General features: G+C 72.9%; 49 protein-coding genes, 1 tRNA gene and 4 pseudogenes. 31 read left to right on the top strand and 23 right to left on the bottom strand.

Annotated features, from left to right (window positions below):
- Positions 1 to 49: 49 nt before the first annotated feature.
- The gene (locus ACSNOC_RS08890) at positions 50 to 1129 is read left to right on the top strand and encodes a fatty acid desaturase family protein (RefSeq protein ID WP_436746742.1); all 1080 of its coding nucleotides are present in this window, start codon (positions 50 to 52) and stop codon (positions 1127 to 1129) included.
- Here ACSNOC_RS08890 and ACSNOC_RS08885 read toward each other — a convergent pair.
- Positions 1110 to 1919, bottom strand: coding sequence for a hypothetical protein (locus ACSNOC_RS08885; protein WP_436746739.1), 810 nt, complete (start codon positions 1917 to 1919; stop codon positions 1110 to 1112). The two genes, ACSNOC_RS08890 and ACSNOC_RS08885, sit on opposite strands and share 20 nt — an antisense overlap.
- Before the next feature lie 151 nt (positions 1920 to 2070).
- Between ACSNOC_RS08885 and ACSNOC_RS08880 the strand changes: the two genes are divergently transcribed.
- Positions 2071 to 2466, top strand: coding sequence for a roadblock/LC7 domain-containing protein (locus tag ACSNOC_RS08880; protein WP_436746738.1), 396 nt, complete (start codon positions 2071 to 2073; stop codon positions 2464 to 2466).
- A gap of 97 nt (positions 2467 to 2563) precedes the next feature.
- On the top strand, positions 2564 to 3424 hold the full coding sequence (locus ACSNOC_RS08875; protein ID WP_436746737.1) for a DUF6397 family protein: 861 nt from the start codon (positions 2564 to 2566) through the stop codon (positions 3422 to 3424).
- Between the two features lie 9 nt (positions 3425 to 3433).
- On the opposite strand, the gene ACSNOC_RS08870 is transcribed toward ACSNOC_RS08875, so the two are convergent.
- Positions 3434 to 5947, bottom strand: a complete 2514-nt coding sequence (locus ACSNOC_RS08870) for a DEAD/DEAH box helicase (RefSeq protein ID WP_436746736.1) — start codon at positions 5945 to 5947, stop codon at positions 3434 to 3436.
- Positions 5948 to 6065: 118 nt separating this feature from the next.
- Between ACSNOC_RS08870 and ACSNOC_RS08865 the strand changes: the two genes are divergently transcribed.
- A complete protein-coding gene (locus tag ACSNOC_RS08865) occupies positions 6066 to 6854 on the top strand; it encodes a metal-dependent hydrolase (protein WP_436746735.1) in 789 nt (262 codons plus the stop codon).
- Positions 6855 to 6877: 23 nt separating this feature from the next.
- Here the strand turns inward: ACSNOC_RS08865 and ACSNOC_RS08860 are convergent, their stop codons facing one another.
- The 3 genes from ACSNOC_RS08860 to ACSNOC_RS08850 form a co-directional block, all read right to left on the bottom strand.
- Positions 6878 to 8659 (bottom strand): ABC transporter ATP-binding protein, encoded by a 1782-nt coding sequence (locus ACSNOC_RS08860; RefSeq protein WP_436746734.1) that lies wholly within the window; start codon positions 8657 to 8659, stop codon positions 6878 to 6880.
- Positions 8656 to 10437 (bottom strand): ABC transporter ATP-binding protein, encoded by a 1782-nt coding sequence (locus ACSNOC_RS08855; RefSeq protein WP_436746733.1) that lies wholly within the window; start codon positions 10435 to 10437, stop codon positions 8656 to 8658. The genes ACSNOC_RS08860 and ACSNOC_RS08855 overlap by 4 nt, the downstream gene beginning before the upstream one ends.
- A gap of 157 nt (positions 10438 to 10594) precedes the next feature.
- Complete coding sequence (locus tag ACSNOC_RS08850) at positions 10595 to 12175, bottom strand: phytoene desaturase family protein (RefSeq protein WP_436746732.1); 1581 nt, start codon at positions 12173 to 12175, stop codon at positions 10595 to 10597.
- A 176-nt stretch (positions 12176 to 12351) separates the two neighbouring features.
- Here ACSNOC_RS08850 and ACSNOC_RS08845 point away from each other — a divergent pair, with 176 nt between their 5' ends.
- Both ACSNOC_RS08845 and ACSNOC_RS08840 read left to right on the top strand, forming a co-directional pair.
- Positions 12352 to 14181, top strand: coding sequence for an ABC transporter ATP-binding protein (locus tag ACSNOC_RS08845; RefSeq protein WP_436746731.1), 1830 nt, complete (start codon positions 12352 to 12354; stop codon positions 14179 to 14181).
- Positions 14182 to 14293: 112 nt separating this feature from the next.
- Positions 14294 to 15163 carry an alpha/beta hydrolase gene (locus ACSNOC_RS08840; RefSeq protein ID WP_436746730.1) on the top strand — a complete coding sequence of 290 codons (870 nt, stop codon included), beginning with the start codon at positions 14294 to 14296 and terminating at the stop codon, positions 15161 to 15163.
- Between the two features lie 481 nt (positions 15164 to 15644).
- On the opposite strand, the gene ACSNOC_RS08835 is transcribed toward ACSNOC_RS08840, so the two are convergent.
- Both ACSNOC_RS08835 and ACSNOC_RS08830 read right to left on the bottom strand, forming a co-directional pair.
- Positions 15645 to 16298, bottom strand: coding sequence for a TetR/AcrR family transcriptional regulator (locus tag ACSNOC_RS08835; protein ID WP_436746741.1), 654 nt, complete (start codon positions 16296 to 16298; stop codon positions 15645 to 15647).
- A 76-nt stretch (positions 16299 to 16374) separates the two neighbouring features.
- On the bottom strand, positions 16375 to 16776 hold the full coding sequence (locus ACSNOC_RS08830; RefSeq protein WP_436746729.1) for an NUDIX hydrolase: 402 nt from the start codon (positions 16774 to 16776) through the stop codon (positions 16375 to 16377).
- A gap of 89 nt (positions 16777 to 16865) precedes the next feature.
- Here ACSNOC_RS08830 and ACSNOC_RS08825 point away from each other — a divergent pair, with 89 nt between their 5' ends.
- Positions 16866 to 17540, top strand: a complete 675-nt coding sequence (locus ACSNOC_RS08825) for a nuclease-related domain-containing protein (RefSeq protein WP_436746728.1) — start codon at positions 16866 to 16868, stop codon at positions 17538 to 17540.
- A gap of 41 nt (positions 17541 to 17581) precedes the next feature.
- Here ACSNOC_RS08825 and ACSNOC_RS08820 read toward each other — a convergent pair whose 3' ends face one another.
- From ACSNOC_RS08820 to ACSNOC_RS08805, 4 genes are read right to left on the bottom strand one after another with little or no spacing between them, the layout of a single operon-like run.
- Entirely contained in the window at positions 17582 to 17965 is a 384-nt protein-coding gene (locus ACSNOC_RS08820) for a VOC family protein (protein WP_436746727.1), read from the bottom strand.
- A 9-nt stretch (positions 17966 to 17974) separates the two neighbouring features.
- Complete coding sequence (locus ACSNOC_RS08815; protein ID WP_436746726.1) at positions 17975 to 18628, bottom strand: class I SAM-dependent methyltransferase; 654 nt, start codon at positions 18626 to 18628, stop codon at positions 17975 to 17977.
- 17 nt (positions 18629 to 18645) lie between these two features.
- Positions 18646 to 19074 (bottom strand): PPOX class F420-dependent oxidoreductase, encoded by a 429-nt coding sequence (locus ACSNOC_RS08810; RefSeq protein WP_436746725.1) that lies wholly within the window; start codon positions 19072 to 19074, stop codon positions 18646 to 18648.
- A gap of 4 nt (positions 19075 to 19078) precedes the next feature.
- Positions 19079 to 20176 (bottom strand): DUF2332 domain-containing protein, encoded by a 1098-nt coding sequence (locus tag ACSNOC_RS08805; RefSeq protein ID WP_436746724.1) that lies wholly within the window; start codon positions 20174 to 20176, stop codon positions 19079 to 19081.
- A gap of 291 nt (positions 20177 to 20467) precedes the next feature.
- Here ACSNOC_RS08805 and ACSNOC_RS08800 point away from each other — a divergent pair, with 291 nt between their 5' ends.
- Positions 20468 to 21472 (top strand): aldo/keto reductase, encoded by a 1005-nt coding sequence (locus tag ACSNOC_RS08800; RefSeq protein ID WP_436746723.1) that lies wholly within the window; start codon positions 20468 to 20470, stop codon positions 21470 to 21472.
- Here ACSNOC_RS08800 and ACSNOC_RS08795 read toward each other — a convergent pair.
- The 5 genes and pseudogenes from ACSNOC_RS08795 to ACSNOC_RS08775 all read right to left on the bottom strand — a co-directional run bounded on the left by ACSNOC_RS08795 (position 21462) and on the right by ACSNOC_RS08775 (position 27055).
- Positions 21462 to 22398, bottom strand: a pseudogene (locus tag ACSNOC_RS08795) (EamA family transporter). The gene ACSNOC_RS08800 and the pseudogene ACSNOC_RS08795 overlap by 11 nt on opposite strands.
- 77 nt (positions 22399 to 22475) lie before the next feature.
- Positions 22476 to 23519 carry a questin oxidase family protein gene (locus tag ACSNOC_RS08790; RefSeq protein ID WP_436746722.1) on the bottom strand — a complete coding sequence of 348 codons (1044 nt, stop codon included), beginning with the start codon at positions 23517 to 23519 and terminating at the stop codon, positions 22476 to 22478.
- Positions 23520 to 23607: 88 nt separating this feature from the next.
- Entirely contained in the window at positions 23608 to 24660 is a 1053-nt protein-coding gene (locus ACSNOC_RS08785; protein ID WP_436746721.1) for a glycosyltransferase family 4 protein, read from the bottom strand.
- A gap of 209 nt (positions 24661 to 24869) precedes the next feature.
- Positions 24870 to 25976, bottom strand: coding sequence for a hypothetical protein (locus ACSNOC_RS08780; RefSeq protein ID WP_436746720.1), 1107 nt, complete (start codon positions 25974 to 25976; stop codon positions 24870 to 24872).
- 137 nt (positions 25977 to 26113) lie between these two features.
- Entirely contained in the window at positions 26114 to 27055 is a 942-nt protein-coding gene (locus ACSNOC_RS08775) for a hypothetical protein (RefSeq protein WP_436746719.1), read from the bottom strand.
- Positions 27056 to 27629: 574 nt separating this feature from the next.
- On the opposite strand from ACSNOC_RS08775, the gene ACSNOC_RS08770 reads away from it, so the two are divergent.
- Entirely contained in the window at positions 27630 to 28340 is a 711-nt protein-coding gene (locus tag ACSNOC_RS08770) for a B3/B4 domain-containing protein (protein WP_436746718.1), read from the top strand.
- Between the two features lie 4 nt (positions 28341 to 28344).
- Here the strand turns inward: ACSNOC_RS08770 and ACSNOC_RS08765 are convergent, their stop codons facing one another.
- The 4 genes from ACSNOC_RS08765 to ACSNOC_RS08750 are packed head-to-tail and all read right to left on the bottom strand — an operon-like array spanning position 28345 to position 31810.
- The gene (locus ACSNOC_RS08765) at positions 28345 to 28908 is read right to left on the bottom strand and encodes a TIGR03086 family metal-binding protein (protein ID WP_436746717.1); all 564 of its coding nucleotides are present in this window, start codon (positions 28906 to 28908) and stop codon (positions 28345 to 28347) included.
- 39 nt (positions 28909 to 28947) lie between these two features.
- Positions 28948 to 29586 (bottom strand): LutC/YkgG family protein, encoded by a 639-nt coding sequence (locus ACSNOC_RS08760; protein ID WP_436746716.1) that lies wholly within the window; start codon positions 29584 to 29586, stop codon positions 28948 to 28950.
- A complete protein-coding gene (locus ACSNOC_RS08755) occupies positions 29583 to 31037 on the bottom strand; it encodes a lactate utilization protein B (protein WP_436746740.1) in 1455 nt (484 codons plus the stop codon). The genes ACSNOC_RS08760 and ACSNOC_RS08755 overlap by 4 nt, the downstream gene beginning before the upstream one ends.
- A gap of 20 nt (positions 31038 to 31057) precedes the next feature.
- Positions 31058 to 31810: a (Fe-S)-binding protein gene (locus tag ACSNOC_RS08750; RefSeq protein ID WP_436746715.1), complete on the bottom strand. Its 753-nt coding sequence runs from the start codon at positions 31808 to 31810 to the stop codon at positions 31058 to 31060.
- A 110-nt stretch (positions 31811 to 31920) separates the two neighbouring features.
- On the opposite strand from ACSNOC_RS08750, the pseudogene ACSNOC_RS08745 reads away from it, so the two are divergent.
- The 13 genes and pseudogenes from ACSNOC_RS08745 to ACSNOC_RS08685 form a co-directional block, all read left to right on the top strand.
- Positions 31921 to 32112: pseudogene (locus ACSNOC_RS08745) on the top strand (YjbQ family protein); the annotation flags it as partial.
- A gap of 46 nt (positions 32113 to 32158) precedes the next feature.
- A complete protein-coding gene (locus ACSNOC_RS08740) occupies positions 32159 to 32452 on the top strand; it encodes a hypothetical protein (protein ID WP_436746714.1) in 294 nt (97 codons plus the stop codon).
- Positions 32421 to 32780, top strand: coding sequence for a recombinase family protein (locus ACSNOC_RS08735; protein ID WP_436746713.1), 360 nt, complete (start codon positions 32421 to 32423; stop codon positions 32778 to 32780). The genes ACSNOC_RS08740 and ACSNOC_RS08735 overlap by 32 nt, the downstream gene beginning before the upstream one ends.
- A 916-nt stretch (positions 32781 to 33696) precedes the next feature.
- Positions 33697 to 33936: an HNH endonuclease gene (locus ACSNOC_RS08730; protein WP_436746712.1), complete on the top strand. Its 240-nt coding sequence runs from the start codon at positions 33697 to 33699 to the stop codon at positions 33934 to 33936.
- Positions 33937 to 33999: 63 nt separating this feature from the next.
- Positions 34000 to 34248: a hypothetical protein gene (locus ACSNOC_RS08725; RefSeq protein ID WP_436746711.1), complete on the top strand. Its 249-nt coding sequence runs from the start codon at positions 34000 to 34002 to the stop codon at positions 34246 to 34248.
- Positions 34245 to 34634, top strand: coding sequence for a hypothetical protein (locus ACSNOC_RS08720; RefSeq protein ID WP_436746710.1), 390 nt, complete (start codon positions 34245 to 34247; stop codon positions 34632 to 34634). Before ACSNOC_RS08725 ends, ACSNOC_RS08720 begins: the two co-directional genes overlap by 4 nt.
- Before the next feature lie 112 nt (positions 34635 to 34746).
- Positions 34747 to 34914: a hypothetical protein gene (locus ACSNOC_RS08715; RefSeq protein ID WP_436746709.1), complete on the top strand. Its 168-nt coding sequence runs from the start codon at positions 34747 to 34749 to the stop codon at positions 34912 to 34914.
- Positions 34911 to 35096, top strand: a complete 186-nt coding sequence (locus ACSNOC_RS08710) for a hypothetical protein (RefSeq protein ID WP_436746708.1) — start codon at positions 34911 to 34913, stop codon at positions 35094 to 35096. Before ACSNOC_RS08715 ends, ACSNOC_RS08710 begins: the two co-directional genes overlap by 4 nt.
- A 232-nt stretch (positions 35097 to 35328) precedes the next feature.
- The gene (locus tag ACSNOC_RS08705; protein WP_436746707.1) at positions 35329 to 36573 is read left to right on the top strand and encodes a helix-turn-helix domain-containing protein; all 1245 of its coding nucleotides are present in this window, start codon (positions 35329 to 35331) and stop codon (positions 36571 to 36573) included.
- 1382 nt (positions 36574 to 37955) lie between these two features.
- Complete coding sequence (locus ACSNOC_RS08700) at positions 37956 to 38495, top strand: hypothetical protein (RefSeq protein ID WP_436746706.1); 540 nt, start codon at positions 37956 to 37958, stop codon at positions 38493 to 38495.
- The gene (locus tag ACSNOC_RS08695; RefSeq protein WP_436746705.1) at positions 38492 to 39091 is read left to right on the top strand and encodes a hypothetical protein; all 600 of its coding nucleotides are present in this window, start codon (positions 38492 to 38494) and stop codon (positions 39089 to 39091) included. The genes ACSNOC_RS08700 and ACSNOC_RS08695 overlap by 4 nt, the downstream gene beginning before the upstream one ends.
- A 7-nt stretch (positions 39092 to 39098) precedes the next feature.
- Positions 39099 to 39171: transfer RNA gene (locus ACSNOC_RS08690), tRNA-Leu, on the top strand.
- A gap of 830 nt (positions 39172 to 40001) precedes the next feature.
- On the top strand, positions 40002 to 40721 hold the full coding sequence (locus ACSNOC_RS08685) for a hypothetical protein (RefSeq protein WP_436746704.1): 720 nt from the start codon (positions 40002 to 40004) through the stop codon (positions 40719 to 40721).
- 23 nt (positions 40722 to 40744) lie between these two features.
- Here ACSNOC_RS08685 and ACSNOC_RS08680 read toward each other — a convergent pair whose 3' ends face one another.
- Positions 40745 to 40990, bottom strand: coding sequence for a hypothetical protein (locus ACSNOC_RS08680; protein WP_436746703.1), 246 nt, complete (start codon positions 40988 to 40990; stop codon positions 40745 to 40747).
- A 177-nt stretch (positions 40991 to 41167) separates the two neighbouring features.
- On the opposite strand from ACSNOC_RS08680, the gene ACSNOC_RS08675 reads away from it, so the two are divergent.
- The 8 genes and pseudogenes from ACSNOC_RS08675 to ACSNOC_RS08640 all read left to right on the top strand — a co-directional run bounded on the left by ACSNOC_RS08675 (position 41168) and on the right by ACSNOC_RS08640 (position 45962).
- Entirely contained in the window at positions 41168 to 41590 is a 423-nt protein-coding gene (locus ACSNOC_RS08675) for a YjbQ family protein (RefSeq protein WP_436746702.1), read from the top strand.
- Positions 41591 to 41705: 115 nt separating this feature from the next.
- Positions 41706 to 41828: a hypothetical protein gene (locus ACSNOC_RS08670; RefSeq protein WP_436746701.1), complete on the top strand. Its 123-nt coding sequence runs from the start codon at positions 41706 to 41708 to the stop codon at positions 41826 to 41828.
- Positions 41825 to 41998 carry a hypothetical protein gene (locus ACSNOC_RS08665; protein ID WP_436746700.1) on the top strand — a complete coding sequence of 58 codons (174 nt, stop codon included), beginning with the start codon at positions 41825 to 41827 and terminating at the stop codon, positions 41996 to 41998. The genes ACSNOC_RS08670 and ACSNOC_RS08665 overlap by 4 nt, the downstream gene beginning before the upstream one ends.
- On the top strand, positions 41995 to 42303 hold the full coding sequence (locus tag ACSNOC_RS08660) for a hypothetical protein (protein WP_436746699.1): 309 nt from the start codon (positions 41995 to 41997) through the stop codon (positions 42301 to 42303). The genes ACSNOC_RS08665 and ACSNOC_RS08660 overlap by 4 nt, the downstream gene beginning before the upstream one ends.
- A pseudogene (locus tag ACSNOC_RS08655) lies at positions 42267 to 42598 on the top strand (IS630 family transposase); the annotation flags it as partial. The gene ACSNOC_RS08660 and the pseudogene ACSNOC_RS08655, both read left to right, overlap by 37 nt.
- Before the next feature lie 116 nt (positions 42599 to 42714).
- The gene (locus tag ACSNOC_RS08650) at positions 42715 to 43359 is read left to right on the top strand and encodes a dihydrofolate reductase family protein (protein ID WP_436746698.1); all 645 of its coding nucleotides are present in this window, start codon (positions 42715 to 42717) and stop codon (positions 43357 to 43359) included.
- A 908-nt stretch (positions 43360 to 44267) separates the two neighbouring features.
- A complete protein-coding gene (locus ACSNOC_RS08645) occupies positions 44268 to 45446 on the top strand; it encodes a Cmx/CmrA family chloramphenicol efflux MFS transporter (protein WP_436746697.1) in 1179 nt (392 codons plus the stop codon).
- Positions 45447 to 45449: 3 nt separating this feature from the next.
- Entirely contained in the window at positions 45450 to 45962 is a 513-nt protein-coding gene (locus ACSNOC_RS08640) for a hypothetical protein (RefSeq protein WP_436746696.1), read from the top strand.
- A gap of 6 nt (positions 45963 to 45968) precedes the next feature.
- Here the strand turns inward: ACSNOC_RS08640 and ACSNOC_RS08635 are convergent, their stop codons facing one another.
- Both ACSNOC_RS08635 and ACSNOC_RS08630 read right to left on the bottom strand, forming a co-directional pair.
- Positions 45969 to 48719, bottom strand: a complete 2751-nt coding sequence (locus tag ACSNOC_RS08635; RefSeq protein WP_436746695.1) for a LuxR C-terminal-related transcriptional regulator — start codon at positions 48717 to 48719, stop codon at positions 45969 to 45971.
- Between the two features lie 322 nt (positions 48720 to 49041).
- The gene (locus ACSNOC_RS08630; RefSeq protein WP_436746694.1) at positions 49042 to 49671 is read right to left on the bottom strand and encodes a hypothetical protein; all 630 of its coding nucleotides are present in this window, start codon (positions 49669 to 49671) and stop codon (positions 49042 to 49044) included.
- 163 nt (positions 49672 to 49834) lie between these two features.
- Between ACSNOC_RS08630 and ACSNOC_RS08625 the strand changes: the two are divergent.
- Positions 49835 to 50114, top strand: a pseudogene (locus ACSNOC_RS08625) (hypothetical protein); the annotation flags it as partial.

Genomic DNA, 50114 nt, shown 5'->3' with positions numbered 1-50114 from the left:
CCCGCTGGACGCCGCCGACGCCGCGCGGCTGCGGGAGCTGGCCGCCGCGATGCCGCCCCACGCGCACGCCGCGCCGCGCCCCCCGACCGCTCCCGGCGACGCGTTCGCCCCGCTGCTGCGGCAGGTCAGGAGCCAGGACCTGCTCGCCCGGCGCACCGGCTGGTACGCCGCGGGCATCACCGTCAACGCCCTCGCCCTGGCCGCCCTCGTACTCGCCGTGCTCGCGGCCGGCGACACCTGGTGGACCGTGGCGCTCGCCGTGCCGCTGGCGCTCTTCTCCACCCGGACCGCGTTCTACGGGCACGACGCAGGCCACGCGCAGATCGCCGCGACGCGCCGGACCAACCGCCTCCTCGGCCTGGTCCACGGCAATCTGCTGCTCGGCATGAGCTCCGCCTGGTGGAACGACAAGCACAACCGCCACCACGCCAACCCCAACCACCTGGAGAAGGACCCGGACGTCGGGGAGGGCGTCCTGGTATGGACGCGGGCGCAGGCGGCGAAACGGGCCGGTCTCGCCCGTCTGCTCACGCGCCATCAGGCGTGGCTGTTCTTCCCGCTGCTGCTCCTGGAAGGCATCGCGCTGAAGGTGGCGAGCGCGCGGATGGTGCTCTCGTCCGCCGGATGGGAGCGGCACGGCACGGCGCGGGCCGTGGAGGGGCTGCTGCTCGCGGTCCACGCCACGGCGTACGCGCTGCTGCTGGGGACGGCCCTGGGCCCCGGCCGGGCCGTGGTCTTCGCGCTCGTCCACCACGCCCTGTTCGGCCTCCACCTCGGCTGCGTCTTCGCGCCCAACCACAAGGGGATGGCGATGCCCGGGGCGGACGGGGAGCGCTGGGGCCATCTGCGGCGCCAGGTGCTGACGTCGCGCAACGTGCGCGGCGGGCCGGTCACCGACTGGCTGATGGGCGGCCTCAACTACCAGATCGAGCACCACCTCTTCCCCAGCATGCCGCGCCCGCACCTGCGGCTGGCCCGCCCGCTGGTCCGCCACCACTGCCGCGCGGCCGGCCTGCCGTACGCGGAGACCGGCCTGGCCGACTCCTACCGGCAGGCCCTGCGCCACATGCACGCGGTGGGCGCCCCGCTGCGCGAGCGGCCCGCGCGGCTCAGCCGGCCGCGGTCCTGAGCGCCAGCTCCTCCAGCCCGGCCAGCAGCCCGGGCAGTTCGGGACCGCGGCCCACCGGCAGGATCTCGCGCGGCGCCTCGTCCAGCAGCACGAACGCGATGTCGTCGGTCCGGGCCACCATGCTCCAGCCCGGGCCGTCGGCGCGCAGCGTGTGGGCGTCGCCGGCGGTGGAGGCCACGGCCGCCCGGACACGGCCGGGCGGGGGCGGCGAGGCCAGATAGCCGCGCAGGTGGTCCAGGACGCGGCGGACGTTCGCGTTGGGCCGCTCGCCCGGAGCGACGAACGTCACCTCGTCGGCGACCTGTGCGCGCCACCGCGTCCACTGCCGCGCGATCTCGTCGGCGCCCAGGCGCCGTTGGGCGGGGCCCCACGCCCCCGGGTCGGGCGGCGCGAGCGGCGCGGGCCCCGAACCGCCGGGCTCCGGCGCGGGGTCGTGGGGGGCGGGCAGGCCGGGGGCGGCGACGGCGAGGGCCAGCGGCCAGCCCGGCAGCACGGCGGCGATGGTCCGGTCGTCGGGGCAGACGTCGTGGCTCATGCCGCAGTCCCAGGCGGCTATCGCCACCGCGGTCAGGGCCACGTCGTCGGTCGCCACCGTCCAGCGCGCGCCGTCGCCGTCCTGGCCGAAGAGCAGGCCGTAGCCCCGGGCGGTCGGCGCGAGGGACAGCGCCTCACAGGCCGCGGGGTAGTCGTCGCCCAGCACGCCGGGGAAGCGTTCCGGCGTGAGCAACGCGGCTGTGAGTACGAAGAGTTGCTCCTCCGCGCCGGTCTCTTCCGCCTCCGTCGTGCCCAACGAGAGCCTCCCTGTTCGACCCGGTGGCGCGGCTGACCAGAGCAAAAGGTACCGTCCCTTCCGGATAGCGGTACCGCACAGGTGGTTGCCGACAGCCTCTTACTGGGGAAGGCTGACACAGCAGTCGCCTTACGAGAAGGGGGAGCTGGGGATGGCACTGAGCACCACGCTCGACTGGCTGCTGGACGATCTGGCGCAACGGCTGCCGCGCGTGCGGCACGTTCTGCTGCTGTCCAGCGATGGGCTGGTCACCTCCGTGAGCCGGGGTCTGAAGCGGAGCAGCGCCGAGCACTTGGCCGCTGTCTCCTCCGGCCTGCACAGTCTCGCGAAGGGAGTGGGCGAGCACTTCCGGTGCGGTGACGTCCGGCAGACGATGATCGAGTTCGACGACGGCGTGCTGTTCGTCACGGCCGCCGGGGACGGCAGCTGCCTGTGCGTGCTGGCCGGGCCGGACGCCGACATCGGGCAGGTGGGGTACGAGATGACCCTCCTGGTGAACAAGGTCGGCGAGCACATGGGCCTCGCCGCGCGGGAGAACACGCCCTGAGCGACGCGAAACCGCGATTACGCAGGGTTGCCAAAGGTGACGGATCGTGGCTATGCTGATTACGTAACGTAGTCGCATCGCTGCGAAGGGAACCGTCATGCCTGTACAGAAGACCGCTCCGGCCACCGCTATTCGTGCCACCGCTACCCGTGCCACTGCCTCCTGTGCCACCGTCTCCGCCGACGCCGCGGTCTCCGCCGCCGGTCCGGCCGGCACCGGTGCCGTGCCCGTCCGCCTGGCGGCCAAGGAGCTGGGCCTGAGGCCACGGGAGCTGGACGACGCGGTGCGGCTGGACCAGATCCCCACCGTCGCCTCGGCCGTCCCGTGGCGGCGGAGCGTCCCGCGCGCGGCGCTGGACCGGCTCCGCGCCGACGTGGGCGCTCCCGGACTGCTGCGCGACCGGGCCCTCATGGTGAACGCGACCGAGGGCGCCGCATTGCTGGGCATCGCCCCCTCGCGCTTCGTCCGGCTCGCGCGCGGCGGGCTCCTGGCCCCGGTCGACTTCCACGTGAACCGGCACCGGGTCGTCGTCTGGCGGTATGCCGCCGCCGAGTTGCGCGTGTTCGCGGCCGGGAGCGCCGAGCTGCTCACCGGCCCGGCGCCCGAGGAACTGCGCCGGGCCCTGCGTGACGGCGTGGACTGGCGCCCGCGCCGCTGGCGCAGGCGCCGCACGGATCTGCTGATCCGTCACGCCGGGGATCCCTGGCAGCACGCCGCCGCGCTCGCCGCGGTCCTGGAGCCGCCGACGCTGGCGGCCGACGTGCCGGACACCGGGGAGCGGGCCCTGCTGCTGCGGCTGCGCCCGCCGCTGCCGGGCATCCGTCCCGGCGGCCCCCGGTGGGAGGCGGTCGAGCCGCTGCTGACCGCGACCGACCCGGAGGAGGCCCGGTGGTATCGCGCCGAGCTTGCCGCCGCCCTGGTCCGGGCCCGCGCCGCGTCCCCGGTGGCGCCGGGGTGACAGCGGGGCTCAGAGCTGACCGACGTCCATCACCCTGATCACGGCGCGGCCCTCCGCGTCGGACGCGGTCAGGTCCACCTCGGCCGAGATGCCCCAGTCGTGGTCGCCCGCCGGATCGGCGAACGTCTGCCGGACCCGCCACAGGCCGTCCTCGGGCCGCTCCTCGATGGACAGCAGCCGCGGCCCCCTGGCGTCCGGCCCGGTGCCCAGCTCGTCGTACTCCTGCCAGTAGGCGTCGAGTGCGGCGGCCCAGGCGTCGGCGTCCCAGCCGGACTCCGCGTCCAGCTCGCCGAGTTCGCCGGTCCGGTCCAGCGCCGCCAGCTCCACCCGGCGGAACATGGCGTTCCGCACCAGCACGCGGAAGGCCCGGGCGTTGGCCGTGACGGGGCGCACCTGGTCGGCGCGGTCCTGGGCCTCGGTGGCGTCCTCGGTCTCGGGGTTGGCCAGTTGTTCCCACTCGTCGAGCAGGCTGGAGTCCACCTGCCGCACCAGCTCGCCGAGCCAGGCCGTGATGTCCTGGAAGTCCTCCGACTTCAGGTCGTCGGGCACGGTGTGCTCCAGGGCCTTGTAGGCGCCGGCCAGATAGCGCAGCACGATGCCCTCGGTGCGCGCCAGCTCGTAGTAGGAGACGAACTCGGAGAAGGTCATGGCGCGTTCGTACATGTCGCGCACCACGGACTTGGGGGAGAGCGGATGATCGCCCACCCAGGGGTGGCTCTTGCGGTAGACGCCGAAGGCGTGGAAGAGGAGGTCGTCCAGCGGGCGCGGATGGGTGATGTCCATCAGCCGCTCCATCCGCTCCTCGTACTCGATGCCCTCGGCCTTCATCGCGGCGACGGCCTCGCCGCGGGCCTTGTTCTGCTGGGCGGCCAGGATCTGCCGCGGATCGTCCAGCGTGGACTCCACCACCGAGACCATGTCCAGCGCGTAGGAGGGAGATTCGGGATCGAGCAGCTCGAACGCGGCCAGGGCGAACGTGGACAGCGGCTGGTTGAGCGCGAAGTCGGCCTGCAGGTCCACCGTCAGCCGCACCGAGCGGCCCTGGGCGTCGGGCGTCTCCAGCCGCTCCACGATCCCCCCGTCCAGCAGCGAGCGGTAGATCGCGATGGCCCGCCGGATGTGCCGGAGCTGCTGCCGGCGCGGCTCGTGGTTGTCCTCCAGCAGCCGCCGCATCGCCTGGAACGCGTCGCCCGGCCGGGCGATGACCGCCAGCAGCATCGCGTGGGTGACACGGAACCGGGAGGTCAGCGGCTCCGGCTCGGCGGCGATCAGCCGCTGGAAGGTGTCCTCGCTCCAGTTGACGAAGCCCTCCGGCGGCTTCTTGCGGACGACCTTGCGGCGCTTCTTCGGGTCGTCCCCGGCCTTGGCCAGCGCCTTCTCGTTCTCCACCACGTGCTCCGGCGCCTGCGCCACCACGAACCCGGAGGTGTCGAACCCGGCCCGTCCCGCACGCCCCGCGATCTGGTGGAACTCGCGGGCCCGCAGCACCCGCACCCGGCTCCCGTCGTACTTGGTGAGGGCGGTGAACAGCACGGTCCTGATCGGGACGTTCACCCCCACGCCGAGCGTGTCGGTCCCGCAGATCACCTTCAGCAGCCCGGCCTGGGCCAGCTTCTCCACCAGCCGGCGGTACTTCGGCAGCATCCCGGCGTGGTGCACCCCGATGCCGTGCCGGACGTAGCGGGAGAGGTTCTTTCCGAACTTGGTGGTGAAGCGGAAGTTGCCGATGAGGGCGGCGATCTCGTCCTTCTCCTCGCGGCTGCACATGTTGATGCTCATCAGCGCCTGGGCCCGCTCCACGGCCTGCGCCTGGGTGAAGTGCACGATGTAGACGGGCGCCTGACGGGTCTGGAGGAGTTCGGTGAGCGTCTCGGTCAGCGCGGTCGTGCGGTACTCGTAGCTCAGCGGCACCGGACGGGTGGCCGAGCGCACCACCGCCGTCGGCCGCCCGGTGCGCCGCGTCAGGTCCTCCTCGAACCGGGACACGTCGCCGAGGGTCGCCGACATCAGCACGAACTGGGCCTGCGGCAGCTCCAGCAGCGGGATCTGCCACGCCCAGCCCCGGTCCGGCTCGGCGTAGAAGTGGAACTCGTCCATGACGACCTGGCCGATGTCCGCCTGCGCGCCGTCGCGCAGCGCGATCGAGGCGAGCACCTCGGCGGTGCAGCAGATCACGGGCGCGTCCGCGTTGACCGAGGCGTCACCGGTCAGCATGCCGACGTTCTCGGTGCCGAAGAGCTTGCACAGATCGAAGAACTTCTCGGAGACCAGGGCCTTGATCGGCGCGGTGTAGAACGTGACCTCGTCCCGCGCCAGCGCCGCGAAGTGGGCACCGGCCGCCACCAGCGACTTCCCGGAGCCGGTCGGCGTGGACAGGATGACGTTCGCCCCCGACAGCACCTCGATCAGCGCCTCCTCCTGCGCGGGGTAGAGGGAGATCCCCCGCTCGCCCGTCCACGACGAGAAGGCGTCGAAGAGAGCGTCGGGATCGCTGGTCGCAGGCATCTGATCGATAAGGGTCACCGGTCCATACTGCCCGTATCCGCGGCCCGAGGGGGAACCGGCCGCCCCGCCGAAGATCACCAGGCACTACGCTGTGCCGCCGACGGGGAGCACGACATGAGAAAAGGGGGCGGGGGCCATGATGGGACCGGCGCACTCACTGTCCGGCGCGATGGCATGGCTGGGGGTGGGAGCGGCGGCCGCGGCGGCGGGCCACGGGATGCCCTGGCCGGTGCTCGCGGTGGGCACGCTGATCTGCGCGGGCGCGGCGCTCGCCCCGGATCTGGACCAGAAGTCCGCGACGATCTCCCGGGCGTTCGGGCCGGTGTCCAAGCTGCTGGCCGCGTGCATCGACAAGCTGTCGGAGGCGGTCTACAACGCGACCCGCGCCAAGGGGGAGCGGCGGCGCACCGGGGGGCACCGGACCCTGACCCACACCTGGATATGGGCGGTCCTGATCGGCGCCGGCTTCTCCCTGGCCGCGATCACCTGGGGCCGCTGGGCGGTGCTGATCACCCTGTTCGTGCACGTGGTCCTCGCCGTGGAGGGCCTGCTGTGGCGGATGGCGCGGGTCTCCAGCGACGTGCTGGTGTGGCTGCTGGGCGCGACGAGCGCCTGGCTGCTGGCGGGCGTGCTGGACGAGCCGGGGAACGGCTCGGACTGGCTGTTCGAGGGCGAGCCCTATCTGTGGCTGGGGCTGCCCATCGTGCTCGGCTCGATCGTGCACACGCTCGGCGACGCGCTGACCGTGTCCGGCTGCCCCATGCTGTGGCCGCTGCCGATCGCGGGCAAGCGCTGGTACCCCGTCGGGACGCCGCAGTTCATGCGGTTCCGGGCCGGCGCCTGGGTGGAGAACAAGGTGCTGATGCCGGTCTTCATGGTGATCGGCGCGGCCAGCGGCGTGGGGGCCGTCGTCCTGACGGCCTGACGGCCCCCACCGGCCCGGCCGGTTCAGCCGTGCCAGGACCGCCACAGCGCCGCGTAGGCGCCGTCGGCCGCCACCAGCTCGTCGTGGCTGCCGAGTTCGCTGACGCGGCCGTCCTCGACGACCGCGATCACGTCGGCGTCGTGCGCGGTGTGCAGGCGGTGTGCGATCGCTATCACCGTGCGGCCCTCCAGCACCCGGGCCAGCGAGCGCTCCAGGTGCCGGGCGGCCCGCGGGTCCAGCAGCGACGTCGCCTCGTCCAGCACGAGCGTGTGCGGATCGGCCAGGACCAGCCGGGCCAGCGCGATCTGCTGGGCCTGCGCGGGCGAGACGTTCAGGCCCCCGGAGCCGACCTCGCTGTCGAGGCCGTCCGGCAGCTCGCGCACCCACGCGTCGGCGTCGACGGCCGCCAGCGCCGCCCACAGCTCGGCGTCCGTGGCATCGGTGCGGGCCAGCAGCAGGTTGTCGCGCAGCGGCCCCACGAACACGTGGTGCTCCTGGTTGACCAGGGCCACCTGCTCCCGGATCCGCTCGGCCGCCATCCCGGCCAGCCTGGCCCCGCCGAGCGTCACCTCGCCGGCGCGCGGGGCGTAGATCCCGGCGAGCAGCCGGCCGAGGGTGGACTTGCCCGCTCCCGAGGGCCCGACCAGCGCCATCCTGGTGCCCGGCGCCACGTCGAGGGACACCCCGTGGAGCACGTCCGTGCCCGGCAGGTAGCCGAACCGCACCAGGTCGGCGGTCAGTTCGCGGCCGACGGGGCGGAGGGACCCGTCGCCCCCGCCGTCCTCGATCTCGCGCACCCCGACCAGCCGTGCCAGCGACACCTGGGCGACCTGGAGCTCGTCCATCCAGCGCACGATCATGCCGACCGGCTCGGTCAGCATCAGCGCCAGCACCGCGCCCGTGGTCAGCGCGCCGACGCCGAGCCAGCCCTGCAGCACGAAGACGCCGCCGAGGAGCAGCACGCCGCTGACGATCAGCGCGTTGAAGACGTTGATCGCCGGGATGAGCACCGAGCGCAGCCACAGCGTGTAGCGCTCCCAGGCGGTCCACTCCTTCACCCGCCGCTCGGACAGCTCGACCCGCCGGCGCTGGAGGCGGTGGGCCTCGATGGTCCGGCCGGCGTCCACCGTCTCGGCCAGCACGCCCGCGACCGCCGCGTAGCCCGCGGACTCCGAGCGGTAGGCCGCGGGCGCCCGCCGGAAGTACCACACGCACGTCACCAGCAGCAGGGGAGAGGTGAGCAGCACGACGATGCCGAGCGGCGGCGCCGTCACCACGATGCCGCCCAGCAGCAGCCCCGCCCACACCACGGCGATGGCCATCTCCGGGGCGGCCTCGCGCATCGCCTTGGACAGCCGGTCGATGTCCGTGTTGATGCGGGCCAGCAGGTCGCCGGTGCCGGCCCGCTCCAGCACGCCCGGCGGCAGCCCGACCGACCGCACGAGGAAGTCCTCGCGCAGGTCCGCCAGCATCCGCTCGCCCAGCACGGCGCCGCGCAGCCGCACCAGCCGCGTGAAGAACGCCTGCACGGCCAGGGCGGCGGCGAAGAGCGCGATGGTCCGCCCCAGGGCCGGTTCCCGGTCCCCGTCGGCCAGGTCCTGGACGACGCCGCCGAGCAGGTGCGGACCGACCATGGACGCCACCACGGCGACGGCGTTGACCGCCAGCAGCCCGGTGAACGCCCGCCGGTGACGGCGCAGCAGGTCCCGCACATAGGCCCGGACGGTCGCGCGGCCGGCCACCGGCAGCGTGGTGGTGTGCTCGGTGGCGGCCGGGTCGTGCTCCGGCGGGCTGACGCCGATCATGCGCTCTCCTCGGCAAGGGATTCGGCACGGGACGCGGGTTCGGTCTCACGGGTGACGACCGCCCGGTACGCGGGGGCGGTGCGCAGCAGGTCGCGGTGGGTCCCGGCGGCGGCCACCGTGCCGTCGTGCACGAAGGCCACCAGGTCCGCGCGGTCGAGCAGCAGGGGACTGGAGGTGAAGACCACGGTGGTGCGTCCGGAGCGCAGGGCGCGGACGCCCTCCGCGATCCTGGCCTCGGTGTGCGAGTCCACCGCCGACGTCGGCTCGTCCAGCACCAGCACCTCCGGGTCGGCGATCAGCGAGCGGGCCAGCGCCAGCCGCTGCCGCTGCCCGCCCGAGAGCGACCGGCCCCGCTCGGTGATCCGGCCCTCCATCGGGTCGCCGCCGGCGGGCGCCGCCTGCGCCAGCGCCGTCAGCACGTCGTGGCACTGCGCGGCCCGCAGCGCCTCGCCGGTCGTGACCCGTCCGGAAGCGGGCACGTCCAGCAGCTCCGCGAGCGTGCCGGACAGCAGCACCGGGTCCTTGTCCTGCACCAGCACGGCCGTCCGGGCGGCGGCCAGCGGCACCTCGTCCAGCGGGACGCCACCGAGCCGCGCCGAGGGCTCACCGTCGCCGTGCACGGAGTGGCCGCCGAGCCGTTCGGCCAGCCGCTCGGCCACGGCGGGGCTGCCGCACACCACGGCCGTCAGCTTCCCGGCCGGGGCGTGCAGGCCGGTGGCCGGATCCCGCAGATCCCCGGCGAGCGGCTGGTCCAGCGCGGTCACCGCCGCAGCGTCCTGGTCCGCCCGGCGCAGCGCCAGCACGCGCACGGCCCGTTTGGCCGACGGCCGGGAAAAGGTGAACGCCATGGCCGCCTCCTGGAACAGCCGCAGCGGGAACATCAGGAAGCTCACCGCGCCGTACACGGTGACCAGTTCACCGGCCGACAGCTCGCCGTCCAGGGCCAGCCCGACGCCCTGCCAGACCACCGCGATCAGCAGCAGACCCGGCATCACCACCTGCACCGCGTCGATCAGCGACCACATCCGGGCGCTGTGCACGGACGCGGCGCGCACCTCCTGGGAGGCGCGCCGGTACCGCTCCAGGAACAGCTCCTCGCCGCCGATGCCGCGCAGCACCCGCAGCCCGGCGACCGTGTCGGAGGCCAGTGTGGTGGCGCGCCCGGACTTGCCGCGCTCCACGTCCGCCCGCCGCGTCGCGGCCGGGAGCAGGGGCCAGGCGCTCAGCACGACGGCGACGATCCCGGCCAGCACGATCAGGCCGAGCCGGGGCTCGTACACGATCAGTCCGGCGCACACCCCGAGCGTGACCACGACGGCGGCGGCGAACCGCGAGAACGCCTCGACGAACCAGCCGATCTTCTCGACGTCGCCGGTGGAGACCTTCACCACCTCGCCCGCGGCCACCCGCCGGGTCAGCACGCCGCCCAGCTCGGCGGTGCGGCGGGCCAGGAGCTGCTGGACGCGCGCGGCGGCGAGGATCCAGTTGGTCACCGCCGCGCGGTGCAGCATCGTGTCCGCGACACCCATGACGACCGTGATGGCGAGCATGAGCAGGCCGGTCAGGGCGAGCCGCCGCCCGGAGCCGTCGGTCACGGCGTCGATGGCCAGGCCCATGGTCAGGGGCAGGCCCGCGATCGCGGTCATGTGGAGGGTGCCCCAGCTCGCGGCCTTGATCTGCCCCCCGAGCTGTTGCCGGAACAGCCAGACGAGAAACCGGAATCCGGATCGTACGTCGGGGTCGCCGGGGTCGGAATGCGGAAGATCGCGAATCTGCATGACATCCCAGGAATTCGGTGCGGGCGGAACCGGGCAACCTGGCAAGGGTCACGGTCAACGGGATGGAATATCAACGGATTTTCGGCCCGTTCGAACGGAAACCGTCAGGCCCGCACCCGCCCGCACCCGTCCCGCCGCCGGGCAGGGGCGGCGGCCGTCAGCGGCCCAGGGCCGCCATCGCGGCGTTGTGACCGGGCACGCCGCTCACGCCGCCGCCCCGGACCGCGCCCGCGCCGCACAGCAGCACGTTCGCGTGGCCGGTCGCCACGCCCCAGCGCCCGGCCGGGTCCGCAGTCCCGCCGTCCCCGTGCCCGTCCCCGTCCGCGAACGGGAAGGCCAGGTCCCGGTGGAAGATGTGGCCGCCCGGCAGCCGCAGCTCCCGCTCCAGGTCCAGCGGCGTCTTGGCCTCCACGCACGGCCTGCCGTCCGCGTCGACGGCGAGGCAGTCCGCGAGCGGCTCGGCCAGGTGCGCGTCCAGCGTCGCCAGCGTGGACTCCAGCAGCGCCGCGCGCGCCGCGTCGTTGTCCCGCGCGAACAGCCGGGCGGGGGTGTGCAGCCCGAACACCGTCAGCGTCTGATAGCCGCGCGCGGCCAGCTCGGGGGCGAGGATCGAGGCGTCGGTCAGCGAATGGCAGTACATCTCGCTCGGCGGCGTGCGCGGCAGCTCCCCGGCCGCCGCCTGCCGGTAGGCGTCCTCCAGCTGCCGGTACCCCTCCGCGACATGGAACGTCCCGGCGAACGCCTCGCGCGGATCGGTGTCCGGGTCGCGCAGCGCGGGCAGCCGCCGCAGCAGCATGTTCACCTTGAACTGCGCCCCCTCGGCCGGGGCCGGCGCCGGGTCGCCCAGCAGCTCGGCCAGCGCCCGCGGCGACGCGTTCACGAGCACCTGCTCCGCCCCGACGACCCCCTCCGCGTCGGCCGTGCGGAACGCCACCTCCGCCCGCCGCCCGTCCGTCGCCACGGCCGTCACCTCGTGCCCGGTGGCGATCTCCGCACCGGCCGCCCGCGCCGCGTCCGCCAGCGCGCCGGTCACCGCCCCCATGCCGCCCACCGGCACGTCCCACTCGCCGGTGCACTGGCCGATGACGTGGTAGAGGAAGCAGCGGTTCTGCCGCAGCGACGGGTCGTGGGCCGTGGCGAAGGTGCCGATCAGACCGTCCGTCAGCACCACCCCGCGCACCAGGTCGTCGTCGAACGCGGCCTCCACCGCCTCGCCCAGCGGCCGTTCGAACAGCGCCTCCCACGCCGGGTCCTCGCCGATCCGGGCGCGCAGCGCGGCCCGCGTCGGCAGCGGCTCGGTCAGGGTCGGGAAGACCCGCCCCGCCACCCTCCGGGTCATCCCGTGGAACCGGAGCCACGCCTCGTACTCCCGGTCCGAGCCGGTGAGCCGCTCGAACGCCTCGCGGGTCCTGCTCTCCTCGCCGCCGACGAGCAGCCCGGTCGGCCGCCCGCCGCGCTCGGCGGGCGTGTAGGAGGAGAAGATCCGCCGGCGCAGCGACAGCCGCAGGCCCAGGTCCTCGACGATCTTCTCCGGCAGCAGGCTGACCAGATACGCGTACCGGGACAGCCGGGCCGGCACCCCGGGAAACGGGGCGTCGGACACGGCGGCGCCCCCGGTCCGGCCCAGGCGCTCCAGCACCAGCGTCCGGCGTCCGGCGCGAGCGAGGTAGGCGGCGGCGACCAGTCCGTTGTGGCCACCACCGACGATCACGGCGTCGTACGAGGCGAGGGCGGGCATTGACCCTTCGTAACACGCCCGGCCCGCCCCGGCCACCCGGCCGCCGCCCGGAAGCCTCCGGGCCGGTCCGGCGCCGCCGGGCGGAACGTAAACTTCCCGTTGGTCAGTCACCTGGTCGTCCCAGGTCCCACTCGTCTTCGAAGGAGCCCATGCGGCCTTACGACCTCCCTCATGACATGTTTCACGACACCCCCCCGGGGCCCCGGCGGCCCCGGCTCGCCGACGACGCGTCCGCCGCGCGGCAGCCCGCCCAGGTCCGCCGTATCCTCCGCCTCTTCCGCCCCTACCGGGGCCGCCTCGCCGTCGTCGGCCTCCTGGTCGGCGCCTCCTCCCTGGTCGCGGTCGCCTCCCCGTTCCTGCTGCGCGAGATCATCGACGTCGCGCTGCCCCAGCAGCGCACCGGCCTCCTGGCGCTGCTCGCGCTCGGCATGGTCGCCACCGCCGTCACCAGCAGCGTCTTCGGCGTCCTGCAGACCCTGATCTCCACCACGGTGGGCCAGCAGGTGATGCACGACCTGCGGACGGCCGTCTACGCCAAGCTCCAGCAGATGCCGCTGGCGTTCTTCACCCGGACCCGTACCGGCGAGGTGCAGTCGCGCATCGCCAACGACATCGGCGGCATGCAGGCCACTGTCACCTCGACGGCCACCTCGCTGGTCTCGAACCTCACCGCCGTGGTCGCGACCGTGGTGGCGATGCTCGCCCTCGACTGGCGGCTCACCCTGGTCTCGCTCGCGCTGCTGCCGTTCTTCGTCTGGATCGCCCGCCGGGTCGGGCGCGAGCGCCGGCGCATCACCACGCAACGGCAGAAGCAGATGGCCGTAATGGCCGCCATGGTCACCGAGTCGCTGTCCGTCAGCGGCATCCTGCTGGGCCGCACGATGGGCCGCGCCGAGGCGCTGACCCGCGAATTCGCCGCCGAGTCCCAGCAGTTGGTCGGCCTGGAGGTGCGTGCCAGCATGGCCGGACGCTGGCGCATGGCCACCATCGGCATGATCATGGCCGCGATCCCCGCCCTGCTGTACTGGTCGGCCGGGCTGATGCTGGAGTTCGGTGGCACCGCGCCGTCGATCGGCACGCTCGTCGCGTTCGTCAGCCTCCAGCAGGGCCTGCTGCGCCCCGCCGTCTCCCTGCTGTCCACCGGTGTCGACATCCAGGCGTCGCTGGCGCTGTTCCAGCGGATCTTCGAGTACCTCGACCTGCGTGTCGACATCACCGAGCGGCCCGACCCGGTGGAGCTGGCCCGGGCGCGCGGTGCCGTCCGGTTCGAGAAGGTGTCCTTCGCCTACGACCCGGCCGCCGCCCCCACCCTGTCGGGCATCGACCTGACCGTCCCCGCCGGGAGTTCGCTCGCCGTCGTCGGCCCGACCGGTGCCGGCAAGAGCACGCTCGGCTATCTGGTGCCGCGCCTGTACGACGTCACCGAGGGCCGGGTGACGCTGGACGGCGTCGACGTCCGCGACCTGAGCTTCGCCTCGCTCGCCCGGGCGATCGGCGTGGTCTCCCAGGAGACGTACCTCTTCCACGCCTCGGTCGCGGACAACCTGCGGTTCGCCAAGCCGGAGGCCGGTCAGGCGGAGATCGAGGCCGCCGCCCGGGCCGCCCAGATCCACGACCACATCGCCGGGCTGCCGGACGGGTACGACACGATCGTGGGCGAGCGGGGCTACCGCTTCTCGGGCGGCGAGAAGCAGCGGCTGGCCATCGCCCGCGCGATCCTGCGCGATCCGCCCGTCCTCGTCCTCGACGAGGCCACCAGCGCGCTGGACACGCGGACCGAGCAGGCCGTGCAGCAGGCGATCGACTCGCTGGCGGCCGGGCGCACCACCATCACCATCGCCCACCGCCTCTCGACCGTCCGCGACGCCGACCAGATCGTCGTCCTGGACGGGGGCCGGATCGCGGAGCGCGGGACCCACGACGAGCTCATGGCCGCCGACGGCCGGTACGCGGCCCTGGTGCGGCGCGACGCCGAGGCCCAGGAAGCGGTGGAAGCGGCGTCCTGACCCTCCGTCACGCCCGCCCCGGCGTGGCGTGGCGGGGTGTCCGCGGGCCAGGAAACTGTGCGAACGGTCGTGCTAATATCCGTCGTCACCGACGATCGAGGGGAAGCCGGACATGGACCTCAGCACTGGACTCGTCCGCACCGCACTCAACGGCACCGCCCGCGTCTCGCCCCGGCTGGCCGGCCGGTGGGCGATCGACCTCTTCTGGAACCCGCGCTCCAGAGTTCCCGTCAAGCCCGCCGAGGAGCCGGTCATGCGGCAGGCCGAGCGCCGCGAGCTGACCGTGGGCGGCACGTCCGTCGCCGTGTACCGCTGGGGCACGGGCGAGCGGCCCGTGCTGCTGATGCACGGCTGGATGTCCCGCGCGTCCCGGTGGAGCCCGCTCGTGCGCGCGCTGACCGACCGCGGCTACAGCCCGATCGCCTTCGACGGCCCCGGCCACGGCGACTCCGGCGGCCGGGGGAGCACCGTGGTGGAGTTCCGCGACATCGCCCTGCGGCTCCAGGCCGAGCACGGCGAGCGCGGCGGCTTCGCGGCGGTCATCGGCCACTCCATCGGCGGCCTGTCCGCGTTTTTCGCCGTGCGGGGCGGCGTCCACGCCGACCGGCTGGTCTCCATCGCGGCCCCGGCCGACTTCGACTGCCTCGTCGACGGCTTCCGCGCCCGGTTCGGCCTCGGGCCGTGGGCCGCGCCGGAGCTGCGACGCCGCATCGAGCACCGGCTCTTCCCCGGCGAGCCGGACCCGTGGCCCCGCCTGTCGGCCACCCACCAGGCGGACCGGCTCACCCTGCCGATCATGATCGTCCACGACGAGCACGACGACATGATCGCCCCGGAGCAGTCCGGCCGCGTGATGGCCGCCTTCCGCGACCGCGCCGACCTGCTGGTCACCCGGGGCCTCGGCCACCGCCGGATCATCGCCGACCCCCAGGTCATCGGAGCCGTCCTCGACTTCGCCTCGGCCACCGACCCTGTCGGCTAGCCCCCCACCACGCGCCGCAGGCCCCGACCGGGCGCCCTCCCGGCCGCCTCCGCGACGCGGGCCCGTCCCGTGGCCCTCGGAGCGACACCCTCCGCGGCCCGGACCCGGTCCGGGCGGGTGTACGTGGCCGCCGGGCCATGCGCCTCGGGATGCACGCGGTGGCGGCGGCGTCCCGGTCGTATCCGCGACATGGCGTGCGGAGGTGCCGGTGCCCGCCCGCGCCCGGCGGCGCCATCCGCCGGAGCCCGTGGCCGCGCCCGGCACGGCGGCGCCGACAAACACCCCCGGTCACGGTCCGTGCCCGTCACCACCCGGTCGCGCCGGGAACCCGCGCGGCGCGCCGGACCGGTCCGACGGACAGCGCGTGACGCGGTGCCGGATCAGCGCGGGTCCCTCGGCCGTGTGCGACCGCCGTCCCACCGCCCTCGGCGTTCCCGGCACCGCGGCCCGCGTCCTCGACGGGCCCGCGAGTCCGGCCCGTTCAGGCGGTGCCGGATCGGTCGGCCGGCGTCAGCGGCTCCGCCGCCGCGGCCCGGAGCCGGGCGGCGATGGCCGCCGCCGCCCGGTCGTAGCCGGTGTCGTCGCCGTGCAGCGTCGAATCGGCGTTGGCCATCTCCATGAACGACTTCAGCTCGAAGGCGAGCTGCGGCACGTCGACGTCGCCGCGCAGGTCACCGGCGGCGACGGCCTCCTCCAGCACGCCGTGGATGTAGGCGACCCACTCCGTGCGGGCCCGGGCGACCGCCTCGTGGACCGGGCCACTGCGGGCGCCGAACTCCGCGGCGACCACCGAGAAGAAGCACCCGCCGGGGAACACCCGCGACCGCGAGTACGCCAGAAAGCCCTCGCACAGCCGCCGCACGCGCTCGATGCCGGGCGGGATCCGTTCGGCCGGCCGGATGGTGTGCTCCACGAAGACGGCCTTGGCGGCGCGCAGGGTCGCGAGCTGCATCTGCTCCTTGGACCCGAAGAGGGCGAACACGCCGCTCTTGCTGAGCCCCAGCTCGGTCGCGACGCGGCCGATCGACAGGCCCTCCAGGCCCTCGACGGAGGCGATGGCCATGGTCCGGCCCAGCACGAGCCGGCGGGTCTGATTGCCCCGCTCCACCCGACCGTCCGTCCGCGCTCCGGCCACGTCGTCGCCCTTCCGCCAGAAGATCCCCATGCTACTGGCTCCCCGTGGCCGGGAACCCGCCCGCGCCGGCGCCCGGTCAGCGCAGGCGGCCCGCGCGCGCCAGGTCGTCGAAGACGGCGTGGTCCACGGGCGCCGTCCGGTGCCGGTCGGCCAGCGACAGCCAGGCGATCTCCTCGATCTCGCCGCTGGCGACCGGCGTTCCCCGGTGCCGCGCCGTGTAGCAGGCCATCCGCACCAGCGTGCCCTCCGGGTGCCCGTCGGCCTGCGCGGTGTACGTGCCCAGGTGCGCCACCGTGTCCGGGACCAGCGTCACGGCCAGCTCCTCCCGCACCTCCCGCAGCAGGACCTCCACGTCGCTCTCGCCCGCGTTCCGCTTGCCGCCCGGGATGTAGAACAGGCTTCTGCCCCGGGAGCGCGCGGCGAGGATCCGCCCGCCCTCCAGATGCACCCACGCCACCGTGTCGATGAGCCCCGTCACTGCCCCGCGTCCCTCCCGAGCCGCCCGTCGCGGGGGTGACCTCTCGCCCCCGGATCCGGACGATGATGTCATGGGTGGGGGAGGGCGTGATGGAGAATCCGGAGGATCCCGGCCGGTGGGGCGTGGGCCGTGGCCCGCTGTGGCTGCACCCGGACGACGACCTGGCACCGAACCGGCCGGGCGAGACACTGCACGGCGAGCTGGCCGCCCGCCCGGCGGGCCGGCTGCGGCGCCTGCGGGACAGGCTGCTGCTGCGATCGGCCGCTGCCGACGCGCTGCGCGCCGCCCTGGACGCGGAGGAAGGAGCGGGGGAACGGCTCGACGCGCTCGCCGGCGCGGGCTGGCGGATCCTGCACTCGGTCCCGCTGCCCGGCGAGGCGGACATCTCCCACCTGGCGATCGGCCCGGCGGGCGTGCTGTGCCTCCGCTCGGTGGGGGACCGCGGGGCCCGGCTGGAGGCCGGCGAGGACACGGTGCGGATCAACGGGCGGCGCGCGGAGCCGTACGTGCGCCGCTGCCGCCGCGCCGCGCACCGCGCCGCCCACGCCCTCGGCCGGGGCTGCGGATTCCCGGTGCCGGTCCGGCCCGTGCTGGTCTGCGTCGGCGCGGCGAGCGTCGCGGTCTCCCCGGCGCTGCGGGACGTGGAGGTGCTGCGGGAGACCGACCTGGACGGCTTGGCCGGGCGCGGCGGGGTCCTCAAGCCGGACACCGTGGAGGCCGTCTACGCCGTCGCCCGGGACCGCCGCACCTGGCGGTGGGCCTGACCCGGTCGCGGGCCGCCCGCCGGCCGCCGCGCGCCGGACCGTCAGCGCACCGACGGCCTGATCACGGGCGGCGGCTCCGGCGGGAACACGCAGAACTCGTTGCCCTCCGGATCGGCCAGGACGTCCCACTCGATCTCGTCGTCCCGGCCGCGCAGCAGGGTCGCGCCCAGCGCCAGCAGCTCCTCGGTGTCGCCCCGGACGTCGAGGTGCATCCGGTTCTTCACGGTCTTCGGCTCGGGCACCGGATTGACCCAGATCAGCGGCCCGAGACCGCCCGGGTCGTGGATCGGCACCGGCCAGTGGGCGGGGATCTCCTCGTCCGGGAGCCGGTGCCGGCGTTCGTATCCGAGCGCCGCGCACCACCAGTCGGCGAGCGCCTGGTGATCGTTGGCGTCCAGCGCGAGGTCCTTGAAACGTGCGGGCATGGCGGGAGCCTAATGCCGGGACCCCGTCCCGGGCCGGTGGGCGGCGCCGAGGACGTGGAAGGAGACCGGAGTGGGGAGGGCCGGGAAGCGGAACCGTACGGGTTCCGGCACGGCGAACCCGGCCCGTCGCAGTGCCGCCGGCGTGTCGCGGCCGGTGTGGCAGCCGCCCATCAGCCGGGGCCACACGGTGGCGTCCAGCGCCCGCTGCACCAGCCGCAGGCCGGGCGAGGGCGCGCGGACGTGCTCCAGGTACCGCAGCTCGCCGCCGGGCCGCAGCACCCGGTACGCCTCGCCGAGCGCCGCCCCGGGGTCGTCGACCGAGCACAGCACCAGACAGGCCACCGCGGCGTCGAACGAGGCGTCGCCCGCGGGCAGCCGCCGGGCCAGGCCGTCGACCACCTCCACCGGTACCGGCGCCGTGGCGGCCCGCAGCCGGGCGAGGCGGCGCAGCAGCGGCTCCGGCTCGATCGCGAGCACCCCGGTGACCCCGGCCGGGTAGTGCGCGAAGTTCCGCCCGTCGCCCGCGCCGATCTCGATCACCCGGCCGGACAGCCCGGCCAGCAGGGCCGCCCGCCGGGCCGCCAGGCCGCGCCGGTCGACCAGCGGGCCGGCCCGCGCGTAGAGGCGGGCGAAGAGCGGGTGGTCCACCGATCCGCCGGTCATGGCCGCGCCCGCCCCGCTCAGTCCGCCACGCCGGACTGGGCCGTCACCTGCTCCGGCCGGATCCGCACCAGCAGCTCGCCCGGGACGCCGTTGCGCGCGCCGTACTCCTCGGCGCGGTCCCGGCCCATGTACCGGGCGGCGATCCGGGTGGCCCAGATCCGCAGTGCCTGGGGGTCCTCGCTCAGCGTCGCCCGCCCCCGGACGGCCACGAAGGCGTACGGCGGCCGGTCGTCGTCCACGCAGAGCGCGGCCCGGCCGTCCCGGGCCAGGTTCCGCCCCTTCACACTGGTCGCCCCCGTGGTGAAGACGATGTCGTCCCCGTCGAGCACGAACCAGACGGGGGCCACGTGCGGCCCGCCGTCCGCCCGTACGGTCGACAGCTTGCCCGTCCTGGTGCCCGCCGCGAGAAACGCCCGCCACTCGTCCGCCGTCATCGTGCGCGCCATGGGCTCATCCTCTCCCCGGGCCGTCCCCGTGGCCGGGCCAGCGCGCCGGAATCCCGTGCGGGTGCGCCGACGCCAGCAGCCGCTCCGGCTCGTTCCCGGCGCGGACGGACAGCCAGAAGCCGTGCCGGCCGGACACCTCGCGCGGCTCGAAGGAGATCGCGGCGAACCGCGCCTCCGGCGTGGCCGAGGCGGCCAGCCGGTCGATCTCCCGCTCCACCCCGGCCCACTCCGGTGCCGGTACGTACTGCCGCATGACGGAGTGCCAGACCACGGTGAGCGTCCCGGGCTCCAGCCGCACCTCGGACAGGAACTCCACCGACCCGGACGCCTCGATCGTCGCCGGCACCTTGGCAGCGACGCGCAGCGCGCCGTCGAGCCGCTCCATCCGCTCGGACTGATCGGGCCAGACGTACGCCCGCAGCGCCAGCGAACCGTCCGCGGACAGCGGGTCGATGGGGGACGGGTCGCAGCCGCGCCGCTCCACGATCCGCAGCGCCTGGTGCCGGGCCGCGCCCGCGCGCAGCCAGTCCGGCACCGGCCCCGCCCAGGCGTCGGCGAGCCGCACCGAGGAGTCCGGCGGGCCCCAGGCGAAGTCCCCCGCCGTGTAACGGAACTGCTCCGCCCGCAGGTTGAGGCCCGCGCTCGACCCGAGTTCGAAGAGGCGCACGGGCAGCTGGGCGGTGGGCACGGTGTCCAGCAGACCGGACAGCAGCAGGTTGGAGCGGCCCACCTCGTTGGTCTGCGGCGGACGGGTCAGCCAGTCGCGGATCCACTCCGGCTCGTCCGCCACGGCCGCGCGGAACGCGGGCCAGGCGGCGTCCGGGTCCTCGGGGTCGAAGGAACCGCCGGTGCTGGGGTAGTGGGCGGCGAGCGCGGGGGCCCGGCCGGTCAGCGCGAGGGCGTGGACGGCGCCCATGAAACGCAGCGGCAGCGCGTCGTCCGCGGAGGTGTCCTCGTGCCCCGCCACCGCCGCGGCGCACGGCCCACCGTCGCGGATGTCCCCTGCCGCCCGGGCCAGCAGCGCCGCGTAGAGCGGCGAGCCGAGCCGGACGCAGGCCCCGGCCTGCTGGACGAAGACCTGGGCAACATGTTCACGGGGCATTAGTACTCCTCACTAATGACTGCCCAAGATCATGGGGCCCGGCGGCGCCGGAGGGGAAGCCCCGCCGGCCGATTGCGCCCCATCGAGATCGAACCGCGTCCGCAATCCGTGCCCGGTTTAGCGATGATCATGACAGGTTGGCCTGGTGGATCGTTGTCCGGACCCGGCCGGGCGCCCGCCCGCCCCGTCGTCGCCGGGCGGCGGACCGGAGCCACGCCGCGACCGGCATATGACAAGACGTCATGACATGATGATGTTCGCACCCGTCCCCGGCGTCCCCAGGAGCCCCCGGTGAACTACGCAGCCGCCGCCGAGCGTTACGACACCATGCAGTATCGCCGCTGCGGGCACAGCGGCGTCCTGCTCCCGGCCGTGTCGCTCGGCCTGTGGCACAACTTCGGGGACACCACCCCGCCGGCCACCCAGCGCGCGGTGCTGCGCCGGGCGTTCGACCGGGGCGTCACGCACTTCGACCTCGCCAACAACTACGGGCCGCCGTACGGCTCCGCCGAGGCCAACTTCGGGACCCACCTCGCCCGGGACCTCCGCCCCTACCGGGACGAGCTGTTCATCGCCACCAAGGCCGGGTACGACATGTGGCCCGGCCCCTACGGCGAGTTCGGCTCCCGCAAGTATCTGCTCGCCAGCCTCGACCAGTCACTGCGCCGGATGGGGCTGGAGTACGTCGACGTCTTCTACTCCCACCGCTTCGACCCCGACACGCCGCTGGAGGAGACGCTCGGCGCCCTCGACACCGCCGTCCGCCAGGGCAAGGCGCTCTACGCCGGCATCTCCAACTACCCGGCCGAGCAGCACCGCCGCGCCGTGGACATCCTGCGCGGCCTCGGCACCCCGCTGCTGATCCACCAGGCCCCGTACAGCATCCTCAACCGCGGCGTCGAGGAAGGCGTCCTCGACGCGGTGGGCGGGACCGGCACCGGCCTCATCGCCTTCTCGCCCCTCGCCCAGGGACTGCTCACCGACCGCTATCTCTCCGGCGAGGTGCCCGCCGGCTCCCGAATGGCCCTGGATCACTTCCTCCGGCGCGAGGCGCTCAGCGAGGACGTCCTCGGCCTGCTCCGCGCGCTCAACGAGATCGCCGCGCGGCGCGGGCAGTCCCTCGCCCAGCTCGCGCTGTCCTGGGTGCTGCGCGACCCGCGCGTGGTCTCCGTCCTCGTCGGCGCCTCCAGCGTCGACCAGCTCGACCAGAACCTGGCCGCCCTCGCCGCCGAGCCGCTCTCCCCGGAGGACCTCGCCGAGATTGACCGGCTGACGTCGGCGGCCGTCACGGGCTGACGGCCGCCGACGGCTCCCGCGGTCCGGGGGCACCCGCCGCCCGCGCCACCGGGCCGTCGCCGCCCCGCCCGGACGGCACCCCGCCGAACGAGGTCAGCGCCACCCCGCCGATCAGCAGCACGGCCGCCGCCCACCGCGCCGCCGACACCCCCTCGCCCAGCAGCAGCGCCGCCGAGGACACCCCGAAGACCGGCACCAGCAGGGAGAACGGCGCCACCAGCGACGCGTGGTAACGCCGCAGCAGGAAACCCCAGGCGCCGAAGCCGAACAGCGTGGCGCCCCCCCGACATAGGCGATGGCGCCCAGCCCGGTCCAGTCCAGACCCCGCAGCGCCGCCCAGTCGGCCCGTGGCCCCTCGACGGCCAGGGACAGCGCGGCCAGCGGCAGCACCGGCACCAGACTGACCCACACCATGAAGCCCAGCGCGTCGCCCGGCGCGGCCCGGCGCGTCAGCACGTTGGACACCCCCCAGAACAGCGCGGCGGCGACGACCAGCCCGAAGCCGAGCACCGGCCCCGAGGCGCCCTCGTCGGCGGCGGCCACCCCGATCCCCGCCAGCGCCACGCCCATGCCCAGCACCCGGCGCGGGCCCGGCCGCTCGCCCAGCACCAGCGCCGCGAGCAGCGCGGTGAACACCGCCTGGCTCTGGAGCACCAGCGAGGACAGCCCGGCCGGCATGCCCGCCGCCATGCCGAGGAACAGCAGGCCGAACTTGGCCGTGCCCAGCGTCAGCCCCACCGCGACGATCCACCGCCAGGCCACCGCGGGCCGGGGTACCAGGAAGACGGCGGGGACCGCGGCCACCAGGAAGCGGAGCGCGGAGAACAGCAGCGGCGGGAAGCGGTCGAGGCCGACCTCGATGACGACGAAGTTGACCCCCAGACGGCGGCGACGAGGACGGCGAGAGCGATGTGGACCGGGCGCATGGACCGAGCATGTCGCCCGGCACGGTGAAGCACCAGCGAGTCCTTCTTCACCCGATTGTTCAGCGTTGCTGAGAAGTTCAGTCGGTGGGGTCGGTCAGCTCCACCGCCCGCAGCACGGCACCCAGCGCCAGATGCCCGTCCCGCGGGTGCGCGGCGGCCACGTCGAGCGCGGTGTCGGCCAGCTTGATGGCGTGCGCGTCGCCGTGCACCGCCGCCCGGTCGAACAGCTCCTCCGCCGTGGCCCCGCCACCGGCGGCGGGTGGCCGCGGCCCGCCGGCCGGGGCGTAGGAGGCGACCACGCCCGCGCTCGCCGCCCACGCGGCGGCCAGGCTCGCCGGCCACAGCCCGGGCGGCAGCGCGGGCAGCGCGCGCAGCACGGCGTTGGGCGCGGTCGCCGCGTGCACCAGCATCACCGGCTCGCCGTGCGCGTGCGTCGCGTAGTACCCGGTCGCGGCGCGCACCAGCCGGTCCAGCCGCTCGCGGGCCGCCTCCGGGGCCGTCCCGTCGTCCGGCGCCGCCCAGGCGGGAAGCGTGGTGATCTGCGCCAGCCGGTGGGTGATGCCGCCCGAGGGGTCCGGCACCGGCGGGACCGCGCGCAGCGCGTCCCGGGCGTCGGCCGGGGCGGGGGCCGGGACGATGCCGTCCGGCAGTGGCTGGTGACGGGCCGCCCAGTAGCCGAGGCCGTGCGCCAGCTCCGCGATCCGCGGCGCCGTCTCGTCCCCGGCCAGCAGGGTCCGCACCGCGTGCCCGACCCGGATCACCGGATGCGTGGCCCCGGCGGCGATCCCCGGGAGCAGCCGGGGCCACCACTCGGCCAGCACCGCGCGCCAGGGCCGCTCGCCCAGCCGCTCCCCGAAGTACGCCGTCCAGTCCCCGAGGTACCGGGCGTCGCCCAGCGCCTCCCGCCAGTTCTCCTGAGTGATCCGTCCGTACGGCGCGGGCCGCTCCTCCAGCCGCACCCGGTACCCGTCCAGCCAGCGGTGCACCCTTGCCCCCTGCCCGTGGCGGACCATGGCCTCCACGGCCATGGGAGCGTGATTGCTGAGCCAGCCCCTGAACTCGGGACCCGTGGCGTGCAGCCGGACCAGTGCCTCGTCGAGCGTGCCGTCGTCATCGCGCATGCCCACGACGCTAGGCGCCCCGGACCCCCTTCCGGAACGGCCTTCGGACGGGACCTCCCGGGCCCGGTCGCCCTAGGTCTCGGCCGGCTCACCGGACGACACCGTTCCCCGCGTACTTCGGCAGGCCCCTGACCCGGAACAGCTTCCGCCGGCTCGCGTCGCACAACGACTCGACGGCGTCGCACCAGACGTCCAGATCGGGGTTCGCGCTCAGTTCGTCGGAGCGTGCCGTGGCCCGGCGGGAGGCCCTCTCCCAGTTCTTGGGGTCCCGCAACGACCTCAGGGCGTGGATCCACGCGTTCAGGTCGTCGCGGTAGGCGAAGATCCCCGCCTTGCCGAGGGATTCGACCAGCCCGGGGGTGGGGTGGGCGATCACCGGGATGCCGGACGCGAACGCCTCCACCGCCACCCGCCCCCAGGACTCGTAGAGGCTGGGCATGAGCATCACCCGCGACCGGCCGTAGACCTTCGTGCGCATCTGGTCGCCGGTCACGCCGTCGATGATCTCGCAGTTGGGCAGCCGGGTCGGCGGCGGGACCTGGGCTCCGTAGGCGCCGCGGACGCCCAGGAACGTCCACTCGGGCGTCCACGCGGCGATCTGCCAGAAGATGTCGCCGCCCTTGTCGGGGTTGAGGTTCACCAGGGTCGCGCAGTCGCCCGGATCGGTGCGGTAGTCCTCCGCGATCACGGGCGGGCGGACGACGATCGTGCGGCCGGGCAGGAACTCGCGGGGGTAGCGCGCGTAGTAGATCTCGCCGTCCCGCCGGATCCATTCGCTGTTGTAGACGACGAGATCGGCCCCGGCCGCGTTGTGGAAGCTGGTGGCGAAGTTGTCGTGGCAGAGCACGACCACGGGGATCCGGCGGGCCCGGGCGAGACCCGACACCAGGGGAACGTTCTCGAAGTGCGAGAGGAGCACGTCGGCGCGCTGGGCCACGGCGGCGAAATCGCCGCCCTCCTGGTACGGGACGACCCGCACGCCGTCGATGTCGTAACTCTTCTTGATGCTGCCGGGATGCGACAGCCAGACCGTCACCCGATGGCCGCGTGCACTCAGGGGACGAAGCATCGAGTGGAGCATCCACTCGGATCCGGCGTTGTGGGCCGGGGGATATCCGTACACCCGGGCCGCGATGGACATGCTCCGCGACGTCGTGCGCGCGGTGGCCGGCGGAAGCTTGGGCGGGCGAGGCGTCACCGTATGTGTGTCCCTCCGGACGAGGACGAGGACGAGGGGTGGACGGGGCCGCGGAGGCCGTCGCGGGACCCCGCCCGCAGGGGCGCCTGCGGGCGGGGCGTCTCTCGTGACGGCCTTCCGGTGGGGAAGGCCCCGGTGGTCAGCCGGCCGGATCAGGAGCCCACGACGTGGATGCGGGTGGACCCCGACGAGGCGTCGGCGATGCGGAAGCCCAGCTCCGTGTCCGCGGGATGCGGGGCGTTACCGGAGGCTTTCACGGCGACCCATATCGCGGACGTCGAACCCTTACCGGACAGGGCCAGGTCGACGTTCTCGAAGGTGAGGGTCTGCCCGTCCGGGGACAGGCTCCCGGCGTAGGTGCTGCCGCCGAACACGGTGAGCTGGTACCCGGGGTTGCCCTCGGGGACGAACTGCAGCCCCCTTCCCCGGGGGAGCGTCACCTGGACGTCCTGCGGGGGGACCGCGCCGTCGTCCTCGGCCCGCACGTGCACACCGGGGTAACGGGTTTCGCCGGCGAGCGTCAGCGTGACGTCCGGCGGCCCACCGGGCGACACCGAGAACCGGGCGGACGCCCGTCGGCATTCCACGGCCGTCAGCAGGGGCCCGGTGTTCCCCCTCGCCTGGCAGGAGAAATTGAGCCTCGCACGGTGTTCCGTGGCCCTGAAGGTGAAGCTGTAGTCCTTCCAGTCGGCCTTCAGCCGGCCGTACAACTGGCGTTGATTGTCGTAATCGCTGGTTCCCTGGAACGGTTCCCCGGTCTGGAAGAACAGGCTGCGGTCGGCGTACTCCTCGCTTCCGTCCACACTGACCGCGACCCCCATCAGAGGCCAGTCCTGATGGGCTCCGTGGCTCTCCGAGGTATTCGTGCCCAGCCTGAACTTCACGACGTACGCGGCGCCCTCCTCCGTGGCGAATTCCTGGCTGATGGTGCCGGTGCCGTCGCCGAAGTTGATGCCGTGTAAGTGCAGGGCGTTGCCCTCGCCGCCCGCCAGATCCGCCTGATTTCCGTTCCAGACGTTGAATGCCTTGCCCGTCTTCCGGTCGCGCGGGAGGCAGGTCACCGTCCAGTGATCTATGCGGAGGTTGTCATTCTCCGCGATGAACTTGTGGCCGCCCTGCCAGTTCTTGCCACCGCCTCCCCAGTCGCTGTTGAACCCTTGGGGGCTGTAGTCCAGGAATCGGCCGTTCTCGATGAGGTTCGGGTTGCCGCTGTCCTTCGCCGCTACGGTGGTGCGGGCCAGGGGCAAGATGTCTGTCATTACCGCTGCTCCTTCGCGGATGGATGGGGAAAATGTGCTGCCCGGATCACGGGCGGGGTGGAGTCGATCAGGGAGTTGTCGGTGAGTGACTCCTCCTTTTCCTTTCCCGGTGGCCTGCGTGTGGCCGCCAGGCGGCGTCACCCGGCTCCCGGATCCACGTGGATGGGGGTCGAGCCCGAGGGGCGGTCGCCCACGCAGAAGGTGAGGGTGATGGGGTCTTCCGATGCCGGGGCGGTGTCGGAGGCTTTCACCGCGACCCAGGCGAGGGACGTGGACCCCTTGCCGGACAGGGCCGGGTCGACCCCCTGAAAGGTGAGGCCCTGTCCGTCCGACGACAGAGTCCCGCGGTAGGTCTTCTCCACCTGCCGGGCGTCCCGCACGGTCAGCAAGCAGCCGGTTCCGCCCTCGGCGGCGAATCGCAGCCCCCTTCCCCGGGGGAGCGCCACATAGACATCCTGCGGCGCGACCGTCCCGTCGTCATCGGCCCGCAGCCGCACACCGGGGTAGCCGGTTCCGCCGGCGGGTTTCAGGATCACGTCCGGCGGCCCGCCGGGCGCCACCGAGAACGGGATGTGATCCACGACGCGGATCGTGGTGGAACCCGACGTCCGGTCGCCCACGCAGAAGAGCAGGTGCGTGCTTCCCGGCCGGGCGGTGTCGGAGGCTTTCACCGCGACCCAGGCCGTCGCCGTCGATCCCTTTCCGGACAGGGCCAGGTCGACATTCTCGAACGTGAGGGCCTGTCCGTCCGACGACAGGATCCCGCGGTGGGTTTTCTCCGTCCCCCGGCTGTCCCGCACGGTCAGCAGGTAGTCGCTTCCGCCCTCGGCGGCGAATCGCAGCCTCTTTCCCCGGGGGAGCGCCACGTAGACGTCCTGCGGCAATACCGTGCCGTCCGCGTCCGCCTGTTTCACCCGCACGCCCGGGTAGCCGGTCGCACCGTCCGGCGCGAGCGCCACATCGGGTGGCCCGCCCGGGGACACCGAGAATTCCACGGCGACCCGGATATCAGCAGACGGTCCGCCGGCCTCGGTCACCGGAGCCTGTTCGGCGGCGCGCATGCTTTCGAGATCAATCACAGCAGTTGTCCTTCCACTGAAGACACCAGGAAATTTCGCGGGCGCGGTCCTGCGGCGGGCGTCGTGGAAACTGTGGCGACCGCGCGGATCAGATGGACGGAATGGGGCCGAAACGCACCGGGCAATGCGCCCGGGGCGGGCGACAAGCTCACGACCGGGGTTGTCCCACGGGCCGGCTGTCAGTCGCGTCGTCGCGGTCTCTCCCGTGTCCGCACGTCCACCTGCCTGACTCGCGCATAAACGCGATAAAGGTCGATGATATGACTTTCGCTGTGCCCTCGTAAGGCTGCCCCGATTCCCGGCTTCGGTGAAAGGGGGTCTTTGCTTATGCGTACGTTCCCTGCCATGGCGATAGCCCACCGTTCCCGCATCGGTCGACGCACACGTCGCACCCGCACCAGGAGACCTCCGTCTCACCTTCCCCCTCGCCCCACGGCACACCTCGACCCCCTCCGTCACACCGGAACCTCCTGCCGAAGGGGTCACAATGGCCGGAAGCCGTTCGCCGGACGGCGGGACCGCGCCCGGTACGGTGATCCGGACCCGCGGGACGACGATGCTGAGGAGGGGCGGGATGACGGAGCTCCGGGTGGCCGCGGAGGTGTGCGAGGCGTTCCCGGACCTGGCGGTCGCCGCCGTGGTCGCGGAGGGCGTCCGGGGTGAGGAGCCCTGGCCGGAGACCGAACGGCTGCTGGCCGCGCTGGAGGCCGACGCCGCCGCCGGGGCCTGGGCGGCGCCCGACGAGACCGACCCGCTGCTCGCCTCCTGGCAGACGGTGTACCGCGCCTTCGGCACCAACCCCCGCCGGTTCCGGCCCAGCATGGACGCCCTCGCCCGGCGGCTGGCCAAGTCCGCCCGCCTGCCCCGCATCGGCGCGGCCGTCGACACCTACAACGTCGTCTCCGCGACCCACCACGTCCCGGCGGGCGCGTTCGACCTCGCCGCCGTCCGGGGCGACATCACCCTGCGGTTCGCCGCGCCGGGCGACACGTTCACCCCGCTCGGCGAGCCGGACACCGCCGAGGAGGCCCGGCCCGGCGAGGTCGTCTACGCCGACGCCGGGGGCGTCCTCACCCGGCACTGGAACCACCGCGACAGCGACCGCACCAAGGTCACGCCCGGCTCGCGGGACATCGTCTTCCTCCTGGAGGCGGTCGACCCCGACACCGGCCGCAAGGTCCTGGAGCAGGCCGCCGACCGGCTCGCCGAGCTGCTCGGACCGCGCTGCGCCCGCCTCGGCCGCCACCTCCTCACCCCCGGGCAGCCCGCCGCGCGGCTCCGCTGACCCGCTACGGCTGCCGCCCCAGCAGCGCCACCAGCCGGTCCTGTGCCGGGGCCGAATCCGCGACCCGCACCGGCGGGCCGAAGAGGCCGGTATCCTGCCAGCCGTCGATCTGCGAGGCGGCGAACCCCAGTTCGGCCTCGACCAGCTCGCCGTCCAGCCCGTCGTCCGCGCCGATCCCGTGGGCCAGATCCCAGGCGTGGACGGTGAGATCCAGCGTCATCTGCCGCAGATACTCCGTCGCCGGGGTCAGCCCCGAGCTGGTGTGCACCGGCGCGTCCAGCGCGCCCGGGCGGTGGAACGCGCCGCGCGAGGCCGCCGCCGCGGCGGCCCAGGCGCCCGCCGGGTCATCGCCCAGCACGTCGCCGTCGAACCGGTCGCCCACCTCGTCCAGCGACGCCCCGCGCAGCAGCCACGGCGCCCAGAGCTGTTCCCCGGTGACGTGGCCCACCAGATCCCGCACCGACCACTCGGTACAGGGCGTCGGCGCCTCCCACTGGTCGTCCCGCACCTGCCGCACCCGCCGGCCGAACTCGTCCATCGCGCGGTCGAAGCTGTCGAGAAGATCCATACGGCATCCCACCAAATCCCTCGAAACCGGCTGTACCGGCTACATATGGGTCAGAACCACCTCCAGCGTACGCGGGCCGTGCACGCCCTCGACGCGGGACAGCTCGATGTCGCTGGTCGCCGACGGGCCGGAGATCCAGGTCAGCGGCCGGGTCGGGGCCAGGCGCCCCAGGGCCCGGGAGACCGAGTCGACCACCTGCCCGGGCACCCGCACCACGCAGACGTGGTGGTCGGGCACCAGCGTGACGCGCCGCCGCCCCTGGCCCGGCCCGCCGTCGAGGACGATGGTGCCGGTCTCCGCCACGGCCACCGCGCAGCCGGTGACCACACTGTCGACGGCGTCGAGGTCGTGCGGCGTCTGCCCCGCCGTGTCGGGCACCCGCTCCACCCCGGCGAGCCCGGACAGCCACCCCGGCGGCAGCCCGTCCGGCACCACGACCGAGCGGGCGCCCCGGGCGGCGAGCAGCCGCCCGATCAGTGCGGGCAGGCCCGCGCCGTCCGTGCGGTGCACCACCGCCCGGTAGTCCGCCAGCCGCTCCGCCAGCATCCCCACCGGGTCGGCGGGGGAGAGGCCGCGCAGATAGTCCCGGGGCACCGGGACGTCGGCGGGCGCCTCCCCGGCCGGCACGTCGGCCAGCGCCCGCCGCACCCGGCCCAGCACCTCGTCCCGTCCGCTCATCGCGCGCTCCCCTCGCCGCGCGTGCGCCGCCACCAGTCGCGGAACGACTCGGGCGGGACCGGCGGCAGGTCCCGCGACGCCGTCCACGCCCGGCCCGGACCCGGCAGCCGCCGGGGATGCAGACGGCGGGTGCGCGCGGCCAGCCGCTGACCGGCCCGCAGCGCCCCCGGGTGGTCGAACACCCAGCGGGCCGCGCGCAGGGCGGCCCGCTCGGCGGCATGACCCCGGGCGGGCCGCAGCACCGTCCGGGTGCCGCGCACGGTGACCTCCCCGCCCTGCGCGACGCGCTCCCGCAGGTGGACCAGGACCTCCGGGATGTCGATCGCCACCGGGCAGACCTCGTAGCAGGCCCCGCACAGCGAGGACGCGTACGGCAGCGAGGCGTCCAGGGCGCCGCTGACCCCCCGCAACTGCGGGGTGAGGATCGCCCCGATCGGACCGGGGTACGCCGACCCGTACGCGTGCCCGCCGGCCCGTTCGTACACCGGGCAGACGTTCAGGCACGCCGAGCAGCGGATGCAGCGCAGCGCCTGGCGGCCCACGGTGTCGGCGAGCGCGTCGCTGCGGCCGTTGTCCAGCAGGACCAGGTGGAACGCGCGCGGCCCGTCACCGTCCGTGGTGCCGGTCCACATCGAGGTGTAGGGGTTCATCCGCTCCGCGGTGGACGAACGGGGCAGGAGCTGGAGGAAGATCTCCAGATCCCGCCAGGTCGGCACCACCTTCTCGATGCCGACCACGGAGATCAGCGTCTCGGGCAGGGTCAGGCACATCCGCCCGTTGCCCTCGGACTCGACGACGACCATGGTGCCGGTCTCGGCCACCATGAAGTTGGCCCCGGAGACGCCGACCTTCGCGTCGAGGAACTTGCGGCGCAGGTGCAGCCTCGCCGCCTCGGCCAGGTCGGCCGGGTCGTCGGTGAGGTCCCCGGGCGCCGGACGGCCCCGGTCGCCCATGCGCGCGCGGAAGATGTCGCGGATCTCGCCCCGGTTGCGGTGGATCGCGGGCACCAGGATGTGCGACGGCAGATCGTCGCCCAACTGCACGATCAGCTCGGCCAGATCGGTCTCGTCGGCCCGGATCCCGGCCTCGGCCAGCGCGGCGTTGAGCCCGATCTCCTGCGTCACCATCGACTTGACCTTGACCACCTCCCGCTCGCCGGTCGCCAGCACCAGCCCGGTCACGATCCGGTTGGCCTCCGCCGCGTCGGCCGCCCAGTGGACGTGGCCGCCCGCCGCGGTGACCTCCCGCTCCAGGCGCTCCAGATAGTGGTCGAGATGCCGCAGCGTCCGGTCCTTCACCGCCGCGCCCGCCGCGCGCAGCTCCGCCCAGTCGGGCAGCTCGGCCACCGCGCGGGCGCGCTTGGCGCGGATCGTGTGTGTGGCGTGCCGCAGATTGGCGCGCAGCCGCGCGTCGGCGGTGGCGACCGCCGCCGCCTCGGGGAAGGCGGGCATGCCGAGATAGGTGGGGCCGCTCACCACTGTTCCTCCTCCGTGCTGGCCAGGATCTCCGCGATGTGGACCGGGCGGACCGCCGAACCGAGGCGCGAGAGCGTGCCGCCGATGTGCGTCTGGCACGACGTGTCCACGGTGCAGACCGCCGCCGCGCCGGTGGCGGTGATGCTCCGCGCCTTGTCCACGCCCATGGCCGCCGAGACCGCCGCGTTCTTCACGGCGAACGTCCCGCCGAAGCCGCAGCACTCCTCCGCGCCCGGCAGCTCCACCAGCTCCAGCCCCCGCACCGCCCGCAGCAGGCGGCGCGGCCGGTCGCCCAGCCGCAGCGCGCGCAGGCCGTGGCAGGTCGGATGGTAGGTGACGGTGTGCGGGTAGTACGCGCCGACGTCCGTCACGCCCAGCACGTCCACCAGAAACTCCGTCAGCTCCCGCGTCCGGGGCGCCACCTCCGCCACGGCCGCCGCCAGCCCGCCGCCACGCCCCTCGGCCGCCGCCTTCGCGCCGATCCGGGGGTAGTGGTCCCGCACCATCGCCACGCACGAACCGGACGGCGTCACCACGTGGTCGTAGCCCGCGAAGGCCCGCGCGAACCGGCGCACCAGCGGCTCCGTCTCGTGCCGGTACCCGGTGTTGTACTGCGGCTGCCCGCAGCACGACTGGTCCATCGGGAACTCCACCCGCACGCCCAGCCGCTCCAGCAGCGCGACGACGGCCTGGCCGGTGCGCGGACGGAGCGCGTCGTTGACGCACGTGATGAAGAGCGCGACCCGCATCCCGGGAGTCCTTCCGCCATGGGCGACCGCGCCGCCCCCGGGGGCTCATCGTGCCCCAGCGGGCCGGAGGGGCGCGAGGGTGGCGGGCGCATGTCCCCGATCATGGAGGCATGTCCGACACCTTCACCACACGAGTGATCGACATCGCAACCGGCGCCGAGGAACGCGTGCACGACCTGACGGGGGAGTGCGCCCGGTTCCTCCAGGACGTCGCGTCCGGCCGGGACGGTCTGCTGAATGTCTTCGTGCCGCACGCCACGTCGTGTGTCTTGAAACCAACCTCAGTAGACGCAGGCAGCGGCCCCTAGGCAGGAAGCGCCGGGGCCCTGCGGTTGGTGAGGCCCCACAGTGAGTACGACGATCCTCGACACAGCGACGCGTGGAACGGCCAACGTTCCGGGAGTAGACCTCTCGCAGTTCTGGGACGACGTCACCGGGTGTAGCCCGGAGAAGCTGGCGGACTTGTATGTCCGCCGCTCGAAGCCGTCGGAAGACATAGCCACTCTGACAAAGCACGCGTGGGACATGGTCGCGGAGGCCCACCGGGAGGGCCTGAAGGTGCGGGCCGTCTGGTGGGAACAGAAGTCGGCGTTCAAGGCGCACGTCCGGCGTGCGGAGCTGGACCGAGGGCGCGGTTCTTGACGGCCACGCCAAGACCCTGTACGTCCGCAAGCTCGACCATTTCGACCGGCGGAGCATGGGAACAGTCGGCAGCATGCTCGACGCACTGAGCCAGCGTCGAGCGCGCCTCCGGGTCGTCAAGGAGGGCCTGGACAGCAGCGTGGCCGGCCACCTAATCATCTTTGCTGTCCTGGCCGAGCGTGCCAGGGACGAGGCGAACGACATCGCATGGCGCACTCAAGAGGGGAAGGCGGCCCACAAGGCAAAAGGGGAGTGGCAAGGGGGAGTGCTTGCTTGCGGTGTCGAAGCCGACGACAGCCTGATGAGTATCCGGTGGCGCGGACGATGATCGCGGAGCCCCTTCTGGAGGGGAAATCGGCCCGGTCGGTTGCCTCTTCCCTGAATAAGGCTGGTCGACGGCGAGGCCGTTAGGGACTCCCGGATGAACCGACCTGAGAACGGCCCCGCTGGCCTAGCTAGGGCCGAATCGTCTCATGGCATTCGCTGGGGCCGGATCGCTTCACGCCATGCCTGATGCCTGGTCTCAGTGAGATCGATCGAGTACGCCAGTCTTCCCGACTCGTGCCGCCATCGGCCGCGCCCCCTCTCGTGGTCGGGGGCCGGGAATGGGCCGAACAGGTCGATGAGTCCCAGCGCTAGGGCTGCGTCCACGGTGGACTTCCGAAAGGCACGGACGAACCCGGGGTCCGTACACGTACGCCGTATCTCAACTCAGCGGCCCAGCAACCACGTCAGGAGCCCGGAGGCCGTAGCCGCCGCTATGGCTGCGAACAGTCGTGCGGGGAAGTGTTGGAGCGTCATGCGAAAGCCCCCAACGTGCAGTTGAAAGTACGGGCGGTCCCGGGCGTCGGACATCTCGATCCGTCCCTGTGTTGAGTCGGTTTCGGGGTGGAGCGGTGCGCGCGAGGCCAGTTCAGCAGGCCGGAGGGTTGGCCCGCAACTTGCCGGCCTTCGATCCTAGCCAAAACGGCCGTTTTGGCGGGCTGTTGCGGTCCCCCGTAGGGAAGTTCGCCTTGCTTTCTGGGGGTCGTAACGCGTCCTGACCTGCGCCTGCTCTTCGAATCCAAGGCGGGCTGAGCTGGAGTCTCTCGATCGAGGAGCTTCGGTTTGTGACGTAACTCACGTCGTTGTCTTTGATTCAAAGGCGTCGCTCAGCGCCGGGTAGGCGAAGGGCGTTTGTGGCCTGGGAAGCAAGCGACCGGGCGTCACGCCTGCCGTCGAAGTGGCCTGCCATCCGGGCCTCCGTGCTCAAGCGTGACGGCTACCGGTGCGTGGCGACGATGGCCACGGGGGAGCGCTGCCCGGAGGCGGGGACGGACGTGGACCACATCGTCCGTGGCGACAACCACGACCCGAGCAACTTGCAGACGCTCTTCTGGTGGTACCACCGCAGGAAGACGGCCCGTGAAGCAGTGCAGGCCCGGCGGGCGGTCCGGCGGCCGTCTCGGACGCGGAGCGAGCGCCCGCACCCGGGGGCCCTGTGAACCCGCCGGTCCCCCGGTACGCAGCGACCCCGGGGCCCTGGTGGACGACAAGGAGGTGAATGCATGAGCTTTCAGGAGGTCCGCCAGATCCACGCGGAGGTGACCGGCCGAGCCGGACGCGTCCGCGCATGGAGCACCGAGAGTGAACCCGGCCTCATCTCCCTGGCCGTCCCCGGCGACCGGGCACAGCTCGCACCCGAGGACGCGCGGGCCCTGGCCGCGTGGCTGGAGGAACGGGCCGTGGAAGAGGAGCACCGTCCGCTCCGCCTGCGTCCCCCGGCCGAAGACCGCCCCTGGGACGTGCACGGATGACGACCGAATACCCCTGCGACTGCGACGGCACCACCACACTGCGGATCAGCCCGGACCCTGACGGCTACGTCCGCGTGGAGCTTTGGGTGAACGGCCGGTTCGACGGGGAAGTGTTCCTCGCTCCGGCCTCCGCCCGCGAAGCGGCACGGGCCCTCACGCTCACCTCCTTGGAGGCCGAAGCAGACGAGCCGGACGGCCGCGCGCCGAAGAGGCCAGCGCCCACCCCACCCCCGCCGGAAGCGGCCCAGCCGGAGCTTGAGATCCCGGCCGGGTTCTACCGGCGGGCGCTCGCCATCCACGTCGCGCGCCAGTTCCTTGCAGGAATGGGCGTGGGCGCTGGACTCGGTGACGTTCTCCGGCTGGCCCGGTTTCTGGACGCCGGATGAGCGCGGACGGATACCGGGAAACCCTCCTGCGGCCGCATGGCGTGGAACGAATCATCCGGACCGACCGGGAGGCCGGACGGACAGGCAGTTGGAAGCGGCTCACTACAAGGCAGTGAAGGCAGCGCTGGAGTCGGCCCGGCTGGCAGCGGCGGAGGCGACCGTGGCGGAGCGCCTGGCCAAGATCGACGAGCATGCCATGCGGTTGCGGTGGTATCGCTACTTCACCAGGGGACGTCAAGGGCCGTTGCCGGAGCCGGATCGGCTCGATGTGAGGAAATGATCAGGAGTCAGCTCGAAAGCGAGCGAGAGGCCGTAGAGAAGTGGGGGAAGAAGATGCTCGGCAGAACACGGGTGCGGAGCTACCCGTACCAGGACGCGCGGAAGCTGGCGCGGCCGTACCCAGCGGTCAGGTACACCTACCCCGACGTGCCGGACAGCGTGAGAGAGGTCAAGGTGGAGTGAACGGCAGAACGATGCCGGCAGTGGGCCCCGGACCTGGTCAGCGATGGCCAGGCCGGGGCCTTTTCTCATCCCTGAAGGCGCACCCCAAGCACCTTGATGTGCGTCTGCCGGTGTCCCCGCCGTACGGCCGAGGCACTGGGCGGTGTGCCCGAGAGGGAAGAAAGGCTCGCCTGGCTCGTCGTCGTCAGCGGCGGTACCGTTCCAGGGGCCACTACGAACAGCCGGAGTTCTCATGCCCCAGCACCCGGAAGAACACATCGGTACTCGGGTACGGATCGCACGCAACGCGGCCGGGCTGACGCAAGCCGAGATGGGCGGACTGCTCGGCCGCTCGGAGCATTGGGTGCAGGACGTTGAAGCCGGACGGCTCGCCCTGGACAGGTACTCACTGATCGCTGCGATCGCGGACGTGTGCGATGTCGATGTTGTCTGGTTGCTCGGCCAGCCATACCGGCTCCAGCACGGCGCCGGTTCACTGGCTCACATGTACGTCCCTGCCCTGCGAACCGGGCTGCGCCGCGCAGGGCTGATCCTGTCCGGGCACCCGGGCCTCAGCCCGCAGTCGACCAGCATGGACTATGCCGTCCTGCGGGAGCGCGCCAAGAGTGCCAACGGGGCGAGGCAATCCGCAGACCTGCCCAAGGTCGCCGGCATCCTGCCGGCCTTGGTGGAAGACCTGAATGCTGCCCTCTTGCTGGACCAAGGGACCCGGCGGGAAGAGGCGTTGAGGCTGCTGGTCGACTCCGCACGGACGGCGCGGATGTGTTTGAACCAGTTGGGTTACCCCGATCTGGCGTGGTCTGCTGCGGAAGTCGCGGCAGGGGCGGCCACTCAGCTTGGAGACCCGCTGACCAAAGCCGCGGTTGCCTGGGACCGGTGCGGCGCGTTGCTGCACCAAGCCTCACTTTCGGAGGCCCTGGCGGTCGCTGACGCAGCGCTGCGTGACCTCGAGACTCTTGCCTCCAGCAATGGCGCGCCCGAGGCCGCCATCAGCATGCGAGGCGCGCTCATGCTGCGAGGCGCTGTCGCGCTGGCACGAAGCTACCGCGCGGACGATGCGTGGGCTCGGATCACCGCCGCCTTGGAGGACGCGGACCGCCTCGGCCCCGAGTGGTACGACGTGGATGGCCAGACCGTCTTCGGCCGGGGCACCGTCGCGGTTCACGCCGCGGAAGTCGGTGTGGAAGTGAAGCAGCCGGACCAGGGACTGTCTAAGGTTCCCGAGGCGAACATCAGTTCCGTCCCGAGCAAGGAACGGCGTACGCATTACGAGATCGACAAGGCGCGGGCCCTCAAACAGATGGGGCGTCACGCGGCGTCCGTCGCCACGCTGAAGAAGGCAGCTCAGGGCGCCCCCTACTACGTGCACGCCGATCCCATGGCGAGGGCGCTGGTAGCAGACCTGGCGAGGCTGGGAGTGCCCACACAGGCAGCGTCTCTCTCGTCGCTGGTAAGGGCCATGGAACTGGTCCGCTAGAACTCCCCCTGGAAACAGACAAATTGACCCCCAGAAATCCTGGGGGTCGTGTTCGTTCGGCTACGCCAAGCTGTCAGCCCTTGACGCAAGGCAACACTCGGACGATCACGAAGGGGGTCGGCATGCCGATGCCGCAACCCGCACATGACCCGGCCGCGTTCGCCTCTGCCTACCAGCGCCTTGGCTGGCCGGTCGTTCGTGGGTACCGATTCCGCCCCCGGGGCGGGTGCACGTGCGATGCCGTCGTACAGTGTCCCACCCCTGGCGCTCACCCACTCCCGGACTGGCGCGGGTCCGAAACGACCAGCGATCTCGCGGCGGAGTTCCGCTGGGCCCCGGGCGCAGCCGTCATCGCCCCGACGCAAGATTTCGACGCTGCGCTGATGCCCCGAACGGTCGGTATGACCGCCATGGTTTTGCTGGATCGTACGGTCTCCGTCCCTTGTCTCACGGCGGGACAGACCTCCGTGCTCTTTGTGGCCCCCGGCGCAGGACACGCTCTGGCGAGCCCCACCGTGGAAGTCCGGTCGGGAGACGCAATGGATCGCGCTCCCACCGTCCCACGGGACCAGATGGGACACGCCCCCTTGGGACGAACTCACCGACCAGCCCCGCCCCTTGGTCGACGGGCGGGCTATCCGCCCCATCGTCGACGAAGCCTCCCGGCTGTCCGGGAAGAACCCCTGAGCGCTGCCGCCTGCCCGGCCGCGACTCGCCAATCCGCACCCCTCACGGAAGCCGCTCGTGATGACAAGCAACCTACGACCCTCTCCGACCATCCATGCCACCGACGACGACCCGGAAGACGCCTGCGCGGAACTATTCACCGCACTGGTCCTGGCCGGGATCACGCTGCCGTCTCTGGCGGTCGACGCCTGCGAGTCATTTCCTTTCAGTTCCGCTTCGCTGATCGAACTCGGCCGTTGCTCCCCGGCGACCGCTCGTTCACTCGCGGCCGTTGTGAGGCGGGGCGTGATTCTGAGCCCGGAGGCGGAGAGGTGAGCGCGGACGAGCGCCCCGAGAAGCGCCAGGCCCCGGCCCAGCCCGAGCTGGCGATGCCGTCGGACGTGTCAGGGCTCTCATTGGACGAACTTCGCAAACACGCCAACCTGCTTGGGCGGCAGATTGATCAGCACCTGGGGGAGATGAGGAAACTCCGATGATTCGTGATCACCGGAAACCACGCCATTCAGCCCCGGGGGCTCCGCTCGTTTCTGCGCCTATTCGGAAGACCCTTGGCTACCTCCGGAAGCCCCTATGGGAGGCAACCGCAGCGATGGCGGGCCCGCTTCTCATTCTCGGCATTGGCCTCGCCATCGGTTTCACGTGCGGTGCCTGGCTGTCGAACCCGCAGAATCCTTGAAGGAAAGGAGCAAGGCGTAATGCACGCCCACAAACCTCTTGGGGACGACGAGCTGGCGCAGCGCCACAGAGAAGGGGCGAGCATTCAGCTCCTCGCCGCGCTCTGTCGGCAGCCCGACCGGGAGGTACGCGAACGGCTGCGCGGCCTCGGCCTTCAGGTCACCACCGGCTATGGCCCTGGATACCTGTACCGCCCCAAGGAGAAGGCCGAACTGAGCGAACTCCTGGTCCGCTGGCGTGCCTCTGGCAGCGATATCCGCGTCCTTATCAAGGGGACCGGGATTGGCTATGGCGAGATGGTTGATCTGCTGGTGTCGGCGGACAGCGACATGCCACAGCGGGGCCCCAAAGGTGAACTGCCATGTCCTGTTCCCCCGGAACGGCTGCGCCAGAGGTATCTGAAGGATCTCGAATCGATCGCCGCGATCGCGCGGGACTACCGCGCGACCGAGGCCGCTGTCAGGCGATGGCTCCTGGATGCTGGAGTGGAACTGCGCGGGTACAAGAAAGCGAACGCGGCGATCCGCGAGCGCAACCGCCGGGTCCGGGAGCGCGCATGACCACCGCGATGCACCCGGGGTACAAGCGGTTCGCTCCGCTGACGGACGGGCAGGTGGCCTCGCTGTTCCTGCGGGGAGCCAGCCTCCAGTACATCGCCACACGCGGGCGGCAGAGCACTGAGGAGGTGGACAAGCGTCTGCGAGCCCTGCGCTTGCCACCGGATGCCCGCCGGTTCGCCGCCCGCCCCGAGGAGTACGACGACCTGGCCGACCGCCTTCGGGAGTGGTACGACAACGGGGTCCGGCTCGGGATTCTGATGGCGGCCACCGGGTTCAAGTACGGACAGGTCGTCACGTTGCTGGAGCACGCGGGAGCCACCTTCCGGACCGATGCGGAGAGGGGTGCCGCGAGGGGGATGCCTCCGGGGAGCACCGGGCGCCGGGGACGACCTGGGCGGAAGTGCCCTCTCTCGCCCTCGGAGCTGCGTCGCAGGTATGTGGATGACGAGGAATCCCCGCAGGAGATCGGAAGAGCCCTGGGCGTCTCGGGCGAGATCGTGAAGCGGTGGTTGACGGAGGCGAACATCCCTCTTCGCGGACGTCTGGAGGCGGCTCATGCCCGGGATCGCCGCAGAAGGCGGACCTCCCCGCGCTGAAACAAAGGCCCGGGTGCGCCAACGGGAGAGCGAGCGCCCTCAAAAGACGCCGTGTGTCGGTTCGAATCCGCCCCTGGGCACCCACCGTGAATCGCATGTGAATCGCTAGGAGAAAGGCCACAACCATGGGCAAGCCGATGCCAGTCGCGCGGCGGAGCGCCCGTCCCGTCCCTCGGCGTAACCGGAGCCAACGGGTGTGGATAGAGCCGGACCTCGGGGGCAACCGGCAGGCCCGAAGGAAGGCCGGCAAACTGCTGCGTCAACTCGCGCGGCCCTGATCTCAGTTCCGGCCGGGCGTCCCCGAGACCCCGACCGGGACGGCGCGGCGCGCGTCTTCCGACCGGACTACCCGGGAGCAGTCGACGGGCATGCTCCCCGCCCCGGGCCAGCGTTCGCCGCACCGCCCAACCTTCCCACTGGCCGCCGAGAGTGCACGCGTGGCCCCCCGGCGGGAGGGAAGGGCAATCCGACCCCCGCGCATCACAACCGGCGTGCGCGGGGGTCGGGCAGAAATCCCCCCTTCACGAATCCGACAGGGAGAGACACCATGGGACATGACGAAGTGAACGGGTACGACGTCGCGGAGCAAGAGATCATCACTCCGGCCGAGCCGCCGTCGTCCCCGAGCGACGACAAACAGGGCGACAGCGACGACGATGGAAAGTAACCCAGACCAACCCCCGCGCGTGAAGGACATGTTCTACCGGCCGTTGGTCGACAAGGCGTCGGAGCCCCCGGGATGCGAAAAGCATCCCGGGACACGCCCTCGAAGGGTGCTCCGGGCGCAGTGGATCTGTCCGGCCTGCGTGCGCGAAGCCGCTTGAATATGGACCCCTGCCCAGCCTTGCCAGCCGGGCGGGGGTTCGCGGTGGCGGCCATGCCGAATCGGGGCACCGCTCTACTCCTGTAAATGATCTACAACGCCCTCACCTGGGATTTTCCTTTTTTCATCACCTGTGCAAAGGTGCTCGTGTCCGATATGGGCCACCTCGGAGCAGCACCCCATGAGAACCCACCTACCCGCCGTCGCCTTCTAGCCGCCCTGACCGCCTGCGCGGGCGCCGGAGCAGAGACCGAGTCTCGGCCAGCCAACGGCCCCGGCGGCGACTCCCAGCCCGCCCCGGCCGGAAACGACGGCACAACGTCGGACGAGAAACCGACCACGGAGGATGACCGGACGGCCACTCCCGCACCGGCGCAGAGCACCAGCCAGCCAGGAGCAGACGGACAGCCGAACGGGGAGACGAGCCAGGCGGACCCCGGCCAGACGGACGAGGCGGAAGCCGAAGAACCCGCGGAGCGCGTGGCCGGATCCCGGCAAGTCAAGGAACTGCTGAAAAAGCACTTGGTCCCCCAGACCGACATAGAGATCCCCGAAGCCCTCTGGCCGTTCCCCCGCCCCGACTTCGGCGGAGCCCTCGAACCCGGCTATGACCCTGACTGCTCCTGGGAAGAGGGCGGCGCACCACTCCCGGACCACTGCGGCCAGCCTGAGCCAGGGACCGAGCCCCCCACCACGACGTCCGACAACGACCCCGAGGCGACCCCGGGCCCGGAGACGCCCCCGGTCCCCGATCCCGAGCCGGTCACGGGCGCCATGACTCTTCCCGCCCCGTACTCCCTGAAATAGACCGGGGCGCCGGGAGCCGACCTTCAGGACTCCCGAGCGATGTCGTCCAGGGCCTTGTCCAGCTCGGCCATGGCTGGCTGCTCCATGATTTCCTCCATGGCCAATCGCCGCATCTCCGGCGTGTAAGCGTCGACCACCTCAGTCGGCGTGACCCCGAGCTGTTCGGCCACCGTCGCCGTATGCTCCGGCGTCAGCTCCCCGGCCACGGCCATGGCCGCGAGGACGGTAAGACCCGCCCGCACCTCTTCCGCATCGGTGTCCCAGCCCACGGAACGAGCCTGGCCCTCCAGCCACCGCCGAAATTTGCTGTCTCGCGCGCTCACGCTAGCCTCACTAACCCCGCCGCCACGGACGCTAGACAATCCACCAGGTGTCGACATGATCAACGCAACGTCCCCGGACGAGCACGTGCAGCAAGCCGGGTGGCCGGGGTGGATCATGGAGTCATGTCCCACACTTACACCACACGAGTGATCGACATCGCGACCGGCGCCGAGGAACGCGTGCACGACCTGACGGGGGAGTGCGCCCGCTTCCTCCGGGACGTCGCGTCCGGCCGGGACGGTCTGCTGAATGTCTTCGTGCCGCACGCCACGGCCGGGATCGCCCTCCTCGAAACCGGGGCCGGTAGCGACGACGACCTGCTGGCGGCGCTCCGCGACCTGCTTCCCGCCGACGACCGTTGGCGCCACCGCCACGGGAGCAGGGGCCACGGTCGCGACCACGTCCTCCCCGCCCTCGTCCCTCCGCACGCCACGCTCCCGGTGCTCGACGGCGGCCTGGCGCTGGGCACCTGGCAGTCGGTGTGCCTGGTCGACACCAACAGGGACAATGTCAACCGCCAGGTGCGGCTGAGCTTCCTCGGCTGAGCCGCCGCGCTGGGTGCTGCCGCCGATTCTCCCTACCCTGCTCGCGGAACGGGAGAGAAACGGTGAGCGGTACCCACCTGGAGACGTGGGAGCGGCCCTGCGACGGATGCGGCCGGTGCCTGCGACGACGTCACCGGAGCGGCAGCGCGAGGACATCCTCGCCGCCGTCCGGGCGATCGGCGGTCACCTCATCGCGTGGGCCGATGACTGGGAAGTGTCCGGAGCGACGGACCGGTGACGCGGCCCAGACTGGGCCCCTGGTTCCGTGACGAGCGCGACCCGTACGACGGGCTGGTCGCCTCGGCGGTGGACCGCCTGGGCCGTAACGTGGTCGACTGCCTGAACACCGGCTGTCGCATGCGGGACGAGAAGAAGCTCCTCGTCACCTACGGCCACGACGGTCCGTGAACCTCGACGACCCCGTCGACGAGAACCGCTTCACCATGGAGGCGTGGGGCGCCCAGATGGAGCTGCGGGCGATCCAGCGCCGGAACCGCGATGCCGCCGTGAAGATGAGGGCCGCCGGTCGTCCGAAGGGCAAGCCCTCCTACGCGTTCCAGTACATCCGCCGCGTACAGGGCGGGCGGGTCGACGAGGTGGGCCTGCACCCCCATGCGGCTTCCGTCATCAGGGAGGTCGCTCGCCGGATTCTGGCTGATCCCGACCACGTCACGCCGACCGGCCGTGGGGCGTCAACCGCCGCCGCAAAGTGACCGCCGACACCCTGGCCGCGCTGAAGTCGATCCGCGCCGCCCGACCCGACGGCGCCCCGATCCACATCATCTTGGACACCCTCTCCGCCCACACCGGAGCGACGATGCGCCGCTGGGTGAAGAGACACAAGGTCGATCGAGCCCCCGCCTCGGCCTGCTGCGGCAGTTCGCGCGCGCCAACTCCCACCACCGCGGCCACTGCGACGTCCTGGCCGTACAACGCCGAGAACGCGCCCGTATCCGCAGTGAGAAGGGCATGCGCTGGGGCGGACGCCCGCTGGCTCCCGCAGCCTGACTTTGGCCGACGAACCTGCCAGGTCAGGGCAGTAGATGGCCCGGTTTCTGGCGGTGGCGATGAGTTTTCGCGGCCCGGAGAGTCTCACCACTGTTGCCGACAACCCAGGAGGGCACGTGGCTCAGCTACTGAGAGTGCAGAACTTCAACGTCTCGAGTGACGGAATCGGTGCCGGTGAGGACCAGAGCTTCGAGAGGCCGTTCGGCCTTGACGGTGCCGAGAGACTGTTCGCCTGGGCCGGCGCCACGGCGAGCTGGCCCAATCGCACCGACCCCGGCGGGAGCCGGGGCCTGGACGACTACTTCACGCGGGACTTCGCGCACAACATCGGCGCCGAGATCATGGGCCGCAACAAGTTCGGGCCGCAGCGCGGGCCCTGGCAGGACCACGAGTGGCGCGGCTGGTGGGGCGACGAGCCCCCGTTCCACACCCCGGTGTTCGTCATGACCCACCACACGCGTCCTTCGTTCACGCTCTCCGACACCACGTTCCACTTCGTCGACGGCGACCCGGCCACGGTCCTGGAGCAGGCCCGGGAGGCAGCGCAGGGCAAGGACGTCCGACTCGGCGGTGGGGTCACCACCATCAGGCAGTTCCTCGACGCCGACCTCGTCGACACCATGCACGTGGCGGTCTCGCCGGTGAAGCTCGGGTCCGGACTACGGCTCTGGCGGTCCCCCGATGAGCTGCTCGACCGGTTCCACCTCGAGGTCGTGCCCAGTCCGAGCGGCGTGACGCACCACCTGTTCTGGCGCAAGTGACACAAAGGCCCACCCAGATGTCGGCACGACCTGAGCCGGCGTGCCAGTGAATGATCGCGTAGTTGCGGGCGAGTTACCCATACAGGCCGTGGTGGTCGTCCGCAACGAGCGAATAGCCGTCCGGGCAGCGAGCCTGCTTGGCTGCCGTGCGGTTCGAGGCAGAGCCCAACGGAACAGGTCCGGATACAGCCCGCCGCGAACCACGATCTGCCGCAGCCACTGTCCCTCCCTCAACCCGGCGAACCTTCCCGGTGAGAGCACGGGGAAGCGGCTTGCGGCCCGCCCGCCCCCTCATCCGGGGAGGACTGGGCGGGCCGGGGCCGGACCCCAGTCCGTCGCTGTCGAGCGGAGCACAACATCCGGCCCGCCCGGAACGCCGGGGGAAGGGCCGCCGCCGGGCCCACCACCGCCACCGCACGACGTATTGTTACCCCCGGCAGGGGCGATGAGGACCCGTCGGCGGCATAGCGGCAGCCCAGCTCGTCAACAGTTGTGACCCCGGAAGGGAAAGGCGCAGCGGCTCGAGCCGGAGATCACCCGCACCGACGTCGACGCCATGCCGGATGTTCCGCATCCTCATCAAGGGCATCGACCTCGCCGCGATCATCGACCGCCACGACGTGGACCGCGTCACCGGCTAGCTGTTGCGGAAACATGACGTTGGTGACACAGGCCGATGCCGGTAGAACCAGGGTGCCTTGACGGGCATCGGTCGGGTACCGTGCGGGCCATGTCGAGTCCTGAGTCAGACAAGGTGGGGGCTTTCGGTCACGCCGTCAGCCCCCTGAACCACTGAGCTCGTAGCCCTGTCGTCGTGCCGCGTTCTGCGGCCGGGCGAGTGTGCGTGGGGGCTGGCCGCGGTGACGAGATGACCTTCTCGTGCTTCTCCTCACCCCTGGAGCCACTCGATGCCTCTCCCGCTGTATCTGCTTGCCATGGCGGTCTTCGCCATGGGCACCTCGGAGTTCATGCTCGCCGGCCTCCTGCCGGGCATCGCCGCAGATCTCGACGTCACCGTCGGGACAGCCGGCACGCTCACCTCGGCCTTCGCGGTCGGCATGGTCGTCGGTGCTCCCCTTGTGGCCGCGCTTGCACGCAACTGGCCCAGGCGCTCCAGCCTTCTGGGGTTCGTCCTCACTTTCGCCGCGGCTCACGCCGTGGGCGCCATCACCACCAGCTTCCCGGTCCTGTTCGCCACCCGGGTCGTCGCCGCCCTGGCGAACGCGGGGTTCCTCGCCGTCGCTCTCACGGCTGCCGCCACGCTGGTCTCACCCGACAAGAAGGGACGTGCGCTGGCCGTGCTGCTGTCGGGCACGACGATGGCCACGATCGCCGGTGTCCCTGGCGGGTCGGTACTGGGCACTGTGCTCGGCTGGCGGGCCACATTCTGGGCCGTCGCCGTTTGCTGCCTGCCTGCGGCTCTCGGCGTCCTGAAGGCAATCCCGGCGGGACGTGCGAAAGAGGAGACGGCTGGCGGGCCAGCCTTGCAAGCGGAGCTCGCCCAGCTCACAAGGCCGCCATTGATTCTGGTGATGCTGCTCGGCGCGCTGGTGAACGCAGCCACGTTCGGGAGCTTCACCTTCCTCGCCCCCGTCGTGACCGACACCGCCGGGCTGGGCGAGTTGTGGATCTCTGTCGTTCTGGTGCTTTTCGGTGCCGGTTCCTTCGCCGGGGTCACCGTCGCCGGCCGGCTGTCCGACCAGCGTCCCGGTCCGGTCATCGCAGTCGGCGGCCCGCTGCTGCTCATCGGCTGGCCGGCCCTGGCGGTGCTGGCCCACGAGCCGGTCGCCCTGTTCGCCCTCGTGTTCGTGCAGGGCGCCCTGTCCTTCGCGCTGGGCAGCACCCTCATCACACGGGTCCTCTATGAGGCCGCGGAAGCCCCCACCATGGCCGGGTCGTATGCGACCGCGGCACTCAACGTCGGCGCCACCGTCGGTCCCCTCAGCGCCGCAGCCACCCTCAGCACCACGGCCGGGAACCTCGGGCCGCTGTGGGCAAGCGGGCTCCTGGTCGCGATCACCCTGCTCATCGCGTTCCCCTTCCGCACTGTGGTCACGGCCGGCCGAAGCGCCGAGGTGCTCCAGTGACGCATGCGAACCCCCCTGAACCCCGGACGCCGAAGGCCCATCGAACACTGCCGCAGCCGTCCGACCGCCCACGTGTCCGCCGAGGCCGACGTCTCCCGCGCCTGCCCGTCCACGGGGAAGAACCGCTACGACCAGTACGGCGAGGCCCGGCTTCGGGCCCGCTCCGGCGTCCCGCACTCCCCACCGGCCCAGACCCCGCCCGACATCGTCGAACGGACCGAGCGACGACGGCGGGACAACAAGTGGCCGGCCCGCAGGAACGCGCTCCAACTCGCGAACCAAGGCCCGCGTATCAGCGAACGCACCGTGGCCCGGTGGCGTCCTCGCCCGGGCATCGACCACCGCCGATTACCCGACCCCGACGCATCCGCCAACCGGCGCCCGCCCAAACGGTGGCCCGCTACCCCGGCCGCATGCTCCACCTGGACGCCAAGAAAGCCGGGCCTGGCCGCGGCGGCCAAGACCTCGCTCGGCTTCGGCGGCCACAACGCCGCCCCGGTCCTCACCCGTGCCTGACCGCCGTCACGACCGCAGCCGGATCAGGTCGATGCGGGAGCGCAGCCCCAGCTTCCGGTAGATCTGGCGGAGATGGAAGCCGACCGTGTGCGGCGAGACGAAGAGCTGGCCGGCGACCTGGCGATTCGTCAGGCCGCCCGCGACGAGCTCGGCCACCTGCCGTTCCGCCTTGGTCAGGCTGTCCCAGCCGGAGAGCGGGCGCGGGGCGTAGGTCCAGTGCCGCCGCCGGACGCCGAGATGGCGCAGCTCCCGGCGGACCCGGGCGCCGTCCCGCTCCCCGCCCAGGGCGCCGTACACGTTCAGTGCCCGCTCCAGCTCGCCCACCGCGCCCTCGCGCTCGCCGCGCGCCAGGAGCAGCCGGGCCAGGTCCTCCGCCGCCGCGGCCTGGGCCCACGGATCGGTGTGCAGCGGGCCGGTCCGGGCCAGGGCGGCGGCGTCCCCGTCCAGCACGGCGCGGGCGTGCGCCGCGGCGGTGCGCGGCGCGGGCAGGTCGCGGGCGCGCTCCCGCAGTGCCTCCGCGGTGGCCACGGCGCCGCGGGCGAGGTCCATCCGGCCCGCGTCCAGGGCCCAGCGGACGCAGCGGGCGGCGGCCCACGGGTCCTCCAGCAGCAGCTCCCGCCGCGCCTCGGGGCAGGCCCAGACCTCCGCCAGGCTGTCCAGGGCCGCCGCGGGCCCGGACTTGGCCTCCGCTATCTCGGCGGTGAGCAGCGCGCGCATGGCGCGCCACGGCCGGGCCGCGTCGTGCGGGAAGTCCTTGTCGAGGGCGTCGAGATGCTCGGCGGCCTCGCCCAGCCGGCCGCGCCGCAGCGCCACGAGGGCGCGCACGCGCCACGCGTGCGGCGCCAGCAGCGGCAGACAGGTGCCCCGGCCGCCGGCCAGGCCGGCGCGGGCGTCCTCGTCGGCCTCGGCGAGGCGTCCGCGCGCCAGGTGCACCGGGGCCCGCAGGATCGCGCCGACGGCCGGCGCCACGGCCTCCGCACAGGTGCGGGCGGCGGCCTGCGCGGCGCCCAGCGCCTCGTCGAAAGCCCCGGTCCTGGTGAGGAACACGGCGAGGAACCACCGCGGGTCCAGGACCCGGACGGCGCCCGGGGCGCGGTCCAGCTCCTCGGCCTCCCGCAGGAGCGCGATCGCCCGCGCCGCCTCCCCGTCCCGCCACAGGCCCAGCGCCCGCACGGTCAGCGCACCGGCCCGCACGGCGGGCGGCGGGCCGCCGCCCGCGGCCAGGAGCCGGTCGGCGTGCCCGGCCCCCGCGTCCGGTCCGGTCAGGCAGCCGGCGGTCAGCAAGCAGAGCTCCGCCCGCTCGCCGTGGGCCGAGCCGTCCGGGGCCACGGTCAGGGCCTCCCGCGCGGCGCGGCCCGCCTCCCGCGGCCTGCCCTCCAGCAGCAGCGCGACCGCCAGCCACGACCGGAACGAGGCCGCCGCCTCGCGGCACTCCGCCGTCGGCTCCCGGGCCGACGCGGCCAGGTCCGCCTCGGCGTCCTGCGCGGTGAGCACCGCCCGGTCGGGGGTGCCCGCGCGCACCAGCCCCTCCATGGCGGTGGCGGCGAAGCCGAGCCAGCCGTCCTGGTCGGGTGCCAGCAGCAGCATGCCCCGCGCCGCGAGCGAGGCGGCGGTCGCCGGCTCGGCGGCCAGCAGGCGGCCGGCCGCCTGTCCGATGATCCGCACCGCCTCCATGTCACCGGGCTGGGCGATGTGCGCCACGTGCAGCGCGGCGGCCTCGACGCCGTCGGGGCGGGACAGCAGCATGGCCGCCGCCTGCCGGTGCAGCAGCGCGCACATCGGCGGCGGCACCGAGTCCAGCACCACCCGCCACAGCGCCTCGCTGCGGAAGGCGAAGTCGGTGGCGCCGCAGCTGACCAGCCCGCAGGCGATCGCCTCGTCCAGGGCCGCGAGCAGGTCGGGCGGGGACTCCCCGAGCAGCGCCGCCAGATCGGTCGGGGTGAACGACGAGCCCAGCACCGCGGCCAGCCTCAGCGCCTTGAGGGTGAACGGGGACAGCTCCCGCAGCCGCTCGCGCACGAGCACGGCGAAGCAGGCGGGCACCGGCGCGGGCGCGCGGACGCCGTCCGGCTGGGCGGCCGGCGGGGCCGGTCGGGGCCGCAGCCGGGCGACGCCGTCCGCCACCCGCACCTCGCCGCTCTCGATCAGGCCCCTCGCCAGGTCGATCACCGCGCGCGGGGTGGTGCCGACGCTCTCCGCCAGGGTGACGATCGACGGGTCGGGGACGGCGCCGAGGTGGTCGGCCACCACGTCGGCCACGGCCTGGCCGGTGAGCGGGCCCGGATCCGGCAGCCGCTCCAGCGGGAGCCCGCCGAGGCTGATGTCGCCCACTCCGCGCCGCTCGGTGCCCGGTGCGGTGCCGGAGGCGAGGATCCACAGCACCGGATGTCCCTGGGACTGGGCGATCAGATCGCCCAGCGCCGCCAGGGCGGGCAGCTCGGCCAGGTGGAGATCGTCCAGCACGACCAGGGCCTGGCCCCGCTCCAGGGCGTCCCGCAGCCTTGCCCGCAGCTCCCTGTCGTTGTCCAGCGTGCCGAGCCGGTGGACCTGGGCGTCGAGGGCGGTGGGCACGGCCGCGAGGAGGGCGTCGGAGGTGGTGACGACTCCGCTGACGACGCCGAAGCCGTGGCGCACGGCGATGCCGATCGATTCGATGAGCAGACGGGTCTTGCCGGTCCCGGCCGGGGTTTCCAGCGTGAGGACTTTGCTCTGTCTGGTCCGGGTCACGGCGTGCAGGCCCGCGGTGATCCGGCCCACGTGCGCCTCCCGGCCGCGCAGCGGACGCAGCGGCGCCCGTCTGTGCGTTCCGTTCGCCTTGTGACTGCCCCGATCATATGTTTTCGAACCGTTCACCAAGGCCCCTTCGCGCTTTTCCGGGACTCACGGACTCGGCAAATGGTGAGCTTATCCAACACGTCACAGGGCGGGCAATATGGCCTGGTGGCGGAGATTCCGTGAAGAGCGCTGCGGCGTGCGGAAAGCGGGGGAACGGTATTTCTGGCGCCTTGTGGCCGGTGGAAGTCGGCGGCCTTTCTTTTTCCGTGCTTTTCTGATTCCTTTGGATGTCCATATCGTATGGTCAGCCGGGAAAAAGGAAATCCCGCAGCCGCCGCGCCGCCGCCAGCGCGGGCCGCAGCCCCGCCAGCGCCGTGAGCGCGGCGTGCGCCGCGTCCGCGCACCACACCGCGAACACCAGGCAGGCGGCCGGTGCGGCGGGCTCCGGCCCGCCCGTCAGCAGGAGCGCCAGGCACCCGGCCGCCGCCGTGGGCGGCACCACCAGCGCCGCGCCGAGGGGCCGCAGACGGTGCACCGCCAGACCCGACACGGCGACCACGTCCCCCGTCGCCAGCCGCGCCAGCCGCCGCGGACCGTCCCCGGTCAGCAGCCCCGGCGGCATCGTCAGCGTGCGGGCCACCACCCGGTACGACAGCCGGCGCGCCAGGTCCACCCCCGCCGCCCGCGCCCGCCCGGCCGCGTACCGCGACAGCGCGGCGTGGCCCGCGGCCACCGCGAGCAGCGCGCCCGGCCACGCCGGGCCGCCCGCGCCCTCCACCACCGGCAGCCCGGTCAGCACCGGGACCGCCAGCACCAGCGCGGCACCGTGCAGCACCGCGCACCCGGCCGCCGCCGCCACCGCCCGGCCGGTGGCGGGGCGGCGGCCCCGGCGCCCCCGACCGGGCCGTTCCGCCCAGCGCCGCCGCGCTGTCACCGGCCACCGGAGCGAGCACCAGGAACACCACCAGCTCCGCGCCCGGCGTCCCCAGCCAGGCGCCCCCGGCGAGCACCACGGCCGTCAGGACCACCGGCGAGAACGCCGTCTCGGCCGCCCACCCGGCCGTGATCACCCGCCGGGTCCCGGCCTCGAACACCGCGTGGAAGCGGTCGACCGCCGCCAGGTGCCGGGCCGCCGCCGCGTCCACCCGTTCCGGGGGCCCGGCGGCCGTCAGCGCGCGCGCCAGCAGCTCGACGCCCACGCCCACCGCCTCCAGCTCCCGCCCGGCGGCCCGCGTCCCGGCCGTCCGCAGCGCCGCGGCGCGCCGCCCGGCCCACACCCCGGCCGCCACCGGCACCGCGGTGACCGCCGCCAGCGCCGGATCGGCCCACAGCAGACAGAGGAACGCCGCCCCGCCCGCGACAGCCGCCTCCACGGCC

It is taken from the genome of Streptomyces sp. URMC 129 (assembly GCF_051386415.1).
Classification (GTDB): Bacteria; Actinomycetota; Actinomycetes; order Streptomycetales; family Streptomycetaceae; genus Streptomyces.
The sequence above is the reverse complement of the archived record's forward strand: the minus strand, read 5'-3'. Positions and strand labels throughout refer to the sequence as shown.

What these genes read in the sequence shown, in the direction of transcription:
- ACSNOC_RS08890 (WP_436746742.1), top strand. Translation starts at nt 50, where the DNA reads ATGCCGCCCCACGCGCACGCCGCGCCGCGCCCCCCGACCGCTCCCGGC.
- ACSNOC_RS08880 (WP_436746738.1), top strand. Translation starts at nt 2,071, where the DNA reads ATGGCACTGAGCACCACGCTCGACTGGCTGCTGGACGATCTGGCGCAA.
- ACSNOC_RS08875 (WP_436746737.1), top strand. Translation starts at nt 2,564, where the DNA reads ATGCCTGTACAGAAGACCGCTCCGGCCACCGCTATTCGTGCCACCGCT.
- ACSNOC_RS08865 (WP_436746735.1), top strand. Translation starts at nt 6,066, where the DNA reads ATGATGGGACCGGCGCACTCACTGTCCGGCGCGATGGCATGGCTGGGG.
- ACSNOC_RS08860 (WP_436746734.1), bottom strand. Translation starts at nt 8,659, where the DNA reads ATGATCGGCGTCAGCCCGCCGGAGCACGACCCGGCCGCCACCGAGCAC.
- ACSNOC_RS08855 (WP_436746733.1), bottom strand. Translation starts at nt 10,437, where the DNA reads ATGCAGATTCGCGATCTTCCGCATTCCGACCCCGGCGACCCCGACGTA.
- ACSNOC_RS08850 (WP_436746732.1), bottom strand. Translation starts at nt 12,175, where the DNA reads ATGCCCGCCCTCGCCTCGTACGACGCCGTGATCGTCGGTGGTGGCCAC.
- ACSNOC_RS08845 (WP_436746731.1), top strand. Translation starts at nt 12,352, where the DNA reads ATGTTTCACGACACCCCCCCGGGGCCCCGGCGGCCCCGGCTCGCCGAC.
- ACSNOC_RS08840 (WP_436746730.1), top strand. Translation starts at nt 14,294, where the DNA reads ATGGACCTCAGCACTGGACTCGTCCGCACCGCACTCAACGGCACCGCC.
- ACSNOC_RS08825 (WP_436746728.1), top strand. Translation starts at nt 16,866, where the DNA reads ATGGAGAATCCGGAGGATCCCGGCCGGTGGGGCGTGGGCCGTGGCCCG.
- ACSNOC_RS08820 (WP_436746727.1), bottom strand. Translation starts at nt 17,965, where the DNA reads ATGCCCGCACGTTTCAAGGACCTCGCGCTGGACGCCAACGATCACCAG.
- ACSNOC_RS08815 (WP_436746726.1), bottom strand. Translation starts at nt 18,628, where the DNA reads ATGACCGGCGGATCGGTGGACCACCCGCTCTTCGCCCGCCTCTACGCG.
- ACSNOC_RS08810 (WP_436746725.1), bottom strand. Translation starts at nt 19,074, where the DNA reads ATGGCGCGCACGATGACGGCGGACGAGTGGCGGGCGTTTCTCGCGGCG.
- ACSNOC_RS08805 (WP_436746724.1), bottom strand. Translation starts at nt 20,176, where the DNA reads ATGCCCCGTGAACATGTTGCCCAGGTCTTCGTCCAGCAGGCCGGGGCC.
- ACSNOC_RS08790 (WP_436746722.1), bottom strand. Translation starts at nt 23,519, where the DNA reads ATGCGCGATGACGACGGCACGCTCGACGAGGCACTGGTCCGGCTGCAC.
- ACSNOC_RS08785 (WP_436746721.1), bottom strand. Translation starts at nt 24,660, where the DNA reads ATGTCCATCGCGGCCCGGGTGTACGGATATCCCCCGGCCCACAACGCC.
- ACSNOC_RS08780 (WP_436746720.1), bottom strand. Translation starts at nt 25,976, where the DNA reads ATGACAGACATCTTGCCCCTGGCCCGCACCACCGTAGCGGCGAAGGAC.
- ACSNOC_RS08770 (WP_436746718.1), top strand. Translation starts at nt 27,630, where the DNA reads ATGACGGAGCTCCGGGTGGCCGCGGAGGTGTGCGAGGCGTTCCCGGAC.
- ACSNOC_RS08765 (WP_436746717.1), bottom strand. Translation starts at nt 28,908, where the DNA reads ATGGATCTTCTCGACAGCTTCGACCGCGCGATGGACGAGTTCGGCCGG.
- ACSNOC_RS08760 (WP_436746716.1), bottom strand. Translation starts at nt 29,586, where the DNA reads ATGAGCGGACGGGACGAGGTGCTGGGCCGGGTGCGGCGGGCGCTGGCC.
- ACSNOC_RS08755 (WP_436746740.1), bottom strand. Translation starts at nt 31,037, where the DNA reads ATGCCCGCCTTCCCCGAGGCGGCGGCGGTCGCCACCGCCGACGCGCGG.
- ACSNOC_RS08750 (WP_436746715.1), bottom strand. Translation starts at nt 31,810, where the DNA reads ATGCGGGTCGCGCTCTTCATCACGTGCGTCAACGACGCGCTCCGTCCG.
- ACSNOC_RS08725 (WP_436746711.1), top strand. Translation starts at nt 34,000, where the DNA reads ATGAGCTTTCAGGAGGTCCGCCAGATCCACGCGGAGGTGACCGGCCGA.
- ACSNOC_RS08720 (WP_436746710.1), top strand. Translation starts at nt 34,245, where the DNA reads ATGACGACCGAATACCCCTGCGACTGCGACGGCACCACCACACTGCGG.
- ACSNOC_RS08710 (WP_436746708.1), top strand. Translation starts at nt 34,911, where the DNA reads ATGATCAGGAGTCAGCTCGAAAGCGAGCGAGAGGCCGTAGAGAAGTGG.
- ACSNOC_RS08705 (WP_436746707.1), top strand. Translation starts at nt 35,329, where the DNA reads ATGCCCCAGCACCCGGAAGAACACATCGGTACTCGGGTACGGATCGCA.
- ACSNOC_RS08700 (WP_436746706.1), top strand. Translation starts at nt 37,956, where the DNA reads ATGCACGCCCACAAACCTCTTGGGGACGACGAGCTGGCGCAGCGCCAC.
- ACSNOC_RS08695 (WP_436746705.1), top strand. Translation starts at nt 38,492, where the DNA reads ATGACCACCGCGATGCACCCGGGGTACAAGCGGTTCGCTCCGCTGACG.
- ACSNOC_RS08685 (WP_436746704.1), top strand. Translation starts at nt 40,002, where the DNA reads ATGATCTACAACGCCCTCACCTGGGATTTTCCTTTTTTCATCACCTGT.
- ACSNOC_RS08675 (WP_436746702.1), top strand. Translation starts at nt 41,168, where the DNA reads ATGTCCCACACTTACACCACACGAGTGATCGACATCGCGACCGGCGCC.
- ACSNOC_RS08645 (WP_436746697.1), top strand. Translation starts at nt 44,268, where the DNA reads ATGCCTCTCCCGCTGTATCTGCTTGCCATGGCGGTCTTCGCCATGGGC.
- ACSNOC_RS08640 (WP_436746696.1), top strand. Translation starts at nt 45,450, where the DNA reads ATGCGAACCCCCCTGAACCCCGGACGCCGAAGGCCCATCGAACACTGC.